At 68.6% G+C, this 53,948-nt stretch carries 45 protein-coding genes and 1 tRNA gene; 20 read left to right on the forward strand and 26 right to left on the reverse strand.

All coding sequences use genetic code 11. The annotated features are described in order from the left end of the window. Positions 1 to 137: 137 nt before the first annotated feature. Positions 138 to 266 (reverse strand): DLW-39 family protein, encoded by a 129-nt coding sequence (locus tag ACIQMV_RS17635; protein WP_003999697.1) that lies wholly within the window; start codon positions 264 to 266, stop codon positions 138 to 140. A 338-nt stretch (positions 267 to 604) separates the two neighbouring features. Between ACIQMV_RS17635 and ACIQMV_RS17640 the strand changes: the two genes are divergently transcribed. Further along, positions 605 to 958: a DUF6344 domain-containing protein gene (locus ACIQMV_RS17640; RefSeq protein WP_402593665.1), complete on the forward strand. Its 354-nt coding sequence runs from the start codon at positions 605 to 607 to the stop codon at positions 956 to 958. A gap of 198 nt (positions 959 to 1,156) precedes the next feature. Further along, on the forward strand, positions 1,157 to 2,500 hold the full coding sequence (locus tag ACIQMV_RS17645) for an MFS transporter (RefSeq protein WP_402593667.1): 1,344 nt from the start codon (positions 1,157 to 1,159) through the stop codon (positions 2,498 to 2,500). Positions 2,501 to 2,613: 113 nt separating this feature from the next. Here ACIQMV_RS17645 and ACIQMV_RS17650 read toward each other — a convergent pair. The 9 genes from ACIQMV_RS17650 to dnaA form a co-directional block, all read right to left on the reverse strand. Beyond that, positions 2,614 to 2,690: transfer RNA gene (locus ACIQMV_RS17650), tRNA-Ile, on the reverse strand. 133 nt (positions 2,691 to 2,823) lie between these two features. Further along, positions 2,824 to 3,567 (reverse strand): DUF3566 domain-containing protein, encoded by a 744-nt coding sequence (locus tag ACIQMV_RS17655; protein ID WP_401775949.1) that lies wholly within the window; start codon positions 3,565 to 3,567, stop codon positions 2,824 to 2,826. 18 nt (positions 3,568 to 3,585) lie between these two features. Continuing rightward, positions 3,586 to 6,180 (reverse strand): DNA gyrase subunit A, encoded by a 2,595-nt coding sequence (gene gyrA, locus ACIQMV_RS17660; protein WP_141359848.1) that lies wholly within the window; start codon positions 6,178 to 6,180, stop codon positions 3,586 to 3,588. 42 nt (positions 6,181 to 6,222) lie between these two features. Beyond that, positions 6,223 to 8,304: a DNA topoisomerase (ATP-hydrolyzing) subunit B gene (gyrB, locus tag ACIQMV_RS17665; protein ID WP_141359849.1), complete on the reverse strand. Its 2,082-nt coding sequence runs from the start codon at positions 8,302 to 8,304 to the stop codon at positions 6,223 to 6,225. Between the two features lie 373 nt (positions 8,305 to 8,677). Further along, on the reverse strand, positions 8,678 to 9,214 hold the full coding sequence (locus tag ACIQMV_RS17670; protein WP_141359850.1) for a DUF721 domain-containing protein: 537 nt from the start codon (positions 9,212 to 9,214) through the stop codon (positions 8,678 to 8,680). Further along, positions 9,211 to 10,332: a DNA replication/repair protein RecF gene (gene recF, locus ACIQMV_RS17675; protein ID WP_402593669.1), complete on the reverse strand. Its 1,122-nt coding sequence runs from the start codon at positions 10,330 to 10,332 to the stop codon at positions 9,211 to 9,213. The genes ACIQMV_RS17670 and recF overlap by 4 nt, the downstream gene beginning before the upstream one ends. 53 nt (positions 10,333 to 10,385) lie before the next feature. Next, the gene (gene gnd, locus ACIQMV_RS17680; protein ID WP_141359852.1) at positions 10,386 to 11,261 is read right to left on the reverse strand and encodes a phosphogluconate dehydrogenase (NAD(+)-dependent, decarboxylating); all 876 of its coding nucleotides are present in this window, start codon (positions 11,259 to 11,261) and stop codon (positions 10,386 to 10,388) included. A 162-nt stretch (positions 11,262 to 11,423) separates the two neighbouring features. Further along, the gene (gene dnaN / locus ACIQMV_RS17685; protein WP_141359853.1) at positions 11,424 to 12,554 is read right to left on the reverse strand and encodes a DNA polymerase III subunit beta; all 1,131 of its coding nucleotides are present in this window, start codon (positions 12,552 to 12,554) and stop codon (positions 11,424 to 11,426) included. A gap of 838 nt (positions 12,555 to 13,392) precedes the next feature. Beyond that, positions 13,393 to 15,390, reverse strand: coding sequence for a chromosomal replication initiator protein DnaA (dnaA, locus tag ACIQMV_RS17690; RefSeq protein ID WP_402593672.1), 1,998 nt, complete (start codon positions 15,388 to 15,390; stop codon positions 13,393 to 13,395). A 377-nt stretch (positions 15,391 to 15,767) separates the two neighbouring features. Here dnaA and rpmH point away from each other — a divergent pair, with 377 nt between their 5' ends. The 9 genes from rpmH to ACIQMV_RS17735 all read left to right on the forward strand — a co-directional run bounded on the left by rpmH (position 15,768) and on the right by ACIQMV_RS17735 (position 22,678). Next, positions 15,768 to 15,905, forward strand: coding sequence for a 50S ribosomal protein L34 (gene rpmH / locus ACIQMV_RS17695; protein WP_003956500.1), 138 nt, complete (start codon positions 15,768 to 15,770; stop codon positions 15,903 to 15,905). A gap of 21 nt (positions 15,906 to 15,926) precedes the next feature. Continuing rightward, a complete protein-coding gene (gene rnpA / locus ACIQMV_RS17700) occupies positions 15,927 to 16,298 on the forward strand; it encodes a ribonuclease P protein component (protein ID WP_141359855.1) in 372 nt (123 codons plus the stop codon). After that, the gene (yidD, locus tag ACIQMV_RS17705; RefSeq protein WP_141359856.1) at positions 16,295 to 16,648 is read left to right on the forward strand and encodes a membrane protein insertion efficiency factor YidD; all 354 of its coding nucleotides are present in this window, start codon (positions 16,295 to 16,297) and stop codon (positions 16,646 to 16,648) included. Before rnpA ends, yidD begins: the two co-directional genes overlap by 4 nt. Positions 16,649 to 16,651: 3 nt before the next feature. Next, complete coding sequence (yidC, locus tag ACIQMV_RS17710; protein ID WP_402593674.1) at positions 16,652 to 17,935, forward strand: membrane protein insertase YidC; 1,284 nt, start codon at positions 16,652 to 16,654, stop codon at positions 17,933 to 17,935. A 15-nt stretch (positions 17,936 to 17,950) separates the two neighbouring features. Then, positions 17,951 to 18,463, forward strand: a complete 513-nt coding sequence (locus ACIQMV_RS17715) for a R3H domain-containing nucleic acid-binding protein (RefSeq protein WP_141359858.1) — start codon at positions 17,951 to 17,953, stop codon at positions 18,461 to 18,463. 116 nt (positions 18,464 to 18,579) lie between these two features. Then, positions 18,580 to 19,296 carry a 16S rRNA (guanine(527)-N(7))-methyltransferase RsmG gene (rsmG, locus tag ACIQMV_RS17720; protein ID WP_402593676.1) on the forward strand — a complete coding sequence of 239 codons (717 nt, stop codon included), beginning with the start codon at positions 18,580 to 18,582 and terminating at the stop codon, positions 19,294 to 19,296. 252 nt (positions 19,297 to 19,548) lie between these two features. Continuing rightward, on the forward strand, positions 19,549 to 20,622 hold the full coding sequence (locus tag ACIQMV_RS17725; protein WP_141366446.1) for a ParA family protein: 1,074 nt from the start codon (positions 19,549 to 19,551) through the stop codon (positions 20,620 to 20,622). Beyond that, the gene (locus tag ACIQMV_RS17730; protein WP_141359860.1) at positions 20,619 to 21,737 is read left to right on the forward strand and encodes a ParB/RepB/Spo0J family partition protein; all 1,119 of its coding nucleotides are present in this window, start codon (positions 20,619 to 20,621) and stop codon (positions 21,735 to 21,737) included. Before ACIQMV_RS17725 ends, ACIQMV_RS17730 begins: the two co-directional genes overlap by 4 nt. A gap of 323 nt (positions 21,738 to 22,060) precedes the next feature. Continuing rightward, positions 22,061 to 22,678 carry a GNAT family N-acetyltransferase gene (locus ACIQMV_RS17735; RefSeq protein ID WP_402593677.1) on the forward strand — a complete coding sequence of 206 codons (618 nt, stop codon included), beginning with the start codon at positions 22,061 to 22,063 and terminating at the stop codon, positions 22,676 to 22,678. Positions 22,679 to 22,772: 94 nt separating this feature from the next. Here ACIQMV_RS17735 and trxA read toward each other — a convergent pair whose 3' ends face one another. The 7 genes from trxA to ACIQMV_RS17770 form a co-directional block, all read right to left on the reverse strand. Beyond that, positions 22,773 to 23,105, reverse strand: a complete 333-nt coding sequence (gene trxA / locus ACIQMV_RS17740; RefSeq protein ID WP_141359862.1) for a thioredoxin — start codon at positions 23,103 to 23,105, stop codon at positions 22,773 to 22,775. A gap of 43 nt (positions 23,106 to 23,148) precedes the next feature. Beyond that, positions 23,149 to 24,120: a thioredoxin-disulfide reductase gene (trxB, locus tag ACIQMV_RS17745; RefSeq protein ID WP_402593680.1), complete on the reverse strand. Its 972-nt coding sequence runs from the start codon at positions 24,118 to 24,120 to the stop codon at positions 23,149 to 23,151. Positions 24,121 to 24,289: 169 nt separating this feature from the next. Next, positions 24,290 to 25,150, reverse strand: a complete 861-nt coding sequence (locus ACIQMV_RS17750; RefSeq protein ID WP_402593682.1) for an anti-sigma factor family protein — start codon at positions 25,148 to 25,150, stop codon at positions 24,290 to 24,292. Next, positions 25,147 to 25,902, reverse strand: a complete 756-nt coding sequence (sigM, locus tag ACIQMV_RS17755; protein ID WP_402593684.1) for an RNA polymerase sigma factor SigM — start codon at positions 25,900 to 25,902, stop codon at positions 25,147 to 25,149. Before sigM ends, ACIQMV_RS17750 begins: the two co-directional genes overlap by 4 nt. A gap of 26 nt (positions 25,903 to 25,928) precedes the next feature. Further along, positions 25,929 to 27,647 (reverse strand): protein kinase family protein, encoded by a 1,719-nt coding sequence (locus ACIQMV_RS17760; protein ID WP_402593685.1) that lies wholly within the window; start codon positions 27,645 to 27,647, stop codon positions 25,929 to 25,931. 118 nt (positions 27,648 to 27,765) lie between these two features. Beyond that, the gene (gene murJ, locus ACIQMV_RS17765) at positions 27,766 to 30,096 is read right to left on the reverse strand and encodes a murein biosynthesis integral membrane protein MurJ (RefSeq protein WP_402593687.1); all 2,331 of its coding nucleotides are present in this window, start codon (positions 30,094 to 30,096) and stop codon (positions 27,766 to 27,768) included. Positions 30,097 to 30,141: 45 nt separating this feature from the next. Next, entirely contained in the window at positions 30,142 to 32,574 is a 2,433-nt protein-coding gene (locus tag ACIQMV_RS17770; protein ID WP_402593689.1) for a DUF6049 family protein, read from the reverse strand. A 297-nt stretch (positions 32,575 to 32,871) separates the two neighbouring features. Between ACIQMV_RS17770 and ACIQMV_RS17775 the strand changes: the two genes are divergently transcribed. Next, the gene (locus ACIQMV_RS17775; protein ID WP_402593690.1) at positions 32,872 to 34,344 is read left to right on the forward strand and encodes a CCA tRNA nucleotidyltransferase; all 1,473 of its coding nucleotides are present in this window, start codon (positions 32,872 to 32,874) and stop codon (positions 34,342 to 34,344) included. Between the two features lie 107 nt (positions 34,345 to 34,451). Here the strand turns inward: ACIQMV_RS17775 and ACIQMV_RS17780 are convergent, their stop codons facing one another. The 4 genes from ACIQMV_RS17780 to ACIQMV_RS17795 form a co-directional block, all read right to left on the reverse strand. After that, positions 34,452 to 34,985: a hypothetical protein gene (locus ACIQMV_RS17780; protein ID WP_402593692.1), complete on the reverse strand. Its 534-nt coding sequence runs from the start codon at positions 34,983 to 34,985 to the stop codon at positions 34,452 to 34,454. Between the two features lie 99 nt (positions 34,986 to 35,084). After that, positions 35,085 to 36,347 (reverse strand): MFS transporter, encoded by a 1,263-nt coding sequence (locus tag ACIQMV_RS17785; protein ID WP_402593693.1) that lies wholly within the window; start codon positions 36,345 to 36,347, stop codon positions 35,085 to 35,087. A 100-nt stretch (positions 36,348 to 36,447) separates the two neighbouring features. Further along, on the reverse strand, positions 36,448 to 37,530 hold the full coding sequence (locus ACIQMV_RS17790) for an inositol-3-phosphate synthase (RefSeq protein WP_141359872.1): 1,083 nt from the start codon (positions 37,528 to 37,530) through the stop codon (positions 36,448 to 36,450). Positions 37,531 to 37,574: 44 nt separating this feature from the next. Next, a complete protein-coding gene (locus ACIQMV_RS17795; RefSeq protein WP_402593695.1) occupies positions 37,575 to 38,258 on the reverse strand; it encodes a PadR family transcriptional regulator in 684 nt (227 codons plus the stop codon). A gap of 399 nt (positions 38,259 to 38,657) precedes the next feature. Here ACIQMV_RS17795 and ACIQMV_RS17800 point away from each other — a divergent pair, with 399 nt between their 5' ends. Together ACIQMV_RS17800 and ACIQMV_RS17805 are read left to right on the forward strand one after the other, a co-directional pair. Continuing rightward, entirely contained in the window at positions 38,658 to 41,366 is a 2,709-nt protein-coding gene (locus ACIQMV_RS17800) for a transglycosylase domain-containing protein (RefSeq protein WP_402593697.1), read from the forward strand. A gap of 108 nt (positions 41,367 to 41,474) precedes the next feature. Further along, a complete protein-coding gene (locus tag ACIQMV_RS17805; RefSeq protein WP_402593699.1) occupies positions 41,475 to 42,983 on the forward strand; it encodes a glycosyltransferase family 87 protein in 1,509 nt (502 codons plus the stop codon). A gap of 91 nt (positions 42,984 to 43,074) precedes the next feature. On the opposite strand, the gene ACIQMV_RS17810 is transcribed toward ACIQMV_RS17805, so the two are convergent. The 3 genes from ACIQMV_RS17810 to ACIQMV_RS17820 all read right to left on the reverse strand — a co-directional run bounded on the left by ACIQMV_RS17810 (position 43,075) and on the right by ACIQMV_RS17820 (position 45,848). Next, positions 43,075 to 44,106: an alanine racemase gene (locus ACIQMV_RS17810; RefSeq protein ID WP_402593701.1), complete on the reverse strand. Its 1,032-nt coding sequence runs from the start codon at positions 44,104 to 44,106 to the stop codon at positions 43,075 to 43,077. Positions 44,107 to 44,189: 83 nt separating this feature from the next. Further along, positions 44,190 to 45,311, reverse strand: coding sequence for a peptidoglycan bridge formation glycyltransferase FemX (gene femX / locus ACIQMV_RS17815; RefSeq protein ID WP_141359876.1), 1,122 nt, complete (start codon positions 45,309 to 45,311; stop codon positions 44,190 to 44,192). 213 nt (positions 45,312 to 45,524) lie between these two features. Continuing rightward, on the reverse strand, positions 45,525 to 45,848 hold the full coding sequence (locus tag ACIQMV_RS17820) for a hypothetical protein (RefSeq protein WP_402593703.1): 324 nt from the start codon (positions 45,846 to 45,848) through the stop codon (positions 45,525 to 45,527). Positions 45,849 to 46,131: 283 nt separating this feature from the next. Between ACIQMV_RS17820 and rpsF the strand changes: the two genes are divergently transcribed. The 4 genes from rpsF to rplI all read left to right on the forward strand — a co-directional run bounded on the left by rpsF (position 46,132) and on the right by rplI (position 47,812). Next, positions 46,132 to 46,422: a 30S ribosomal protein S6 gene (rpsF, locus tag ACIQMV_RS17825; RefSeq protein ID WP_019324683.1), complete on the forward strand. Its 291-nt coding sequence runs from the start codon at positions 46,132 to 46,134 to the stop codon at positions 46,420 to 46,422. Between the two features lie 70 nt (positions 46,423 to 46,492). Further along, on the forward strand, positions 46,493 to 47,068 hold the full coding sequence (locus ACIQMV_RS17830; RefSeq protein ID WP_141359878.1) for a single-stranded DNA-binding protein: 576 nt from the start codon (positions 46,493 to 46,495) through the stop codon (positions 47,066 to 47,068). A 42-nt stretch (positions 47,069 to 47,110) separates the two neighbouring features. Further along, positions 47,111 to 47,347: a 30S ribosomal protein S18 gene (gene rpsR / locus ACIQMV_RS17835; protein ID WP_003949403.1), complete on the forward strand. Its 237-nt coding sequence runs from the start codon at positions 47,111 to 47,113 to the stop codon at positions 47,345 to 47,347. A gap of 18 nt (positions 47,348 to 47,365) precedes the next feature. Continuing rightward, positions 47,366 to 47,812 carry a 50S ribosomal protein L9 gene (rplI, locus tag ACIQMV_RS17840; RefSeq protein ID WP_225076426.1) on the forward strand — a complete coding sequence of 149 codons (447 nt, stop codon included), beginning with the start codon at positions 47,366 to 47,368 and terminating at the stop codon, positions 47,810 to 47,812. 318 nt (positions 47,813 to 48,130) lie between these two features. Here rplI and ACIQMV_RS17845 read toward each other — a convergent pair whose 3' ends face one another. Beyond that, positions 48,131 to 49,468 (reverse strand): MATE family efflux transporter, encoded by a 1,338-nt coding sequence (locus ACIQMV_RS17845; RefSeq protein WP_402593706.1) that lies wholly within the window; start codon positions 49,466 to 49,468, stop codon positions 48,131 to 48,133. Positions 49,469 to 49,928: 460 nt separating this feature from the next. On the opposite strand from ACIQMV_RS17845, the gene dnaB reads away from it, so the two are divergent. Next, on the forward strand, positions 49,929 to 51,407 hold the full coding sequence (gene dnaB / locus ACIQMV_RS17850) for a replicative DNA helicase (RefSeq protein ID WP_141359881.1): 1,479 nt from the start codon (positions 49,929 to 49,931) through the stop codon (positions 51,405 to 51,407). Between the two features lie 107 nt (positions 51,408 to 51,514). On the opposite strand, the gene ACIQMV_RS17855 is transcribed toward dnaB, so the two are convergent. Continuing rightward, positions 51,515 to 52,081, reverse strand: a complete 567-nt coding sequence (locus ACIQMV_RS17855; RefSeq protein ID WP_402593708.1) for a dihydrofolate reductase family protein — start codon at positions 52,079 to 52,081, stop codon at positions 51,515 to 51,517. A gap of 359 nt (positions 52,082 to 52,440) precedes the next feature. Here ACIQMV_RS17855 and ACIQMV_RS17860 point away from each other — a divergent pair, with 359 nt between their 5' ends. Then, on the forward strand, positions 52,441 to 53,826 hold the full coding sequence (locus ACIQMV_RS17860; RefSeq protein WP_402593710.1) for a serine hydrolase domain-containing protein: 1,386 nt from the start codon (positions 52,441 to 52,443) through the stop codon (positions 53,824 to 53,826). Positions 53,827 to 53,948: the final 122 nt, after the last annotated feature.

A 53,948-nucleotide genomic window follows, 5' to 3' on the forward strand; every position in this document is an offset into this window, starting at 1 on the left:
CAGGAGCGACGCCTACCCCACCTTCCGCGACCCCGCAACACGGGGCCCGGCCCCGCAGCCCGGCCGGTTCGGGGGACCACAACACAAAACCCCGACCGCTACGGCGGTCGGGGCCTGCTCAGTTCGGGAATCAGTGCTCACGAACCCGTGGGCACGGAGTCAGTCGCCTCCGTCCACAGATCCTGCTCGGCGCGATCCGCCTGGATCTGGCGGTACACGAGGAGCCCGCCGATGGCGGCCAGTGCGACCAGGAGAAGCTTCTTCACCGCGCGACCTCGTCTTTCCTTGACGTAGGGGACCTCTGGCGCCCGACTATACACACCGGCCGATACCGATCGGTGACCTGCGTCGGCTGTCAACTGCCGTGCGCGTGAGCGCAATAGACGCGGACGAAACCGCTCTCGACCGGAGGGTGATCGCATCCGCACGGACGGTGACTTTGGCCACCCTCCTCCCGGCTTCACACCTTTTCACCGCTCATGAGCCCATCCGAGTGGTGTTCATCCGAAGATCGCTGCGCCACGGGCGTCGGTCCCCCACTTCGCTTCGCTCATACACATGATGAGCAAAGTACGCAAATCGCCCAACCTGAAATTGAGGGGCCATGGAGCAGCACAAGGTCATGAAGCTGTGGACCGCCATCGTCACCGCCTTCCTCGCGCTCTGCACGGCGCTCGGACTCATCACCACGACCGCCTCCGCGGCCTCGGCCGCACCGCAGCCCGAGACGGCGCCCAAGAGCACCGCACCGCTGCCGGCACAGACGACGACGTCCTTGTCCAGTCCCCACACCCGGTCCCTGCCTCCCACGATGAAACAGCGCATCCGCGCCGAGGCCCACGGAAGGACCCCCGGCTGCCGCCACCGCCCGCCGGCCGACGCCTTCTCCCTCGCGGCCGAACCCCGATGCCTCCCGCCCGAACCGCCGGCCCGCCCGACCATCCCCCTCCAGCGCTGACAGTGCCGCACCGGCCCGGCCGGTGCCACCACCAGCACTCATGACGTAACGGCGATTCGCGTACAGCACCTGCCGCATACGCGAAGCTCCCCGGTCATCACGATCGGGGAGCTTCACCTGCGTGGATATCCGGGCCGGCCGTCGTCACCACGGTGAAAGCAAGACGCCCCTGTTCGCGCTCGCTGGTGTCAGCCGTTGATGTCGGGGCACCGACAGCCTCTTGGCAGGCCCGGCCCATACCCACCGGTCTTCGCCACCCCGCGCTGCGCGACCGCGCGTAGTACGGTCCGCCGAGTGAATCTCCGTGCATCTCTGTCTGTCCTGGGCAACCGGCCATTCCGTCTCTTACTGCTGGCCAGGCTGATCTCCGTGAGCGGATCGGCCATGGCTCCCGTGGCGCTCGCCTTCGCCGTTCTCGGGTTCAACGCCCGGCCCGAGGCGCTGGCCACCGTGCTGGCCGGCAACACTCTTCCTCAACTGGTGCTCTTGCTGGTCGGTGGCGTTGTCGCGGACCGGTTCTCCCGCCGCGGCCTGATCGTGTTCGGCAACCTGGCGGCCGGACTGGCCCAGGTCGGCGTCGCGCTCCTGATCGCCACGGGTGCGGCCAACACCACGCGGGTGGCGCTGCTGGCCGCTGTCACGGGCGGTGCCAATGCGCTGATGACCCCGGCAATGAACAGCCTGCTGCCCCAGCTGGTGGACGCCCGGCAACTTCAGGAGGCCAACGTCCTCGTGCGGCTCCCTACCAACGTCGTCAAGATCGCCGCTCCTGCCCTGGGGGGCGCCCTCGTCGCTCTGATCGGCCCGCAATGGGTCCTCAGCTGGGACGCCGCGAGTTTCGCCCTCGCGGCTCTGCTGTGCGCGTTCTTGACCATCGCCGGGACAGCGAAACCCGGTCCGGGCGCCTCCGTGCTGCACGACTTCCGCACCGGCTGGCGGGAGTTCGCGCAGCGTTCCTGGCTCTGGCCCTACACCCTTTCGGGCACCGTCGTCGTGGCCCTGTGGCTCGGCAGCTACCAGCTACTGGGCCCTGTCGTCCTGGACCGTACCGACCTGGGTGCCGCAGCCTGGGGAACAGTGCAGGGCAGTTTCGCTGTCGGGCTCGTTCTCGGTGGCCTCATCGCCCTCCGCTGGAAGCCCGACCGGCTCATGATCGCGTGTGTGGCCACCGGCCTCCCCCTGGCCTTGCCACTCGTGATACTCGCGACCGGACCTCACCTCGTCGCTCTGGCAGCATCAGCAGCCGTGGCCGGAATCGGGCTCGACCTGTCAATCGCCTACTGGAACACCGCGCTGCAGCAACAACTCCCCACAGACGTCTTGGGCCGAGTCACCTCTTTCAGTTCCATCGGAGAACTCATGGCTGTTCCCCTCGGATACGTCATCGTTGGCCTGACCGCCACCTCCACCGGCACGGCTCCCGTCCTCCTGACGAGTGCCGTCCTCATCTTCCTGGCCTCGATCGTTCTGTTTGCCGTGCCCAGCCAGTGGACGATCCGCCGCCTGCCCACGGAGGCGACGGCGCAGCCTGCCACGGCATAACCGCGACTTGGGAGTCAGGGGAGTCAGGAGGCTCCGGGCCGCAGCCGGTCTCTTCGCCTCAAAGCCAGTGATGCAAAAGACCCCCAACCATGATCGGTTGGGGGTCTTTTCGCTGGTGGGGCTAACAGGATTTGAACCTGTGGCCTCATCCTTATCAGGGATGCGCTCTAACCAACTGAGCTATAGCCCCGCCGCGCTTTGCGGTGTGTGTCCCGCGCGCTGACTCCTGAAGATTAGCGCACGAGGGGGGCAGTCCCAAAATCGGTTGTCGGAGTACCGGCAGCGGACGTTCCGCGACACCGGGGCAGGCGCGGCCGGCCCGTCTACTCGTCCTCGGCCAGCGTCAGCTCGACGCCGCCGACGAACCCCGCGGAGAGGTTGTAGATGAACGCTCCGAGGGTCGCGAGGGCGGTCGCCAGCACCACGTCGATCACGGCGATGATCGACGTGAACATCAGCACGTGGGGAAGGGACAGGAAGGACTGGAGGTCGAAGCCGTTCGACTCGTTGGAACCGGTGGCCTCCGAGATCGTCCCGCCGACCGTGGAGAACACGCCCATCGCGTTCATGACCATCCACAGCACGGCGGACGCCACGATCGTGCAGATGCCCAGGGCGATGGAGAGCAGGAAGCTGACCTTCATCACCGACCACGGGTCGGCCTTGGCCACCCGCAGCCGGGCCTTGCGGGTGCGCGGTGCGGTACGCGCGCCCGTGCGCGGTCGGCGCACCGCCTGGGAGGCGGGCTCGGCCGACTGGTAGGCCTGCGGCGGGTGGTACGGCCCGGAGGGCTGCTGCGTCTGCCGCTCCCCCGGCAGCGGAGAGCCCGCCGCCTGCTGACCGGCCGCGGCGTTCGCCTGCTGGGCCTGCGGGCCTCGGGTGTCCGTCACCGTTCCCCCCTGGGATCCGTGAGTGTGGGGCGTGTGCGCATCGGTCGCGGGCGACTTGATCGCTTGCAGGTTGGTCGTATGCGTGTCCGTCGCAGGCGCGGCGGAGCCACGGCCGCCGCCGTCCGCTCCCGTACCAGTGGAGGTACCGGCCGATCCGGCGCCCGTGGCTCCGCTCACGATGACTCTCTCCTCGTGCTACTCGGCCGAGGGCACCTCGCCCTCGTCCGTGCCGCTGGTCGCGGCCCCCTCGGCGGTCTCGTCCACGGCCACGTCGCCGTCGACTTCCTCCGCCTCGCGCCCCGCCTCGGCGTTACGTGCGATACCGACGACGGCATCGCGCTTCCCCAGGTTGATCAGTTGGACGCCCATGGTGTCACGGCCCGTCTCCCTGACCTCATTGACTCGCGTACGAATCACACCGCCCGAGAGCGTGATGGCGAGGATCTCGTCGGTCTCCTCGACAATCAGCGCCCCCACGAGCGAACCGCGGTCCTCCACGATCTTGGCGGCCTTGATGCCGAGGCCGCCGCGACCCTGGACGCGGTACTCGTCGACTCGGGTCCGCTTGGCGTACCCGCCATCGGTGGCAGTGAACACGAACGTACCGGGTCGAACAACATTCATCGAGAGCAGTTCGTCGCTCCCGCGGAAACTCATGCCCTTGACACCCGAGGTGGCACGGCCCATCGGACGCAGAGTGTCGTCGGAGGCGGTGAACCTGATCGATTGCGCCTTCTTGCTGATCAGAAGCAGATCGTCATCGGCGGAGACCAGCTCGGCCCCGATCAGTTCGTCATCGGAACCGTCCTCCTGCTCGCGCAGGTTGATCGCGATGACACCACCGGAGCGAGGCGAATCGTAATCCTTCAGAGGCGTCTTCTTGACCAGGCCCGCCTTGGTGCCGAGCACCAGGTACGGCGCCGCCTCGTAGTCGCGGATCGCGAGGATCTGGGCGATCGCCTCGTCCGGCTGGAAGGCCAGCAGGTTCGCCACGTGCTGGCCGCGCGCGTCCCGGCCGGCATCCGGCAGCTCGTAGGCCTTGGCCCGGTAGACCCGGCCCTTGTTGGTGAAGAACAGCAGCCAGTGGTGCGTGGTGGAGACGAAGAAGTGGTCGACGATGTCGTCTTCCTTCAGCTTCGTACCGCGCACGCCCTTGCCGCCGCGCTTCTGGGCGCGGTAGTCGTCGGTCTTGGTCCGCTTGATGTAGCCGCCGCGGCTGACCGTGACGACGATGTCCTCTTCGGCGATCAGGTCCTCGATGGACATGTCGCCCTCGTAGGGGATCAGCTTCGTCTTGCGGTCGTCGCCGAACTTCTCGACGATCGCGGCCAGCTCCGCGCTGACGATCCCGCGCTGGCGGACCGGCGAGGCGAGGATCTCGTTGTACTCGGTGATCTTCGCCTGGAGCTCGTCGTGCTCCTGGACGATCTTCTGGCGCTCCAGGGCGGCCAGACGACGCAGCTGCATCTCGAGGATGGCGTTGGCCTGGATCTCGTCGATCTCCAGCAGGCCCATCAAGCCCTCGCGCGCGACCTCGACGGTCGCGCTGCGTCGGATCAGCGCGATGACCTCGTCGATGGCGTCCAGGGCCTTGAGCAGGCCACGCAGGATGTGGGCGCGCTCCTCGGCCTTGCGCAGCCGGAAGCGGGTCCGGCGGACGACGACCTCGATCTGGTGCGTCACCCAGTGGCGGATGAACGCGTCCAGCGACAGGGTGCGCGGCACGCCGTCGACCAGCGCCAGCATGTTGGCGCCGAAGTTGGTCTGGAGGTCGGTGTGCTTGTAGAGGTTGTTCAGGACGACCTTGGCGACCGCGTCCCGCTTGAGGACGATCACAAGGCGCTGACCGGTGCGCGAGCTGGTCTCGTCGCGGACGTCCGCGATGCCGCCGATCTTGCCGTCCTTCACCAGGTCGGCGATCTTCTGCGCGAGGTTGTCCGGGTTGACCTGGTACGGCAGCTCCGTGACCACCAGGCACTGGCGGTTCTGGATCTCCTCGACCTCGACCACGGCGCGCATGGTGATCGAGCCCCGGCCGGTGCGGTACGCCTCCTCGATGCCCTTGCGGCCGACGACGAGCGCTCCGGTGGGGAAGTCCGGGCCCTTGATCCGCTCGATCAGCGCGTCGAGGAGCTCCTCGTGGGAGGCCTCCGGGTTCTCCAGGTACCACTGGGCACCGGAGGCGACCTCGCGCAGGTTGTGCGACGGGATGTTGGTCGCCATGCCCACCGCGATACCGGCCGAGCCGTTGATCAGCAGGTTCGGGAAGCGGGACGGCAGGACGGTCGGCTCCTGGGAGCGGCCGTCGTAGTTGTCCGTGAAGTCGACGGTCTCCTCGTCGATGTCGCGGACCATCTCCATCGACAGCGGCGCCATCTTGCACTCGGTGTAGCGCATGGCCGCCGCCGGGTCGTTGCCCGGCGAGCCGAAGTTGCCGTTGGAGTCCACCAGCGGCATCCGCATCGCCCACGGCTGCGCCAGGCGGACCAGCGCGTCGTAGATCGAGGAGTCGCCGTGCGGGTGGTAGTTGCCCATGACGTCGCCGACGACACGGGCGCACTTGTAGAAGCCTCGCTCGGGGCGGTAGCCGCCGTCGTACATGGCGTACAGGACGCGGCGGTGGACGGGCTTGAGACCGTCCCGGACGTCGGGCAGCGCACGCGAGACGATGACGGACATCGCGTAGTCGAGGTAGGAGCGCTGCATCTCCGTCTCGAGCCCGACGGGCTCGACGCGCATGGCGAGGTCGCCGCCCTCTTCAGGGGTGACTGGAGTGTTCTCGTCGGCCATTGCTGGTGAGGTTCCTTCCTGGTTCGGTCAGCTGAGACCGACTCAGATGTCGAGGAAGCGGACGTCCTTGGCGTTGCGCTGGATGAACTGGCGGCGGGCCTCGACGTCCTCGCCCATCAGGACCGAGAACAGGTCGTCGGCCTGAGCGGCGTCGTCGAGGGTGACCTGGCCGAGCACGCGGTGCTCCTGGTCCATGGTGGTCACGCGCAGCTCCTCGGCGTTCATCTCGCCGAGGCCCTTGAAGCGCTGGATCGAGTCCTCCCGCACCCGCTTGCCGCGCTGGCGGCCCAGCTCCAGGAGCGCGTCGCGCTCGCGGTCGGAGTACGCGTACTCGACGTCCTCCCGGCCCCACTTGATCTTGTACAGCGGGGGGCGGGACAGGAACACGTGCCCGGCCTCGACCAGGGGCCGCATGAAGCGGAACAGGAAGGTCAGCAGCAGGGTGTTGATGTGCTGGCCGTCGACGTCGGCGTCCGCCATCAGGATGATCTTGTGATAGCGGAGCTTCTCGATGTCGAAGTCCTCGTGCACACCTGTGCCGAACGCGGAGATCAGCGCCTGGATCTCCTGGTTCTGGAGGATCTTGTCGATCCGCGCCTTCTCGACGTTGAGGATCTTGCCGCGGATCGGCAGGATCGCCTGGTACTCCGGGTTGCGGCCGGACTTGGCCGAGCCGCCGGCGGAGTCACCCTCGACGATGAAGATCTCGCACTTGGTGGGGTCGTTCGACTGGCAGTCGGAGAGCTTGCCCGGCAGGGAGGCGGACTCCAGCAGGCCCTTGCGGCGGGTGAGGTCACGGGCCTTGCGAGCCGCCACGCGCGCGGTGGCCGCCTGGATGCCCTTGCGGATGATGTCCGCCGCCTCGACCGGGTTGCGGTCCAGCCAGTCGTTCAGGTGTTCGTAAACGGCCTTCTGGACGAAGGTCTTCGCCTCCGTGTTGCCCAGCTTGGTCTTGGTCTGGCCCTCGAACTGCGGCTCGCTCAGCTTGACCGAGATGATCGCGGTCAGACCCTCGCGGATGTCGTCGCCCGTGAGGTTGTCGTCCTTGTCGCGCAGCAGCTTCTTGTCGCGCGCGTACTTGTTGATCAGGCTGGTGAGGGCCGCGCGGAAGCCCTCCTCGTGCGTACCGCCCTCGTGCGTGTGGATGATGTTCGCGAAGGAGTACACGCCCTCGCTGTAGCCGCCGTTCCACTGCATGGCGACCTCGAGGGACAGGCTCTTGTCCTTGTCCTCGGCCTCCAGATCGATGACCGTGGGGTGCACCACCTCCCCCTTGCGGGAGTTGAGGTACTTCACGAAGTCGACGATGCCGCCGTCGTAGCGGTAGACGACCGCCTTGACCTCGTCCTTCTCGTCCGCGCCCGCCTCGTCCGCGCCGGACGTGGCCTTCGCGGACTCGCGCTCGTCGGTGAGCTTGATCGTCAAGCCCTTGTTGAGGAACGCCATCTCCTGGAAACGCCGCGACAGCGTCTCGAAGGAGTAGTCGGTGGTCTCGAAGATGTCCGGGTCGGCCCAGAACGTCACCGAGGTGCCGGTGTCGCCGGTCTCCTCGTGCTGGGCGAGCGGGGCCGTCGGCACGCCCAGCTTGTAGTCCTGCGTCCAGCGGTGACCGTCGGTCCTGATCTCGACCGACACCTTGCTGGACAGAGCGTTCACGACGGAGACGCCGACGCCGTGCAGACCGCCGGAAACCGCGTAACCACCGCCGCCGAACTTGCCGCCCGCGTGCAGCACGGTCAGCACGACCTCGACGGCGGGCTTGCCCTCGGACGGGACGATGCCCACGGGGATGCCACGGCCGTTGTCGACCACGCGGACGCCGCCGTCGGCGAGGATCGTCACGTCGATCGTGTCCGCGTGCCCGGCCAGCGCCTCGTCGACTGAGTTGTCGACCACCTCGTACACGAGGTGGTGCAGGCCACGCTCACCGGTGGAACCGATGTACATGCCGGGTCGCTTGCGGACCGCGTCCAGGCCCTCGAGCACGGTGATCGCGCTGGCGTCGTAAGAGGCCGTGACCTCACCGTTCGAGGATGCGGCCCCGTTCACGCCGGCTTCGGTGGACGGGATGTTCTCGTTGGGGTTGCCGGAATCGGCCACGAAGCGCCCTTTCTGGCACAGCACGAGCCGGGCTCGTCGGCGGGTTGCCGGAGCGGCTGCGGCATGTTGCGTTGGTAAGCCTTGCTCAGCGTTGCTCAGCTTTTCCCGGACGGTCCCCACGATTGGGGCGGGATTGCCTTCCAGTCTACCGGTAGCGCTGACAGTGATGGGGGTTTGCCGGTACCTGAGTACGCATGTGGCGCCCTCAACCGGTCTTGGCCGGGTCCCGATATGCACAAGGGGGCTCCGAGAGGCTCACAGCGGCACTCAGCGCTTCCGGACGTCAACACTTCGCTACTCCCGGGTCAGGTCGGGATTCGCAAGGGCGTGCGGTTGTACGAAGGACGGCCGTCATGGGCCCGGAGATGGCCACCACAAACCCGTTGTGTGACGTCTGTCACCCATAGGTGTCGCCGGGGCCCGTGCTGCCCGGCACCCGCAGCGGACCGTACCTGCGACCGCCACCGCCCGGCCCGAAGACCTTGATCGTCCGCACCGCGCCGTGCCCCAGGTCCTCGTTGAGCCGGGCCACCAGCGTCGGAGCGAGCAGACGCAGGTTCGTCGCCCACGCCGTCGAGTCGCAGCGCACCGTCAGCACCCGCTCGTCCTCGTCGTACCGGTCCGGCACGCAGTGCTTGGCCAGATCCGCCCCGACGATCTGCGGCCAGCGCCCCATCACGCCGCCCACCGCGGCCGGCGCCTCCCAGCCCCGTTCGGTGATCAGCCGGTTGATCGCGGCGCCGAGAGCCATCGGATCACGGCCGTCGGCCCGCGCGCCGGAACGCAGACCGCCACGCCGTGCCTGCCTGCGCTGCTGCGCCGCGTCCCCACGCGCGCGTGCCGCCTCCTTCGCCGCGCGCAGCGCCACGCGCGCCAGGTCGACGCCCGACGGCTCGGGCGCCTTCCCCCGGCCCGGGTCCCGCTCGCCGCTCATACGCGCTCCACCGTTCCGTCCGACACGGCGAACCGCGTACCCGTCAGCAGGTGCGGCACGTCGTCGTCGACCGCGGCGGTCACCAGGACCTGCTCACCGGGCGCCACCAGCTCCGCCAGCCGCTCACGGCGACGGGTGTCCAGCTCCGCGAAGACGTCGTCGAGGATCAGCACCGGCTCGTTGCCCTCCGCGCGCAGCAGGTCGTACGACGCCAGACGCAGTGCCAGCGCGAACGACCAGGACTCCCCGTGGGAGGCGTACCCCTTCGCAGGCAGCTGACCGAGTCCGAGCACCACGTCGTCCCGGTGCGGCCCCACCAGCGTCACGCCCCGTTCGATCTCCTGCTTGCGGACGTCCGCGAGCGCGGCCATCAGCTGCGCGAAGAGATCCTCACGCGTGTGGGCCTCGCCGGGCGCCGACGGCTTGTACTCCAGCACGACCGGACCGCCGCCGGGAGCCAGCTGCTCGTACGCCTTGTCCGCCAGCGGCTCCAGCGCGCCGAGCAGGTCCAGGCGCTGGGCGAGCAGCTCGGCACCCGCCCGCGCCAGATGCTGGTCCCACACGTCCAGTGTGGACAGGTCCATCGAACGGCCACCGTGCCGACGCGCCAGCGCGGCCGACTTCAGCAGCGTGTTGCGCTGCTTGAGCACCCGCTCGTAGTCGGAGCGCACCCCAGCCATGCGTGGAGAACGCGCCGTCACCAGCTCGTCGAGGAAACGCCGCCGCTCCCCGGGATCGCCCTTGACCAGGGCCAGGTCCTCGGGCGCGAACAGCACGGTGCGTACGATGCCCAGCACATCCCGCGGCCTGACCTGCGAGGACCGGTTGATACGGGCGCGGTTGGCCCGGCCGGGGTTCAGCTCCAGCTCGACCAGCTGCTGCCGCTCGCCCTGCCGCACCTGCGCCCGGATCACCGCACGCTCGGCGCCCATGCGGACCAGCGGGGCGTCGGAGGTGACCCGGTGGCTGCCGAGCGTGGCCAGGTAGCCGATCGCCTCGACGAGGTTCGTCTTGCCCTGGCCGTTGGGGCCGACGAACGCCGTGACACCCCGGTCGAGCGGAACCTCGGCCCGGCCGTACGAGCGGAAGTCGGCCAGCGACAGATGCGTGACGTGCATGGTCGTTCGCCGACCTCCCCCGGCGTTGCGGACCGCTCAGGCGGTCCGGTGGACTACTTCTTCTCCACGGCGTGACCGCCGAACTGGTTGCGCAGCGCGGCGATCATCTTCATCTGCGGCGAGTCCTCCTGGCGCGAGGAGAACCGCGCGAACAGCGAGGCCGTTATCGCGGGCAGCGGCACGGCGTTGTCGATGGCGGCCTCCACGGTCCACCGGCCCTCGCCGGAGTCCTGCGCGTAGCCCCTCAGCTGCTCCAGGTGCTCGTCCTCGTCGAGGGAGTTCACCGCCAGGTCGAGCAGCCAGGAGCGGATGACGGTGCCCTCCTGCCAGGAGCGGAAGACCTCGCGGACGTTCTCCACGGAGTCGACCTTCTCCAGCAGCTCCCAGCCCTCGGCGTAGGCCTGCATCATCGCGTACTCGATGCCGTTGTGGACCATCTTGGCGAAGTGGCCCGCCCCGACCTTGCCGGCGTGCACCGCGCCGAGGTCGCCCTCCGGCTTGAGTGCGTCGAAGACCGGCTGCACCTTGGCGACGTTCTCCGCGTCGCCGCCGTACATCAGCGCGTAGCCGTTCTCCAGGCCCCACACGCCGCCGGAGACGCCGCAGTCGACGAAGCCGATGCCCTTGGCGGCCAGCTCCTCCGCATGCCTCTCGTCGTCCGTCCAGCGGGAGTTCCCGCCGTCCACGACCACGTCGCCGGGCTCCAGCAGCTCGGCGAGGGCGTCGATCGTGCCCTGGGTGGGCTCGCCGGCCGGGACCATCACCCAGACCACGCGCGGGCCGTGGAGCTTGCCCACAAGCTCTTCCAGGCTGTGGACATCGGCGAGGTCCGGGTTGCGGTCGTATCCGATGACGGTGTGGCCGGCGCGGCGGATCCGCTCGCGCATGTTGCCGCCCATCTTGCCGAGGCCGACGAGACCGAGCTCCATCAGTTGCGTTCCTTAGGTTTCACGACGTGACGTTGCGGCACTTTCGTACCTGCGTCCGAGCCTAGACCCGGACGCTCGCGCACATCCGTGGGCATAAGCGCTCATACGTATGCCCGGACCTGAGGTCGCCACCTGCGGAAACGCGCCCGGCCGTCAGCCGGCTCAGCCGCTCAGCCGTACCGGCATGATCAGGTACTTGTAGGCCTCGTCCGCCTCGGCGTCCACCGCGGGCTTGCCGCTGAGCAGCGCCGGCTTGGTGGACGTCGTGAAGGACAGCTGGGCCACCGGGGAGTCGATCGCACTGAGGCCGTCCAGCAGGAACGTCGGGTTGAAGGCGATCGAGATGTCGTCGCCCTCCAGCTGCGCGTCGACCCTCTCCACAGCCTGTGCGTCGTCGCTGGAGCCGGCCTCCAGGATCAGCACGCCCTGCTCGAAGCTCAGACGCACCGGGGTGTTGCGCTCGGCGACCAGCGCCACGCGCTTGACGGCCTCCACGAAGGGGGCGGTCTCGATGACGGCCACGGAGTTGAACTCCGTCGGGAACAGGGTCCGGTACTTCGGGAGGTCGCCCTCCAGCAGACGCGTGGTCGTGCGCCGCCCGGCACCCTCGAAGCCGATCAGGCCCTCACCGGCACCCGAGCCGGACAGCGCCAGGATCACGCTGTCGCCGCTGGTCAGCGCCTTGGCGGTGTCCAGCAGGGTCTTGGCGGGCACCAGGGCGACCGCGGAGGCGTCCGGGTTCTCCGGCTTCCACAGGAACTCGCGGACCGCGAAGCGGTAGCGGTCGGTGGAGGCCAGCGTGACGGTGTCGCCCTCGATCTCGATGCGGACACCGGTCAGCACGGGCAGCGTGTCGTCGCGGCCGGCCGCGATCGCCACCTGCTGCACGGCGGAGGCGAAGACCTCGCCGGGAACCGTGCCCGTCGCGTTCGGCATCTGCGGGAGCGCCGGGTACTCCTCCACAGGCAGGGTGTGGAGGGTGAAGCGCGAGGAGCCGCAGACCACCGTCGCCCGTACACCGTCTGTGGAGATCTCCACCGGACGGTTGGGCAGGGCGCGCGAGATGTCGGCGAGCAGGCGACCGGAGACGAGGACCGTGCCCTCCTCGTCGACCTCGGCCTCCACCGACACGCGCGCGGAGACCTCGTAGTCGAAGCTGGACAGGCTCAGCTGGCCGTCCTCCGCCTTGAGCAGCAGGCCGGCGAGAACAGGCGCCGGCGGACGGGCCGGGAGGCTGCGTGCCGCCCAGGCCACTGCCTCCGCGAGTACGTCGCGTTCCACCCGGATCTTCACCGTAAGCCGCCTCCTGCTGTTGCTACTGAGTCCTCCGACTCGGTGTCACCGCCCACTGGGACAGGAAGAACACCGGGGACCAGTCTGACGCACGGCACTGACAGTAGGCGCCTGTCGGGGTCAAGTCGCTCCGAGGGGCAGTCGGGCCCGAGAGCTCGAGTTGTGCACAGGGCCCGCTTCGAAACGGATTCCGCACTCTCTCTAGTCGGGAGTAGTAGTAGGCCCTGTGGATACCGTGGATAACCACGTTTGCCCAGCTCAGCGCGGAAATTTTATCCACTGGCCCTGTGGGTGGGACCGGTGGACAACCGGGCGTCTCTGTGGAGAACGGGAAGTTCTGCACACCCTGCCCACAGCCCGAGGGCAGTTCTCCCCAGCTGCGTCCCCAGGTTTACCCACGTTTCCCACACGCCAATCGCGCACCTCGGTGTGACGGCTTTCACTCGACGCGGTGACCGGGGGCGCCACGTTGCCGAACAGTGGACAGGGGTGTGGAGAAGCCGCCGATCACTGGGGACAACGGTCTCCAGCCTGTGGGTTGCCGGTGGACAACTCTGGCTGCGGCCTGTGGAGCAACTCTTCGTCCACAGTCTGTGGAGAGTGCTCGTCCACGATTCCACAGGCCCCTGAGCTGGTGTGATGGTGTTCCGACCACACAGCCTGTGGATGCGATCTGGACAACTTCCCAGTCCCCAGGATGTGGACGGAAGAAAGTCGCCGAATCTGTGGAGGACGGCCGTAACCCGGTGCGGATTCGAACAGCGGCGGACGCCACAACGACTCAGGGCGCCCCCGGGATCCGCTCCCGGAGGCGCCCTGAGCGCCGCTCCGCGTGTTCTCAGCCGTTCTTGATGCGGTTGGTCAGCTCCGTGACCTGGTTGTAGATGGAGCGCCGCTCGGCCATCAGGGCGCGGATCTTCCGGTCGGCGTGCATGACGGTCGTGTGGTCGCGGCCACCGAACTGGGCGCCGATCTTCGGCAGCGACAGATCGGTCAGCTCGCGGCACAGGTACATGGCGATCTGGCGGGCGGTGACCAGGGCCCGGCCGCGCGAGGTGCCGCACAGGTCCTCGACGGTGAGGCCGAAGTAGTCGGCCGTGGCCGCCATGATGGCCGTCGCCGTGATCTCCGGAGCCGCGTCCTCGCCGCCGGGGATCAGGTCCTTCAGGACGATCTCCGTCAGGCCCAGGTCCACCGGCTGCCGGTTGAGCGAGGCGAACGCCGTCACCCGGATCAGCGCGCCCTCCAGCTCGCGGATGTTGCGCGAGATCCGGGAGGCGATGAACTCCAGCACCTCCGGCGGGGCGTTCAGCTGCTCCTGCACCGCCTTCTTGCGCAGGATCGCGATACGGGTCTCCAGCTCGGGCGGCTGGACGTCGGTGATCAGGCCCCACTCGAACCGGTTGCGCAGCCGGTCCTCCAGGGTCACCAGCTGCTTGGGCGGCCGGTCGCTGGAGAGCACGATCTGCTTGTTGGCGTTGTGGAGGGTGTTGAAGGTGTGGAAGAACTCCTCCTGCGTCGACTCCTTGTCCGCGAGGAACTGGATGTCGTCGACGAGCAGGATGTCCATCTCGCGGTAGCGCTTGCGGAAGCTGTCGCCCTTGCCGTCGCGGATGGAGTTGATGAACTCGTTGGTGAACTCCTCGGAGCTCACGTAGCGCACGCGCGTGCCCGGGTACAGGCTGCGCGCGTAGTGGCCGATCGCGTGCAGCAGGTGGGTCTTGCCGAGTCCGGACTCCCCGTAGATGAACAGGGGGTTGTACGCCTTGGCGGGTGCCTCGGCGACGGCGACCGCGGCCGCGTGCGCGAAGCGGTTGGACGCGCCGATGACGAACGTGTCGAAGAGGTACTTGGGGTTCAGGCGCGCGGTCGGCTCGCCGGGGCCGGTCGCCGGTGCGGGCTGCGCGGCCAGCGGGCCGGGGGCGCCGGTGGCGGGCAGGTTCGGACCCACCGGGCCGCCGCGGTGCACCTGGCCGGAGCCGGCCGGCGGTTCCGGCGGCTCGCGGTGGCCGGCGTCGCGCTGGTCGTAGTCGCGGGCGTCGTACTCGCCGCGGGACGGGTCGTAGTCGGAGCGCGGCTGGTCGTACGGCGGGCGCTCCATCGACGGGGACCGGTAGTCCTGCGCGTAGGAGTCGTGGGCCGGCGGATAGGCGTCCTGGCGGCCGTACCCGGTGTCCTGCGGGCCGTAGGGGTCCTGGGACGGCGAGGCGTAGGGGTCCCGCTCCGGGAAGCCGAGCCGCTGCTGCTGCCACCCGTAGTCGTCCTGGTGGTGACGCGGCCAGGCGCCGGGCTCGGGACGCTGGTACTCGGCGTATTCCGACGGATAGGCGGGGCGGGCGGTCGGGAGCTGGTCGCCACCGTCCGCCGGCTGCGGGCTCGTGCGCGGGGGCGGGGGCGGCAGGTGGTCGCCCTGGGCGCCCGGGAACTGGTCGTGGCGGGCGGGACGGTGGACGTCCGCCCGGCGCCGGCCGTAGCCCTCGTAGCCGCCGCCCTGGCCCGTGGGCAGCTCCTGGTCCTCGTAGCGCGGCGCCGGTGCGGGCGCGGGGGCCTGGGGCTCGCCGACGGAGCTGTCGACGGTGATCGCGATCCGGATCGGGCGGCCGCACTCACGGCTCAGCGTCTCGCTCACGACCGGGGCGAGGCGCCCTTCGAGTACGCCCTTGGCGAACTCGTTCGGTACGGCGAGCAGCGCCGTGTCCGCGACCAGCGCGAGGGGCTGGCAGCGCCGGATCCAGTGTTCGTCCTTCGTCTCGACGCCCTGTCCGCGTCCCTCACCGAGAAGCTGCTCCAGAACTCGTGGCCACACTGCGGCAAGATCGGCAGGTACGTCAGCCACAGGGCACGCTCTCTCGCAGGTCCCGCGAACGTGTGGTGCGGGACGGATCGGTATCTAAAACGGGTGGGGCGGGGGACATGGGAACGAATCGGAGTCCAGTCACGGTAGTCAGGGCCACGGGTGCGGTTCAAGTCGTTGTCCCCAGGCTGTGGACAGTGTCTCTCGGAGGCAGCTGGTTTGACCGAATGGCGTAGCCGCGCGTACCGTAACCAGGTCGAGTTGTCGATGGCTGCTGCCGCCTGCCTCCGAAGGGCACAGATCACGTCTTAGGGTGATCGGAAAGCGGTGCACTCGGGCGTTACTGCGAGCTGATCGTGGGCGCACGGTGACAGCCAGGACGGCACCCCGCCACTACTGATTCTTTCTGGAGCCCCCGAGTGAGCAAGCGCACCTTCCAGCCGAACAACCGTCGTCGCGCGAAGACCCACGGCTTCCGGCTGCGTATGCGCACCCGTGCCGGCCGCGCGATTCTCGCGTCCCGCCGCAGCAAGGGTCGCGCCCGTCTGTCCGCCTGATTCCGGTCAGGTCATGACATCGTGCTGCCCACCGAGAACCGGCTGAGGCGGCGCGAGGATTTCGCGACCGCGGTACGGCGAGGGCGTCGCTCTGGACGCCCGCTTCTCGTCGTCCATCTACGTAGCGGTGCCACGGACCCGCACGTGCCAGGGGAGAGCGCTCCCCCGTCACGTGCGGGTTTCGTCGTGAGCAAGGCGGTGGGTGGCGCGGTCGTCCGCAACGCGGTGAAGCGCAGACTTCGCCATCTGATGCGTGACCGAGTCGCCTTGCTGCCCCCCGGTAGCCTGGTAGTCGTACGAGCGCTGCCCGGTGCGGGCGACGCCGATCACGCACAGCTGGCCCGAGACCTGGATGCCGCCCTTCAGCGGCTGCTGGGAGGGGGCACGCGATGAAGTACCCGCTGCTGGCTCTGATCAAGCTGTACCAGTGGACCATCAGCCCGTTGCTCGGGCCGGTGTGCAAGTACTACCCGTCGTGTTCCCACTACGGCTACACGGCCATCGACCGGCACGGTGCGATCAAGGGGACCGCGCTCACCGCGTGGCGCATCCTGCGGTGCAATCCGTGGTCGCTCGGCGGTGTGGACCATGTCCCGCCGCGCAAGCGTCCGCGGTGGCACGAAATGCTGCGTGACGCCTGGCGTGCGCGCAGGGGCGGGCCCTCCGCCGCCGAAACGGCCACCGACGGGAAGAAGCCGGCGGTCCCGGCCGCAGAGACCTCGCCCCATGCCCAAGGAGCATGATTAGTGGACACGATTGCCAGCCTTTTCAGTTTCATCACCTGGCCCGTCTCCTGGGTCATCGTCCAGTTCCACACGGTGTACGGGGCGATCTTCGGGCCTGACACCGGGTGGGCCTGGGGCCTGTCCATCGTGTCGCTGGTGATCCTGATCCGCATCTGCCTGATCCCGCTCTTCGTGAAGCAGATCAAGGCGACCCGGGCGATGCAGACGCTCCAGCCCGAGATGAAGAAGATCCAGGAGCGCTACAAGAACGACAAGCAGCGCCAGTCCGAAGAGATGATGAAGCTGTACAAGGAGTCGGGTACCAACCCGCTCTCCTCGTGCCTTCCCATCCTGGCGCAGTCCCCGTTCTTCTTCGCCCTGTATCACGTGCTCAACGGCATCGCGACGGGCAAGACGATCGGCGTCATCGACGATCAGCTGCTCGCCAGTGCCCGTAAGGCGCACATCTTCGGCGCCCCGCTCGCCGCGAAGTTCACGGACAGCGCCCACAAGGTTGCCCAGCTCGGTGCCTCGCTGACCGATGTCCGGGTCGTGACCGCGGTCATGATCGTTCTGATGTCGGCGTCGCAGTTCTACACGCAGCGCCAGCTGATGACGAAGAACGTCGACACGACGGTGAAGACGCCGTTCATGCAGCAGCAGAAGATGCTGATGTACGTCTTCCCGGTCATGTTCGCCGTCTTCGGCATCAACTTCCCGGTCGGTGTCCTCGTCTACTGGCTGACCACCAACGTGTGGACCATGGGCCAGCAGATGTACGTCATCCACAACAACCCCACCCCGGGTTCGAAGGCCCAGGCCGCCTACCTGGAGCGGCTCTTCAAGCACGTCTCGCACCATGGCAAGACCCGCAACCGGAGCGAGAAGGCCATCGTCAAGGCGATCGTCGTCAAGGGCCGTGACCGCAACGAGTTCGAGCGCAAGTTCATCAACGGTCTGAACAAGGCGGGTCTCGCGGCCCAGTCCGACGGCTCCGTGATGAAGAGCGACGGCGCCGCTGTCGCGCAGGCCGAGGACGGTACGACCACCACCACCGCCACCGCCACTGCTCCCCGGCGCCAGCAGCCCAAGCGGCAGTCCAAGTCGCAGCGTCAGTCGGGCGGTACGAAGCCGGCCGGTGAGGCGACGGAGTCTCCGTCGCTGACCAAGTCCGACGAGCCGGAGGACGCTCCGGCCGCAGCCGGCGAGAAACCCGCCTCGAAGCCCGGCAACGGCGCCCGCAGCAAGGCCCAGTCCGGACAGCGCAAGGGTCCGCAGCGGCCCAAGTCCCCGTCCAAGAAGTAAGAAGGAGCCCATCCCGTGACGGAAGGCACCACCTCCGCCGCTGCCGAGGGCGCGGACGCCCTGACCCGCCTGGAGCAGGAGGGCGAGATCGCGGCGGACTACCTCGAGGGTCTACTGGACATCGCCGACCTCGACGGTGACATCGACATGGATGTCGAGGCCGACCGCGCCTCTGTCTCGATCATCAGTGACACCGGCGGTCGCGACCTGCAGAAGCTGGTCGGCCGTGACGGTGAGGTGCTGGAGGCACTGCAGGAACTCACGCGCCTGGCCGTGCACCGGGAGACCGGCGACCGCAGCCGCCTGATGCTGGACATCGCGGGCTACCGCGCCAAGAAGCGGACCGAGCTGTCCGAGCTGGGTGCGAAGGCCGCCGCCGAGGCGAAGAGCAGCGGCGAGCCCGTGAAGCTGAAGCCGATGACTCCGTTCGAGCGCAAGGTCGTGCACGACGCGGTCAAGGCCGCCGGCCTGCGCAGCGAGTCGGAGGGCGAGGAGCCGCAGCGCTTCGTCGTCGTGCTTCCCGCCTGAGCGGTCCCACGTTCCACCGGCCCCGTCTGTTGCGCAGGCGGGGCCGTACTTTGTCAGCCTGGTAGTTCTGATGGTCGGCGTCGAGAGCGCCGATGTGGTACGGAAGGACGGTCCCCGTGACGGCGGAAGCGGAGCTCCCCCCTGCGCCCGAGCAGGCACGTGACGTATTTGGTGATCGCTTCACGGATGCGGTTCGGTATGCCGAGCTGCTGGCCGAGACAGGAGTGCAGCGAGGGCTCATCGGCCCGCGTGAGGTACCCCGTCTGTGGGAGCGGCATCTGCTGAACTGTGCGGTGCTCTCGGAGGTGGTTCCCGAGGGGGTGACGGTGTGCGACGTCGGCTCGGGCGCCGGTCTGCCGGGTATCCCCCTGGCCCTGGTCCGGGAGGACCTGAAGATCACGCTGTTGGAGCCGCTGCTGCGGCGCACCAACTTCCTCGCCGAGGTCGTGGAACTGCTGGGGCTCGACCACGTCACCGTCGTCCGGGGCCGTGCCGAGGAAGTGATGGGCAAGCTCCCGCCGGTGCATGTGGTGACCGCCCGCGCGGTCGCGCCGCTGGACCGCCTGGCCACGTGGGGCATCCCGTTGCTGCGTCCCTACGGCGAGATGCTTGCCCTCAAGGGGGACACTGCCGAGGAGGAGCTGAAGAGCGCGGCCGCCGCCCTGAGCAAGCTCGGCGCGGTGGAGACCTCCATCCTGCATGTGGGTGAGGGCATCGTGGATCCGTGCTCCACCGTCGTGCGGGTCGAGGTCGGGGAAAGCCCGGGCGGCGTACGCTTCGCGGCCAAGCGGGCGAAGGCGGCGCGGACGGGGCGGACGCGACGGCGCCGATAGCCGCCCGTACTCCACACAAGCTGCCCAACCTCCGCATGCCGGAGTGTCGCGACAGTCCGGCCACGGCCGCTGTGCATCGTGTTTCACGTGAAACGTCGCTCACTGCTGCACGGCATCATCAACCGTGGCCGCGCTGCGGCCCAACCCCGCGACCGCAAGCCTCTCAGCCCACTCGGACGGGGAACGGAGTTGTCCACAGAGGTGGATTTCTCCACAGAACGTCAGGCCTCACTGGTTCACAACCCCGAAGGCATGGGAGGCTCTGTTCATTGCGAGCCTGAAGTCGAGGAGAGTGAATCCTTGCGGTCCGACGCCAACATTGCGGGACCGATGACCGATCCGGTCCCCGGTCCCCGTACCGAATCGATGGGGGAGGATGTTTCACGTGAAACGCCGCCCCCGATGGACGACACTCCCATCGGTCGTGCTGCCCAACTGGCGGTCGAGGCTCTGGGCCGCGCCGGCGAAGGCCTGCCCCAGCCTGAACAGACCCGCGTCATGGTGGTCGCCAACCAGAAGGGTGGCGTGGGCAAGACGACGACGACCGTCAACCTTGCCGCTTCGCTGGCTCTGCACGGTGCCCGCGTCCTGGTGATCGACCTGGACCCGCAGGGCAATGCCTCCACGGCGCTGGGTATCGACCATCATGCCGAAGTCCCCTCCATTTACGACGTCCTGGTGGAGAGCAGGCCGCTGGCCGAGGTTGTCCAGCCTGTCCCCGATGTCGAGGGTCTCTTCTGTGCCCCCGCCACGATCGATCTCGCCGGTGCGGAGATCGAGCTGGTGTCCTTGGTGGCGCGGGAGAGCCGGTTGCAGCGGGCGATCCAGGCCTACGAGCAGCCGCTGGACTACATCCTCATCGACTGCCCGCCCTCACTTGGCTTGCTGACGGTCAACGCGCTCGTCGCCGGCCAGGAGGTCCTCATCCCCATCCAGTGCGAGTACTACGCGCTGGAAGGCCTGGGCCAGTTGCTCCGCAATGTCGACCTGGTCCGGGGGCACCTCAACCCCGCCCTGCATGTGTCGACCATCCTGCTCACCATGTACGACGGCCGGACGCGCCTTGCGTCCCAGGTCGCGGAAGAGGTGCGCAGCCACTTCGGTGACGAGGTGCTGCGGACGAGCATTCCCCGCTCCGTCCGTATCTCCGAGGCGCCGAGTTATGGGCAGACGGTGCTGACTTACGATCCAGGGTCAAGCGGTGCCCTCTCCTATCTTGAGGCGGCACGAGAAATCGCGCTGAGGGGCGTCGGTGTCAGCTACGACGCCACGCACGCCCACCTCGGCGCACAGGGTGATCCGAACATGGTGGAGGGGATTCAGTGAGTGAGCGACGGAGGGGGTTGGGTCGTGGTCTCGGGGCGCTGATCCCCGCTGCCCCGACCGGGGAGAAGCCGCAGGCTCCAGCGACGGCTGGGGGCGCGGGCTCGGCGTCGTCCACGGCTGTCCCGGTGCTGACCGGTGACCGCGGTGACCGGGGGGTGGCGGCGGCGAAGGTGACCACACTGCCGCCTGTTTCACGTGAAACATCGCCGCCGCCGGCGAGCAGCCCGGCTGAGATGAACGCGTCAGTGATGGGTGCCCACTTCGCCGAGATCCCCCTCGACTCCATCACGCCGAACCCGCGTCAGCCGCGTGAGGTCTTTGACGAGGACGCGCTGGCCGAGCTCGTCACCTCCATCAAGGAGGTCGGACTCCTCCAGCCCGTCGTCGTCCGCCAGCTCGGTTCCGGGCGCTATGAGCTCATCATGGGTGAGCGGCGCTGGCGGGCCTGCCGTGAGGCGGGGCTCGCGGCCATCCCGGCGATCGTGCGGGCTACGGACGACGAAAAGCTCCTCCTGGACGCCCTGCTGGAGAACCTGCACCGGGCCCAGCTGAACCCGCTGGAAGAGGCGGCCGCCTACGACCAGCTGCTCAGGGACTTCAACTGCACGCACGACCAGCTGGCGGACCGGATCGGCCGTTCCCGCCCGCAGGTCTCCAACACTCTGCGTCTGCTCAAGCTCTCGCCGGCCGTGCAGCGTCGGGTCGCCGCCGGAGTTCTCTCGGCCGGACATGCCCGGGCGTTGCTCTCCGTCGAGGACTCGGAGGAGCAGGACCGGCTGGCCCATCGGATCGTCGCCGAGGGCCTGTCGGTGCGGGCGGTCGAGGAGATCGTGACCTTGATGGGGTCGCGGCCGACGACGGCTCCTCGCTCCAAGGGCCCGCGTGCCGGTGGGCGCGTCTCTCCGGCACTGTCCGATCTTGCGACGCGTCTGTCCGACCGCTTCGAGACGCGGGTGAAGGTCGACCTGGGACAGAAGAAGGGCAAGATCACCGTCGAGTTCGCTTCCATGGAGGACCTGGAGCGCATCCTCGGCACACTGGCTCCGGGCGAGGGCCCGGTCATGCAGAAGAGCCTTCTGGACGGCGAAGAGCCGGAGGAGGAGACGGAAGGCTGAGCCCGTCCGAGGGACGGTTTCGTCTCGATCGATCAGCGCGGGCGGGTCGTGTCCGGTGTGTACCGGAACACGGCCCGCTCTTTGCTTTCAGACGGTATCGATGCAATCGCATCGTCGATACGATGCGTTCGGGTACGACGCATCCACCCGGCGGTACCTCTAGAGGGAGGCAGGGGCATGCGAACAGTGAGCCGCACCGGAATGTTCGGCGCGGTCTTGGGGCTGGGCGCGGTCGGCGGATTCGTCGGCAGCCTCCTCAAGGAACGCAGCGCTCTGACAGCCGCGCGTGGCGCAGCGGGCGAAGGAAGCGAGGAACAGCCTTCATGGGCCGTAGGCTCGTACCGCTCACGCTGGACAACCTTCAAGACCTTCCCCAGCGCTGCCGTGCGTGCGTCTTCTGGGAGCTGGACCCCGTCAGTGGTGAAGCAGCGCTGAAGGCCGGCACCTCCGTGGCGGAAAAGGAAGCGTGGATCTCCGCAGTCCTGCTGGACTGGGGCTCCTGCGGCCGTGTCGTCTACGTCGATGACGCGCCCGTGGGCTTCGTGCTCTACGCTCCCCCCGCCTACGTCCCTCGCTCCATGGCATTCCCCACGAGCCCCGTCTCTCCGGACGCGGTGCAGCTGATGACCGGCTTCATCATGCCGGGCTACCAGGGGCAGGGGCTGGGCCGCGTGATGGTCCAGACGGTCGCGAAGGACCTGCTGCGGCGGGGCTTCAAGGCCATCGAGGCATTCGGGGACGCCCGATGGAAGGAACCCGCCTGCGTGCTCCCCGCCGACCATCTGCTGGCCGTGGGGTTCAAGACCGTCCGGCACCACCCGGCTCACCCGCGGCTCCGGCTGGAACTGCGGACGACGCTGTCCTGGAAGGAAGACGTGGAAATGGCGATCGACCGGCTGCTGGGCGCTGTGCAGAAGGAACCGGCGCTGAGGCCGCTGTAAGCGAGCTGCCATATACGAATGGGCCCACCCTGAAGGGTTGGCCCATTCGTGTTTCACGTGAAACATCGCCGCCGGCTCGGCGGCCCTGCCGTGATTACTCGGCGACGAAGTCCTCGAGGTCGCGAACGATCGCAGCCTTCGGCTTCGCCCCCACGATGGTCTTGGCGACCTCGCCGTTCTGGTAGACGTTCAGGGTCGGGATGGACATGACCCCGTACTTGGCGGCGGTGTTCGGGTTCTCGTCGATGTTGAGCTTGACGACCTCGATCTTGTCGCCGTACTCGGCGGCGATCGCCTCGAGGGACGGAGCGATCTGGCGGCAGGGACCGCACCAAGCGGCCCAGAAGTCCACCAGGACGGGCTTGTCGCTCTTCAGGACGTCCTGCTCGAAGGAGTCGTCGGTCACGTTCTTCAGGGTGCCGGCCACAGCGGGCTCCTTAACTGGTCGTGCGGTGGGGTGGTTGGGGGTCTCAGACGGTGGACTTCTCGGGCTCGGCCTTCTGCTCGTTGTCCGCGAGGGCCGCGAGGAAGCGCTCGGCGTCGAGGGCAGCGGAGCAGCCGGTACCGGCCGCGGTGATCGCCTGGCGGTAGGTGTGGTCGACCACGTCGCCGGCGGCGAAGACACCGGTCAGGTTGGTGCGGGTGGACGGCGAGTCGACCTTCAGGTAACCCTCCTCGTCCAGGTCCAGCTGGCCCTTGAAGAGCTCCGTGCGCGGATCGTGGCCGATCGCGATGAACAGACCCGTCACCGGCAGGTCCGACAGCTCGCCGGTCTTGACGTTGCGCAGCTTCAGGCCGGAGAGCTTCTGCTCGCCCTGGATCTCGGCGACTTCGCTGTCCCAGACGAACTTGATCTTCGGGTCGGCGAAGGCGCGCTCCTGCATCGCCTTGGAGGCACGCAGGGTGTCCCGGCGGTGGACGACGGTGACGGACTTGGCGAACCGGGAGAGGAAGGTGGCCTCCTCCAAGGCGGTGTCACCGCCACCGATCACGGCGATGTCCTGCTCCCGGAAGAAGAAGCCGTCACAGGTGGCGCACCAGGAGACCCCCCGGCCGGAGAGCGTGTCCTCGTTCGGCAGACCGAGCTTGCGGTGCTGCGAGCCGGTGGCGACGATGACGGCCTTGGCCTGGTGCACCGTACCCGCGGTGTCCGTGACGGTCTTGATCTCACCGCTCAGGTCGACGGAGACCACGTCGTCCGGGATGAGCTCGGCGCCGAAACGCTCTGCCTGCGCACGCATGTTGTCCATGAGCTCGGGACCCATGATGCCGTCGCTGAAGCCGGGGAAGTTCTCCACGTCGGTGGTGTTCATCAGGGCTCCACCCGCGGTGACCGCACCCTCGAAAACCAGCGGCTTCAGCGACGCGCGCGCGGTGTAGAGCGCCGCCGTGTATCCGGCGGGCCCGGAGCCGATGATGATCACGTTACGGACATCGCTCACGGCTTGATTCCTCGTCTCTGGACTGTGTCGTACGGCCGGGGGGAGCCTGTCTCACAGCTCTCACCCCACCCAACGGATCCTAAGGGGCATGCATTCCCGGTGTGCCGGGGCACACGGAGGCGCGACAGCGCACGGGATGCTATGCAGCGCGAGGACCGAGCGTGCAGGCTCAGGAACGCGCGTAGGAGTGCGACAGCAGCACCTTGGCCGTGACCTCCGGGTGGCGGACACAGGTCGCGTCGACCAGGTAGGCCGTGACGCGGGTGCTGTCGCCGGAGGCGTCGGGCAGCACGACGAGATAGGCCTCTTTGCCGTCGTAGGTGCCCGCCCGGGCGGCGAGCGGGGTGCTGCTGTCGTTGATGCCCTGCCGTACGCACGAGGGGACCGTCTGGGGCCGGCTCTTCAGCAGCTTCGGCTTGCCGGTACCGGGAGCGGAGTCCACGCCGAAGCTGTGCGGGGCGTGGGTGTCGCGTGGCGGCTGCTGTGCCTGGTCGAGGAGATCGGCGACGTCGTTCTTGAGGGTGCCCGCGGAGAAGGTGTCTGCGGACGTGATCGGACGGTCGTGCGCCGCGGTGTTGGATCCCTTGTTGTCGTGGAGCGTCGCCAGAACCACGGACGTCACGCCCAGGGCGGCGAGGGCGACGACGGACCCCAGAACGGCGACCCTGCGACGTCCCCGCCGGGTGCCTGTCTTGCGACCCGGTCCGGTGCTGGAGGCGCGAGGGTGACCGGAGGGGCGATCCGCGGCCGATGTTTCACGTGAAACACGCGTGCCGCCCGCGACAGGGACCTCGGCGGCGAGAGCCGCATCGATACGGTCCGCCACATCGGCCGGCATGGCGGGCACATCCGGCAGGGTGCCGAGCAGGCCACGGATCTCCGTCAGCGACGTGTGGACGTCGGCGCATGGCTCGCACGCGTCCAGATGCCGCTGCAGCTCCGTTGCCCGGGCGGGGCCGAGGAGGCCCTCGGTGAGGTCGGAGATCTCCGTGACGTCCGGGTGCCCGGCCGCGTCTGTCGTGGATGTCACGCTCGCCCACCTCCGCCCTTCACAGCAGCTGAATCGCTTGATCCCGTGTCCTGCGTGTGCGTGCCTTCATGACCCGTGCCCTGAGGACCCGTGTCTTCAGGACCTGTCGCCGGTGGGACGGATGTCCCCTGCGCCCGGTTCCGTCCCGCGCCCGATTCCTTCTCGTCGCCGGTGCGGCCCGGTCGGAGATGGGTGAGCAGCGGCAGGAGCCTGGCTCTGCCCCGAGCGCAACGGCTCTTCACCGTTCCGGTCGGTACATCGAGGATGCGGGCGGCCTCGGCGACCGGGTAGCCCTGCATGTCCACGAGTACCAGGGCGGCCCGCTGATCCGACGGGAGCGTGTCCAGCGCCTCGACGAGCTGCCGCTGCACGTCGTTCCTCTCGGCGGGCGCCGAGGCCGACTCGTGCGGCTCCAGCAGCTGCTCCAGGCGCTCGGTGTCACTCACGGGCGAGGTCTTGCGCGAGGCGGCCTTGCGGACCCGGTCCAGGCAGGCGTTCACCGTGATCCGGTGCAGCCAGGTCGTGACGGCCGACTGGCCACGGAAGGTCCCCGCGGCCCGGTAGGCGGACACGAACGCGTCCTGCACGGCGTCAGCGGCCTCCTCGCGGTCGCCCAGCGTGCGCAGGGCGACCGCCCAGAGACGGTCACGATGGCGGCGTACGAGCTCACCGAAGGCTTCGGGGTCGCCCTCCACATGACGGGTGAGCAGCTCCTGATCGCTCGCTCCGCCGTATCCGGCGCCGGCCGCCATCTGACCCCTTCCCTCTCGGTGGGACGTCAGCCCGTGAACTTCACGTCGGTGATGGCCTGCTTGTAGCCGGATCCGCTGTAGCCGTCACTGGGCGCCATGGGCACGTCCGTGAGCCACAGAAGCACGTACTGCGTCTTGACCGACTTGGTCGCCTTTACCGTGAGAGAGGACCTGCTGGTGGTCGCCGTTCCGATCTCCTCCATCCCGTTGATCCCGGTGGAGGGGCTCAGGGAGTCGGCGGCATAGAGATGGACCGTCGTGTGGTCACCGGTGTAGCGCAGCCCTATTGACGCCGTCGAGATCTCCTTGACCGAGCCGAGGTCGTAGACGATGCCCACACCTGGTTTGTAGGGAGCGAGCTGTGGGCCGTCGTTGTAGCGCTTGGTCCGCCAGTACGTGGAACCGTCCCCGTCATACGTCTTGTCGACGTCTCCGGGAGCCTGTGCGTCACCGCTGGCGACGTACTCCCGCGCCCCCTGGATCTGGAGTGGCTGGGTCGGCTTCGGCTGATTGTCGTTCTTGTCGCCGCCGTCCTGGGTCTGTGACTGGGGGTCGTCGGACTTGCCGCCGTGGTCCAGCAGGGCGTCCGCGAGCTGCCAGCTGCCGAGTCCCAGGGCGGCGATGAGGAGGGCCGAGACGGCCCACTTCAGGGCCTTGCCGGTGCGGCTCTGCAGCGGGGGCGGCGGGGTCGGGACCGGCTGGGTGACCCCGGGATGCGGTGCCGGACGGCCGTACGAGCCCTGCTGGTAGGAGGTGCCCTGGTACTCCGGTGGCGCGGTGAACGTCGGCTCCGGCGGCCGCACGCGCGGCATCTCGCCGATCGCCTTGACCAGTTCCTCCGGGGTGGTGCACGCCGACTCGTGCCGGGAGGCGGTGGCGCCGTCGTTGACGAGGGCGCGCATGGCGAGTTCGGACAGGCCGCGGTGGACGCCCGCGCGCACCTGGTCGGGGGCGATGAGGCCGATGTCCTTGGGCAGGCCGGACATGCCGTAGGCGTCGCTCTCGTACGGCCAGCGCTGGGTGAGCGCCGCGTACAGCAGGGCGCCGATCGCCTCGGTGTCCGTGCGCTGCGGGGTGTCGGAACTGATGCCGCGCAGCGCTGCGTTCACGGCGAGGCCACGGACCCGCCACTGACCGGTGGAGGCGCGCAGCACGGCATTGGGGTTCAGGCGCAGATGGGCGAGGCCCTCGCGGTGCGCGGCGGCCATGGCGGAGGCGATCTGGCTGACCAACTGGTAGGCGTCGTGCGGCTCCAGAGGGCCCGAGGCCAGAAGCGTGGTCAGCTCCGTCGCGTCGGGCAGCCATTCGTGGACGACGTAGACGAGGTCGTTCTCCTCGACGGCGTCGAGCACCTGCACGAAGCGGGGATCGCCGAGCAGTGCGGAGGAGCGGGCCGCGGCCAGTACGGACCGGGCTCGCGTATGGTCCGCGGGCAGGATGTGCACCCCGACGGCGCGACGGAGCTTCTCGTCCACCGCTCGCCAACTGCTGAACCCGTCCAGACGGGTGACGCACTCCTCGAGGCGGTAGCGTCCGGCCAGTTTGTGGCCGCTGTGAAGTTCGGTCGGTGAAGCCTTCTTCCCGGGACTCTCCGTCCCGTCGCTCCCCTGTGCCTCGTCGTTGCCCGTGCCCCGATCCCGATTCTGGGCCACCCCGTCGGACGTGGACTGGTCCGCCTCGGCGGTCAGCGACTGCTCGCCGCTGTTGTCTGCCACGTCGACGGCAGCCGTGATCCGTTCCGCCACCGTCGCTCCTGCCTCCCCATCCATCGCGCGCTGTCCGACGCCGAATCCAATTGTGCCCACAGTCCGCCGCTATGCACGACACACGGCTGCGGACGATGGTTGTGCGCCTACCCCCGACTCAACGCCCCAGGCGCCCGCGGACCATGCCCACGAGACCGTTGATTTCCTCGATGCGCATCCGGCGGGCGGCAACGAAGAAGACTCCGAGCAGCAGTGCGCCACCGGCCAGCAGCGCGACGAACGACCCGAAGACGCCCTGGCCCAGCGAGTGGCCGATGCCGTAGCAGGCCGCGCCGCTGAGCAGTGCCGCCGGCACCGAGGCGATGCACAGCCGCGCGTACGTCCGCAGCACACGGGCGCCGTCGAGGTCGCCGCCCAGCCGCTGGCGCAGCCGGCGCCAGGCGACCCCGACGCCGATCGCGTATGCGAGACCGTACACGGCCGCCATGCCGGCCACGGACCAGCGGGCCGGAAGCAGGAAGTAACACAGGAGTGAGGCACCCGCGTTGACCGCGGCCACGATGACCGTGTTGTAGAAGGGCGTGCGGGTGTCCTCGTAGGCGTAGAACGCGCGCAGGACGACGTACTGCACGGAGTACGGGATCAGGCCGAGTCCGAAGGCCATCAGCATGTAGCCCATGTTGGTGGCGGCCGCGGTTCCCGAGGAGCCGAAGATCAGCGTGCACATGGGGATGCCCAGGGCGAGGAACCCGAAGGAGATGGGCACGATGGCGACCGCCGTCGTGCGCAGACCCTGCGAGACGTCGTCGCGCACCGCGCCCGTGTCGTTCTCGGCGGCCGAGCGCGAGAGGCGGGGCAGCAGGGCCGCCATCAGCGAGACCGTGATGATGGCCTGGGGCAGGCCCCAGATCAGCTGGGCGTTGGCGTAGGCGCTGAAGCCGGTGCCGTCGATGTGCGTGCGGGCGACCGCGGAGGTGGCCAGCTGAGTGACCACCAGGGCGCCCGCCTGGTTGGCGAGGACGAAGAGAACGGTCCACTTGGCCAGCATCGCGGCCTTGCCGAGACCGTGCCCCTTCCAGTCGAAGCGCAGGCGGAGCCTGAACCCGGTCTCGCGCAGGTACGGGATCATCGCGAGTGCCTGCACGACGAGGCCGAGGAGCACGCCGACGCCGAGCAGGCGCTGGCCCTCCGGCGGGATGTTCGTGACGGTCATGTGGGAGTTCGCGGACGTGCCGTAGACCCACAGGAACGTGCCGAGCGTGAAGATGATGACGATGTTGTTCAGGACCGGCGTCCACATCATGGCGCCGAACCTGCCCCGGGCGTTGAGGATCTGCCCCATCACCACGTGGACGCCCATGAAGAAGATCGAGGGCAGGAAGTACCGGGTGAAGGTGATGCCGACCTCGTTGGCCGCCGGATTGCTGGCGACCGGGTTGGAGAGCATCCGGACCAGCAGTGGCGCCGCGAACATCGTGAGGGCGGTGAGTGCGCCCAGTGCGACCATCACCAGGGTGAGCAGCCGGTTGGCGAACGCCTCGCCCCCGTCGTCGTCCTCCTTCATGGCGCGGACGAGCTGCGGGACGAACACGGAGTTCAGGCCGCCGCCGACGGTCAGGATGTAGATCATCGTCGGCAGCTGGTAGGCCACCTGGAAGGTGTCGCCCAGCAGGGCCGTGCCCAGTGCGGCCACGATCATCGCCGAGCGGATGAACCCGGTGAGCCGGGAGACCATCGTGCCCGCCGCCATGACGGCGCTGGACTTCAGCAGTCCCGCGGCCTTCCCGCCCTTCTTCCCCGCCGGAGCGGGGGCGGGCACGGCCGCCGGGGCAGGGGCCTGGGCGACGGCCGGTGCGGCGGCGTACGGTCCCATCGGTCCCTGACCGGCGGCCGGGGCCGGGGCGGGGCCGGGAACCGAGGGGACGGCCATCTGCGGGCGTCCGCTCATGTCCTGCGGTGGCTGGTAGCCGTGCTGTCCCGGGCCCTGGTGGCCGTAGCCGCCCTGGCGCATGTCCGGACGGCCGCCCTGCTGCTGGTCACGGAAGAGGTGGGCGAAGGCGTCCGGCTCGTGGTGCTCCTCGCCGGAGTGGCTGACCAGGTCGTCGACACCGACGAACTGCGTGGTGCGGGGATCCTCGCCGTGCGGCAGGTGCTGGGTGGGGCCCGACGGCTCCGGCGGCGGGGTCTGCGCCCACACACGCGGGTCGGGGGCGTACGGAGACTGCGTGGGGCGGCCGTACAGAGGCTGCTGCGGCCCGTTCGTGCCCGGGGGAGGCGGAGGGTGCGCGGCGCGGTCGTACAGCGCCTCGCCGACCGGGTCCTGGGCGGTGAGGTCCTGCGCCCGGTAGGGGTCCTCGTCGTAGGCGTCCTGGAGGTACATGTCCGCGGGAGGCTGCGGCGGCGTCTGGCCGTGCCCGGGCGGCGGCGCGTCGGGGTGACCCGAGCCGCCCACGGCCTGGCCGCGGTCACCGTCGTACGGCGCGTTCATGCTTACCCCACCTCATCGTCCCGGGCCCTCCGGGCCACGACATCCTCAACGGTCCACTTTCTCACCCGTGCCGGACGGGTCTGCGCTTTCCGCTGCGGTGTCCGGTGTCGGGTCACTCGGCTGCTCCGGGTCGTCTGCCCGGGACCGGGCGCCGGACTCTTCTGTGAGACGACCGGCGGTGCCTTCGAGGTTCTCCGGCTCGTCCGCGCTCTCACCGGCTTCTCCGGCGCCGTCCCCACCGTCCTGCGCCTCCTCGGCGCTCCCGGCGACCTGCGGGTCCCGGGCGGCATCCTTGGCCGCCGCCCGTTTGCGCTGGGTGTACATGCGGAAGCCGGCGAGGACGAGCAGCAGGACGCCGCCGCCGATGACCAGCATCACCGTGGCCGTGATCTCGGTGACCTTCACGTCGAAGGTGACGGGCGCGCCGTATTCCTGGCCGTCCTGCGTGTAGAGCTGGGCGACCACCGTCACCGGGCCGTTGGCGTTGGCCGACGTGGTGAACTTCACGGACTGACTGTGCCCGCCGGATACCGCGATGGGCTGCTCCGCGTACGCCTTGCCGCCGATCTTGAGGCGGGTGGGGTTGGTCGAGGTGAGCCGCAGCATCAGGTGGTCGACGCCCTGCACCAGGTTGTTCTGTACCGTCACCGGGATCGTGGCGCTGCGGCCGGAGAGCTTCGTCTCCGACTTGTCGATCAGCTTGACCTGCTCGGAGAGGTCGTCGAGGTACGCCTCCACGCCGTCCCGGAAGCTGGACGCCTCACCGGTCCGGCCGCGCCACGACGTGGCCATCTCCCGGTTCATGGCCCGTCCGAAGGGCGTGACGACCCGGGACGGGTCGGTGAGGACGACCTGGAAGTTGTCGACCTTGTCCTGCGTCCTGGCGATCGCCCAGAAGGAGGCTCGCCCGAGTTCCTTCTTGCGCAGCGAGGAGGGGTAGTCCGCGGTGGGCGGGATCTTCGTCGTGGCGCCGGGGTCCGGCTTGGCCGCGGCGGCCGCGTTCAGGTCCTGCGACTGGGACCAGGTGCTCTGCTGGAGGGTGGTCAGCGCCTGCGCCATGGCCTGGGCCTGGGGGGCGGTGGGCATGCGCTGCGGGGCCACGACGATGCTGCGCTGCCGGCTCGTCTGACTGTCGAGCTCCAGGCTCTGGGCGAGGAACTGCTGCACGGCGAGCGTGGTGGCGCCGGCCTGCGTCATATCGCCCTCGAACGCCGTCGACAGGCGGGCGTCCGCGACGATCGCCGTGGTGCCGCCGCCGATCGGACGGGCGGCGGAGGGCGTGTAGGTGAGCCCGCCGGTCTCCTGGAGGCTGTCGCTGCGCGTGATGACCTTGTCGGCGCCCGCGGATGTGGCGACCTTGACGATCGACCGGTCGATGGCGCCGTCCACGGGCCAGGCGAAGTCCGTGCTCGGCTTCACGTGGAGCACTGTCTCCACCGTGCTGGCGGCGACGTCGGTGGCGTCCTTGAGCTGACTCAGTGAGCCGGTGACGCTCGTCCCGTTGTGGGCGAGGGAGGCCAGGTCCGGGTCTGCGAAGGGCAGGGCCACGACGTCCTTGCCCGCCACCGCCTGCTGGAGCTCGGCGAGCCACTTCTTGGCGACATCCTGATGGGTGCCCGGCACAGGTGTGCCGTCGCCGGTCTGAATGCGGTAGTTGCGGGTCATGGCGTCGACGGACGCCAGCAGGTCGGGGTCGATCACCCAGGTGACGTCGAGATCCTTGCCCAGTGACAGCATCTGCTCCAGGCGTCCGCCGGGAGCGATGTCCTTGGCGAGGTCGTCGTCGAGGAAGACCGGGATCTGTTGTGCTCCGGGACCCGTCTCGGCCGTCATGTGGACGTCGGACACGAGCGGCCACAGATAGGTCGTCTTCGTCTTCGTGCCCGCGTCGTTCGGCTGCCACGGCAGGAACGTGCGCTGGATGCCCAGGACCTGCTCCCAGGGCTGGGCGGAGGTCTGGCCGGACAGCGAGACGGAGAGCTCGTAGACCCCGTTCGTGCCGAGGTTCAGCTTGTCGACCGGCACGGAGACGCTGAAGTGCTGGGCGACGCCCGGAGCGAGCCGGGTGAACTTCTGGACGTACTTGTCGCCGACCTCGGGGCCGTCGGCGCCCGGCTCGAACCGGGTGCGCTGGGCCACGCTGTCGATCGCCGAGCGGGTGTCCAGCTCCGGGCCCAGGCGCAGGCCCACATGGGCGTCGGTGACGGCCTGCTTGCCCTTGTTCGTCACCGTGCCGGAGACGGTCAGCGTGTCCCCGTCCGAGGGGGCGCTGGGGCTGAGCGAGTCGAGGGAGACGGCCACCGTGCGCGAGCCCGACGCGGCCTGCTGGGACTCCTGCCCGGCGGCGTGTGCGGATGGCATGGCGGGCAGCTGGAGCAGAGCGGCCAGCAGCGGCGCTCCGGCGAGCAGCGCCCCGGCACGCCGCAGCCGGCGGGCAGGTGAGGGACTGGTCCCCTGGGATTCTGCCGCCTCGGCCACGCGCTCGCCCGTCCCTCGTCGTCAGTGGTCGTCGGATGTGCGTCCACGCATGGTAACGATGTGCGCCGAGGGGAAGTGCCACGGAGGCGGTCTCAAGATCACTGGACGCGAGTGGACGCCCTGGATATGCCCGTATCCGGGGATGCTGTTCGTTACATCACAAAGGCAGGGTTTGAGTAGGTAATAAAGAGGTCTGCCGCGGTACCTCCGGTGGTGTCGTCCCGACGGACCGGCCGAGCCCGGTGCCCGAACAATGACGGCGCGGTCGAGCGCCCGGGCCACGTACCCTTTTCTGTTGTGCCGAACGCCAACGAAGACACTTCCCCCGCCCTGAACCAGGTGCAGCAGCGCGCGGTGAGCGAGCTGCTGCTGGTGGCCCCCGTCGCCGACGAGCTCGCACGCCGTTTCCAGGAGGCCGGGTTCTCTCTCGCCCTGGTCGGAGGCTCGGTCCGGGACGCACTGCTCGGCCGGCTCGGCAACGACCTGGACTTCACGACCGACGCCCGCCCCGAGGACGTACTGAAGATCGTGCGGCCATGGGCGGACGCCGTCTGGGAGGTCGGGATCGCCTTCGGCACGGTCGGGGCGCAGAAGCAGGCCCGCGTCGGGGACGTCGACCGGTGCTTCCAGATCGAGGTGACCACCTACCGGTCCGAGGCCTACGACCGCTCCTCGCGCAAGCCTGAGGTGTCGTACGGCGACTCCATCGAGGAGGACCTCGTCCGCCGTGACTTCACGGTCAACGCCATGGCCGTGGCGCTGCCGGAGAAGACGTTCATCGACCCGCACGGCGGGATCGGCGACCTCGAGGCGCGTGTGCTGCGCACCCCGGGCACACCCGAGGAGTCCTTCTCCGACGACCCGCTGCGCATGATGCGGGCCGCGCGCTTCGCCGCCCAGCTCGACTTCGACGTCGCCCCCGAGATCGTCACGGCGATCAAGGACATGGCGGGGCGCATCGAGATCGTCTCGGCCGAGCGGGTCCGGGACGAGCTGAACAAGCTGATCCTGTCGGCCCACCCGCGCAAGGGCCTGACCCTGCTCGTCGACACCGGTCTCGCCGGCCATGTCCTGCCCGAGCTGCCCGCCCTGCGCCTGGAGAGCGACGAGCACCACCGGCACAAGGATGTCTACGACCACACGCTGATCGTGCTGGAGCAGGCAATGGCGTTGGAGGAGGAACCCGACCTGGCCCTCCGCCTTGCGGCCCTCCTGCACGACATCGGCAAGCCGCGCACGCGCCGCTTCGAGAAGGACGGCAGGGTCTCCTTCCACCACCACGAGGTGGTCGGCGCGAAGATGACCAAGAAGCGCATGACTGCGCTGAAGTACTCCAACGAGCTGGTGAAGGACGTTTCGCGGCTGGTCGAACTCCACCTGCGCTTCCATGGCTACGGCACCGGTGAGTGGACGGACTCGGCTGTCCGCCGCTACGCCCGCGACGCCGGTCCGCTGCTCGACCGCCTTCACAAGCTGACCCGCTCGGACTGCACCACCCGCAACAAGCGCAAGGCGGCCGCGCTGTCCCGGGCGTACGACGGTCTGGAGGAGCGCATCGCCCAGCTTCAGAAGCGGGAAGGGCTCGACGCGATCCGTCCGGACCTCGACGGCAACCAGATCATGGAGATCCTGGGCGTCAAGCCCGGCCCGGCCGTCGGCAAGGCGTACAAGTACCTGCTGGAGCTCCGCCTTGAGAACGGCCCGATGGAGCACGATGCGGCAGTGGCGGCCCTCAAGGAGTGGTGGGTCGAGCAGGAGGAGCAGGGCTGAGGTCGCGTGAAGAGGGCCTGTGTTTCACGTGAAACACAGGCCCGAGAAACGCCGAGGGGCGATGTTTCACGTGAAACATCGCCCCTCAGTCATGGGTCATGCGGGTGTTACTGCGTCTCCTTCAGGCACAGCACCACGTCGTGCCCGCCTCCGGACTGGATGTAGGAGATGGTCCACCCCTTGACGCCTTCGCACTTGTCCTCGTCGGAGGAGCCGTCGAACTTCTGGACCACCTTGAACTCGGCCTCACTGGACGAGCAACCGACCTCCTTGAGGTCGGGGTTGGATTCCGTTCCCTTGTTGTGCAGACAAGCACCCACCGAGGTCGTCTCGGCGTCGTTCTGGCTGAACCACCAGCCAATGCCGAACTTGACGAGGAGGATGGCGATGGCGAAGACGACCGCACCGATGATGCCCAGCGCCTTCTTGGCCCCGGACTTCGGCGGGACGGGCGGCGGGACCGGTGCACCCTGCTGCTGCGGGAAGGGGGCGTACGGAGCCTGCGGCGGGTAGGGCTGCTGCGGGGATCCGGGCTGACCGGCCTGCTGCCCCGTGGGAGCGTTGGGCGCCTGGGCGTACGGGTTCTGGCCCTGGGGCGGCGGCGGAGTGGTCACTTGGGGGTCCCCCTGGAACTTGGGCATGATGGCAGGAACATGCTGTCGAAATAAGACGCACGTAAGTTACAGGCCATGTCTGACACTGCTGTAATCCAGTGGGACTCTGTGGCGTTGATGTGACACTTATCGGCCTGCAAAGCGGGTCATAGCGGCCGCAACCGCGCCGTAGATCACGGCGATCATGACGACGAGCAGGGCCGACCGGCCGTCCGGTGGCAGCATCAGCGCGGCGACCCCCGCAGCGCCGACGAACGCCATGTTGAACAGCACGTCGTACACGGAAAAGATCCGGCCGCGGAAGCCGTCGTCGACCGCGGACTGCACCATCGTGTCCGTGGAGATCTTCGCGCCCTGGGTGGTCAGCCCCAGCACGAACGCCGCGACGAGCAGGGGGCCGGTGGCGAACGGCAGGCCCAGGGCGGGCTCGAGAACCGCCGCGGAGCCGGCGCACACGGCGATCCAGCGGGCCGGTCCGAGCCGGCCGGCCGCCCACGGTGTCATCACGGCCGCCGCGAAGAACCCGGCGCCGGAGAGGGCCAGCGCCAGCCCGAGCAGACGCAGCCCCTCCCGTGTGTTCGAGGTCAGGCCGTAGCGGCACAGCATCAGCACCATGACGGTCAGTGCCCCGTAGCAGAAACGCATCAACGTCATCGAGGCCAGTGCCCAGGCGGCCTGACGCCGGGAGGGCGCGGCGAGGTGCCGTACAGCCGCCGCCAGATCGCGTGCGGTGACGGTCAGTGCCGTGCCCAGCCGTGTCCGCTCCGGCCCCCGGTCGGGCCCGAGCAGATCCGGTGCCATGAGCAGTGAGGTCAGGGCCGCGCACAGATACAGGGCGGCCCCCAGCAGCACCACGGCCGCGTCGGAGTCCGCTCCCGCCAGCCGTACGACGAAGGCGAGACCGCCACCCGCGAACGCGGCCAGGGAGCCGGCGGTCGGCGACAGGGAGTTGGCCATCACCAGCCGCTCGGCGTCGACGACGCGCGGCAGCGCGGCCGACAGGCCGGCGAGGACGAAGCGGTTGACGGCGGTGACGCACAGCGCGGAGACGTAGAACAGCCAGTCCGGCACGGCGGCGACCATCAGCACGGCCGTGGCGGTCGCCATCACGGCACGCGCCAGGTTGCCGTAGAGGAAGACCTGGCGGCGGCGCCAGCGGTCCAGCAGGACGCCCGCGAAGGGGCCCACCAGGGAGTACGGCAGGAGCAGGACCGCCATCGCGGAGGCGATCGCGGCGGGCGAGGTCTGTTTCTCCGGGGAGAAGACGACGTAGGTGGCGAGCGCGACCTGGTAGACGCCGTCGGCGCTCTGGGAGAGCACCCGCACGGCGAGCAGGCGTCTGAAGTTCCTCAAGCGCAGCAGGACACGCAGGTCACGGACGACGGCCATGGGGCACAGCCTCACATGTGGGAGGGCCCCCGGGTGCACGCACGGCGTACACGGACGGGGGCCCAACAGCCCTGGCAGGAGCGGTTTTGCGAAGCGCTCTCTAGCGCTCGACCTCGCCGCGGATGAACTTCTCCACGTTCTCGCGGGCCTCGTCGTCGAAGTACTGCACCGGCGGGGACTTCATGAAGTACGAGGACGCCGACAGGATCGGACCACCGATGCCCCGGTCCTTGGCGATCTTCGCGGCGCGCAGGGCGTCGATGATGACACCGGCGGAGTTCGGGGAGTCCCAGACCTCGAGCTTGTACTCCAGGCTCAGCGGGACGTCGCCGAAGGCGCGGCCCTCGAGGCGGACGTAGGCCCACTTGCGGTCGTCGAGCCAGGCCACGTAGTCGGACGGGCCGATGTGGACGTTCTTCTCGCCGAGGTCCCGGTCGGGGATCTGGGAGGTGACGGCCTGCGTCTTGGAGATCTTCTTGGACTCCAGGCGGTCGCGCTCCAGCATGTTCTTGAAGTCCATGTTGCCGCCGACGTTCAGCTGCATGGTGCGGTCCAGGATGACACCGCGGTCCTCGAACAGCTTCGCCATGACGCGGTGCGTGATGGTCGCGCCGACCTGCGACTTGATGTCGTCGCCGACGATCGGGACGCCCGCCTCGGTGAACTTGTCCGCCCACTCCTTGGTGCCGGCGATGAAGACCGGGAGCGCGTTGACGAAGGCGACCTTGGCCTCGATGGCGCACTGGGCGTAGAACTTCGCCGCGTCCTCGGAGCCCACGGGCAGGTAGCAGACCAGGACGTCGATCTGCTTGTCCTTGAGGATCTGGACGATGTCGACCGGGGCCTCGGCGGACTCCTCGATGGTCTCCCGGTAGTACTTGCCGAGACCGTCGAGGGTGTGGCCGCGCTGAACCGTCACACCGGTGCTGGGCACGTCGCAGATCTTGATGGTGTTGTTCTCGGAGGCGCCGATGGCGTCCGCGAGGTCCAGGCCGACCTTCTTCGCGTCGACGTCGAAGGCGGCGACGAACTCGACGTCACGCACGTGGTAGTCGCCGAACTGCACGTGCATGAGGCCCGGGACCTTCGACGCCGGGTCGGCGTCCTTGTAGTACTCGACGCCCTGCACCAGCGACGCGGCGCAGTTGCCCACGCCGACGATGGCTACGCGAACCGAACCCATTCCGGTTGCTCCCTGTGTGTAATCGGTGAAGCCCCGACGGGACCTCACGTGGCGGTGTCGTCGGGCGTATCCGGCCGGGGAGACTCCCCGGACCGGGGCAGGCCGCCCGTCGTTCCAGTGGTGGTGTCCAGCGACGCGGGTCCCCCGGAGGCGGAACCCTTGAGGTCCCGCCCGGCCCGCTCGCTCTCGATGAGCTCGTTCAGCCAGCGCACTTCGCGCTCCACGGACTCCATTCCGTGGCGCTGGAGCTCGAGTGTGTAGTCGTCGAGGCGCTCCCGGGTGCGTGCCAGAGAGGTGCGCATCTTCTCCAGACGCTCCTCCAGCCGGCTGCGGCGGCCCTCCAGCACGCGCATGCGTACGTCACGCGACGTCTGCCCGAAGAAGGCAAAGCGCGCGGCGAAGTGCTCGTCCTCGTACGTGTCGGGGCCCGTCTGCGAGAGCAGCTCCTCGAAGTGCTCCTTACCTTCGGCCGTCAACCGGTAGACGATTTTGGCGCGGCGCCCTGCGAGCCCGGCGGAGACGGCGTCCTCAGGAGCGTTCCCCGGCTCCTCGATCAACCAGCCGTTGGCGACCAGCGTCTTGAGGCAGGGATAGAGCGTCCCGTAGCTGAACGCACGGAACACACCCAGTGACGTATTGAGTCGTTTGCGCAGCTCGTAGCCGTGCATTGGAGATTCGCGGAGCAGGCCGAGAACGGCGAACTCGAGGATGCCGGAACGCCGGCTCATCGTCGCCTCCTCTCTCCCGCGATCCGGCGGCGGCGGAGGCCGCTCCGGGTGCCTTGGCGGTGCTTATCTCGGACTGATGTATCGACTCGATACATCACGACGATAGATCCCAGCCCTGGATGCGACAAGAGGGGGCAGAGTGAACGGGATCACATCGCAGGCCGGTCGGAGGCAAGTTGCCTGATTTGGGGTGAACTTCGAGGCTCAGCGGGTTTGGCCAGTGCGTAGTCTGTGCGCCATGCACACCGCCGGGAACCAAGTGACGCCCGGGGGACGTCCCCGTCCCCGGTGCGGTACGGGTGAATACACGACCGACCACATCCGTACTTCGGGGGGACCGGAAACCAGCCGCCGTTTCCAGGCGCGCAAGGGTGCGCCTGCCCGAGGAGTAATCGTTCGATGAGCGAGCACCGTCGCAAACCGCCGCAGCCGCAGGGAGGCGGACGTGCCGCGGCCCGACGTGGCCAGTCCGGCTCGTCCTCCGGCCGCCGCGCGGCACCGCGAGGCGCCAGCGGATCTCCTGCCGATTCCTATGGATCCGGTTCCCACGGGCCGGGCCCGGGGTCGGATTCGTATGGCGCGGGAGGTGAGGAGCGCCCGTACGAGGGTCGTGCCGCCGCTCGGCGGGCGGCACAGAGAGGTGGCGGCCGCCGTGGCCGCCCCGGCGGACCCGATGGCCCGAACGGGCCCGGGCGCGGCCGTGGCCGGGCGGCGCCGCCCGCCAAGAACCGGATCGTCGACTACCCGCGCGCGGGCAAGGACGGATGGTACCGCTGGGTGCCGTCCTGGAAGCTCGTGACGGGGCTGTTCATCGGCTTCCTCGGGAGCATGGTGGCGGTCGCCGGTATCGGATACGCCATGGTGGGCGTGCCCGATGTCGCCGCGACCGCGACCGCGCAGAACAACGTCTACCTCTGGTCCGACAAGACGCCGATGGTCTCGACGGGTGGCGAGACGAACCGGCAGATCGTCAACCTGTCGCAGATCCCCGAGGCGATGCAGTGGGCGGTCATCTCCCAGGAGAACAAGACCTTCTACTCCGACAGCGGCGTCGACCCCAAGGGCATCGCCCGCGCGTTCTTCAACATGGCCACCGGTGGCCAGACCCAGGGTGGTTCCACCATCACCCAGCAGTACGTGAAGAACGCGAGGCTGGACGACCAGTCGCAGACGATCTCCCGTAAGTTCAAGGAGATCTTCATCTCGGTCAAGGTGGGCACCACCGTCGACAAGAAGGAGATCCTCGCGGGCTACCTGAACTCGGCCTACTACGGCCGGGGTGCCTACGGGATCCAGGCGGCCGCGCGTGCCTACTTCAACAAGGACTCCATCGACCTGAACCCGGGCGAGTGCGCCTTCCTGTCCGCGATGCTCAAGGGCGCGACGTACTACGACCCGGCGGGCCAGACCTCCATCGACCCCACCGGGGCCACCGCGGAGCAGAACACACAGCGGGCCCTGACGCAGATGCAGGACACGCTCGACAAGATGGTTCAGGGCAACCATCTGAGTGCCACCGAGCGGGCCAAATACACCAAGCTTCCCGACTGGAAGTACCCGCGGTCGAACACCCAGCTGAGCGGTCAGATCGGCTACCTCGTGGACCTGGCCAACAGCTATCTGATCACCCACAGCGACGACACCGGCCTCACCGCTGACAAGCTGCGGCTGGGCGGCTACACGATCTGGACGACCTTCGACAAGAAGAAGGTCGCGAAGCTGGAGAAGGCGGTCAAGAAGGTCCAGAAGGCCAACATCAACCCCAAGCTGCGCCCGAAGACGGACACGCACGTCCAGTTCGGCGGGGCCTCGGTGGACTCGAAGACGGGTGCCATCGTGGCGATCTACGGCGGTGAGGACGCGACCAGGCACTTCACCAACAACGCCGACGCGACCGGCGCCCAGGTCGGCTCGACCTTCAAGCCGTTCGTACTGGCCGCGGCCATGCGGGACGGAGTCCGCGACCCCAGCGGGGGCAAATCGCAGCCACAGGACGAACGCACCCAGGTGTCGCCCAAGAGCCGGTTCAGCGGTAAGAACAAGCTCAAGATCAAGAATTACGACGGGACCGTCTGGAGGGATGAGAAGGACGGGGAGTGGCTGCAGACCAACGACGGTAACGAGTCGCGCGGAAAGCCCCCGAGCTACCTGATCGACCTGCGCGAGGCGATGCAGTGGTCGGTGAACTCCGCCTTCGTGCAACTCGGTATGGACGTCGGCCTGGACAAGGTCAAGCAGGCCGCCCTCGACGCCGGTCTGAAGGAGAACAGCCTGACCGGCACAAGCTTCCCGTCCTTCTCCATCGGCATCTCCGACCCCAGCGCCATCCGCATGGCGGGCGCCTATGCCACCTTCGCCAAGAGTGGTGAGCAGAACGACCCGTTCTCCGTCCTGGAGGTCAACAGCAAGGACGGGCAGGTCTACAAGCACGAGGGCAAGCCCAAGGAGGCCTTCTCGCCGGCCGTCGCCGACAACGTCACGGACATCCTCAAGACCGTGGTCGAGAAGGGTACGGGCTCCAACGCCCAGCTGCCCGGGCGTGAGGTGGCCGGCAAGACCGGTACCACGGACGGGAACAAGTCCGCCTGGTTCGTCGGCTACACCCCGCAGCTCTCCACCGCGATCGGCATGTTCCGGCTGGACGACAACGAGAAGAACAAGTCGCGCAAGTTCGAGGAGATGTACGGCACGGGTGGCCAGGACAAGATCCATGGCGCCTCGTTCCCGTCCGAGATCTGGCACGACTACATGCTGGAGGCACTCCAGGGCGTGCCGGCCGAGAAGTTCCCGAAGCCCGAGCCCATCGGCGAGATCGTCAACCCGGTGCCCAGCCCCACGCCGACGCCCTCGCCCACTCCGACCGAGGAGGCCAGCCCGACGCCGTCTCCCACGCCCAGCGAGGTCGAGCCCAGCCCGACCCCCTCGCCGACCCCGTCGCGTTGCGGCTTCTTCGGCTGCGACAGCAACGGCGGTAATACGGGCGACGGCGGTACGGACGGAGGCAGCAGCCCATCGCCGTCACCGACCGATTCAGGCAGTGGCAATGGCAACGGAGGCGGCAACAGAGGCAACGGCAACGGAGGCTTCTTCGGAGGCACGACCAACTAGCCGCCTGACCGCCTCACGAGGGTGTTTCACGTGAAACGAGGGCCGCCGCACCTGCCGGGTGCGGCGGCCCTCGGCTTTCTCCCGGATGTGTACGGCAGGATGTGCCCCATGCCCAGTGCTGAATCGACGCAAGCGAGCGTGCACGAGCCGGACCCGGTGCGGCCCACCAAGGAGGACGAGGTCGCGGCGGCCGGCAGTGAGCTGATCGGCGGCGCCGTCGGGCGGCGTGCCCTGCTCGGGAGGTCCTGGTGGACCCCCGTACGGGTCGTCGCGCTCGTCGCGATCGGCATGTTCGCCCTCGGTCTGGTCCAGAAGGTCCCCTGCTACCACGGTGCCTGGTTCTTCGGTGCGAGTTCGCAGTACACGAAGGCCTGCTACTCGGACATTCCGCACCTCTACCAGGGGCGCGGCTTCGCCGAGGGCCTCGTGCCCTACTTCGACAAGCTCCCCGGCGACATGCCGTACCTGGAGTACCCCGTACTGACCGGGGTGTTCATGGAGGTGGCCTCCTGGCTGACCCCGCACAGCGGCAGCATCCAGCATCAGGAACAGTGGTACTGGATGGTCAACGCCGGGATGCTGATGGTGTGCGCGGCCGTCATCGCCGTCTGCGTGGCCCGCACACACGCCCGGCGACCGTGGGACGGTCTGCTGGTCGCCCTCGCGCCGGCCTTCGCGTTGACCGCCACCATCAACTGGGACCTGCTGGCGGTCGCCCTGACGGCCGCCGCGATGCTGATGTGGTCCCGCGGGCGCTCGGTCGCCTTCGGCGTCCTGCTGGGCCTCGCCACGGCCGCCAAGCTGTATCCCGTCTTCCTGCTCGGCCCGCTGTTCGTATTGTGCTGGCGGGCGGGCAAGTGGCGGGACTTCGGCAAGGCCCTGGCGGGCGCCGTCGTCGCCTGGCTGGTGGTGAACCTGCCGGTGATGGCCTTCGCCTCGGAGGGCTGGTGGCAGTTCTACAGGTTCAGCCATGACCGGGGCGTCGACTTCGGCTCCTTCTGGCTCATCTGGGCCCAGAACTCGAGCAGCCCGCCGAGCACCGACTTCGTCAACACCACGGCCACGCTGCTCGTGGTGCTGTGCGCCCTCGGTATCGCGGCGCTGACGCTGTACGCCCCGCGCCGTCCGCGCTTCGCCCAGCTCGCCTTTCTGATCGTGGCGGCCTTCATCGTCACCAACAAGGTCTACTCGCCGCAGTACGTCCTGTGGCTGGTCCCGCTGGCCGCGCTGGCCCGCCCCAAGTGGCGGGACTTCCTGATCTGGCAGGCCTGCGAGGTGGCGTACTTCTTCGGCATCTGGATGTACCTGGCGTACACGACCAGTGGAGACGCCCACAAGGGTCTGCCGACCGATGGCTACCACTGGGCGATCGCCGTGCACCTGCTGGGCACGCTGTACCTGTGCGCGGTCGTCGTGCGCGACATCCTCATGCCGGAGCGGGACGTGGTGCGCCGCGCCGGCGACGACGACCCCTCGGGCGGTGTCCTCGACGGTGCCGAGGACGTCTTCGTCCTCGGCACCCGGGCCCGTCCGCAGCACCGGGAGGCGGACCTCGGCGGGCCGCAGGTGGAGTGGGGCGGACAGGGCACGTCGGCACCCCAGAGCGGTTCGCTCTGAGCGAACAGGGATTCAGGAGGTCATACGAAAGGCCGTACCCGGCACCGCCGGGTACGGCCTTTCGTGCGAGAACGGGTGCTCGGGGGACCGCTCAGTGGTCCATGAGCCGGTCGAACTGCGTGGTGGTGTGGCGCAGATGGGCCACCAACTCGTCACCGACCTGGGGCTCTTGTGCGTCCGAGGGAACGAACAGGATCGACACCTGCATGTGCGGCGGCTCCGCGAACCAGCGCTGCTTGCCGCTCCAGACGAACGGGGAGAGGTTGCGGTTCACCGTGGCCAGGCCGGCGCGGGCGACGCCCTTGGCGCGCGGCATGACGCCGTGCAGCGCCTTGGGGGCCTCCAGGCCCACTCCGTGCGACGTACCGCCCGCCACGACCACCAGGAAGCCGTCCGAGGCCGCCTTCTGCTGGCGGTAGCCGAAACGGTCGCCCTTGGTGACCCGTGTGACGTCCAGGACCGCGCCGCGGTACTCGGTGGCCTCGTGGTCCCCCAGCCAGAGCCGCGTGCCGATACGGGCGCGGAACTGTGTCTGCGGGAACTGCTGCTGCAACCGTGCGAGTTCCTGCGCCTTGAGGTGGCTGACGAACATCGTGTGCAGCGGCAGGCGGGCCGCGCGCAGCCGGTCCATCCAGCCGATGACCTCTTCCACGGCGTCCGAACCGTCCGTGCGGTCCAGCGGCAGATGGATGGCGAAGCCCTCCAGCCGGACGTTCTCGATGGCGGCGTGCAGCTGCGGCAGGTCCTGCTCGCTGATGCCGTGCCGCTTCATCGAGGACATCACCTCGATGACGACGCGGGCCCCGACGAGGCCGTACACCCCGTCGACCGATGACACCGAGCGGATCACACGGTCGGGCAGCGGCACCGGCTCCTCGCCGCGGCGGTAGGGCGTCAGCACCAGCAGGTCACCGCTGAAGAAGTCCTTGATGCGGGCGGCCTCGTACGTCGTGCCGACGGCGAGGATGTCGGAGCCCAGCCGGGTGGCCTCCTCGGCCAGCCGCTCGTGCCCGAATCCGTAGCCGTTGCCCTTGCAGACCGGGACCAGCCCGGGGAACTGCTCCTGCACGTGCTTGTGGTGCGCCCGCCAGCGCGCGGTGTCGACGTAGAGCGTGAGCGCCATGGCCGGACCTGGAACCTTTCTCGGGGGTGCGGTGTATCAGAAGTATGGAAGGTGTCGACGGGGTCGAAGCGAAGAGCGTCAGGTCAGCGGCGCGACATGTAGATGTCGAGCGCCTTGTGGAGCAGCTTGTTCAGCGGGAAGTCCCACTCCCCGAGGTACTCGGCGGCCTGGCCGCCGGTGCCGACCTTGAACTGGATCAGTCCGAAGAGGTGGTCGGTCTCGTCCAGCGAGTCGGAGATGCCGCGCAGGTCGTAGACGGTGGCGCCGAGCGCGTAGGCGTCGCGCAGCATCCGCCACTGCATCGCGTTCGAGGGCCGGACCTCGCGGCCGATGTTGTCGGAGGCACCGTAGGAGTACCAGACGTGCCCGCCCACGATCAGCATCGTCGCCGCTGCCAGGTTCACGCCGTTGTGCCGGGCGAAGTACAGCCGCATGCGGTTGGGGTCCTCGGTGTTGAGGGCCGTCCACATGCGCTGGAAGTACGACAGCGGGCGGGGCCGGAAGTGGTCGCGCACCGCGGTGATCTCGTACAGCCGCTGCCATTCCTCGAGGTCCTGGTAGCCGCCCTGGACGACCTCGACCCCGGCCTTCTCCGCCTTCTTGATGTTGCGGCGCCACAGCTGGTTGAAGTTCTTGTGCACCTCTTCCAGGGACCGGTTGGCGAGCGGCACCTGAAAGATGTAACGGGGCTGCACGTCGCCGAAGCCGGCGCCGCCGTCCTCGCCCTGCTGCCAGCCCATGCGGCGCAGCTTGTCGGCGACCTCGAAGGCGCGGGGCTCGATGAAGTCGGCCTCCAGGTCGCGCAGGCGCTTGACGTCCGAGTCCTGGATGCCCTTCTTGATGGTCTCGGAGTTCCAGCGGCGGATGATCACCGGCGGGCCCATCTTCACCGAGAAGGCGCCCTGTTGCTTCAGATGCGCCAGCATCGGCTGGATCCAGTCGTCGAGATTCGGCGCGAACCAGTTGATGACCGGGCCCTCGGGCAGGTAGGCGAGATACCGTTTGATCTTGGGCAGTTGGCGGTACAGGACGAGGCCCGCGCCGACCAGTTCGCCGGTGCGGTCGTCGAACCAGCCCAGGTTTTCCGAGCGCCACTCCGCCTTGACCTCTGACCAGGCCGGGACCTGCATGTGACTCGCCGCGGGCAGGTTCTGGATGTAGGCCAGATGCTGCTCTCGACTGATGGTCCTCAGGGTCAGGCTCATTCGGGGCGCTCCTCGGGCTGGCGTGTCCCCATGGGTACAGGGGCTCCGGCTCTCGCGCCGAAGCCTACTGCGCCCTGGGAGCGCGCAGACTGGCCGCACGCAACCTTCGCCCCGGCCTGTTCACCGCCGTGGCGCCGGGCGTGCGGTCATACGGGCGGCGTCCGCGGTGTCCGGCGGACGCCGTCCACAAGGAGCGGCCGGGCGTGCCCGTTGTCAGCTGAACAGGCCGCCGAAGAGGCCGCCGTGCGCCAGGCCGAGATAGAAGCCGACCGCGGAGGCGCCGAGGCCGAGGATCAGCCCGAAGCGCTCGCGCGTCGTCACGGAGATCCACTGTCCGTACGCCCCCGTGAGGATCCCCACCAGCCCGGCCCAGGAGCTCAGCAGGTGCAGGCCGTGGAAGAGGAGCCCGGTGATGAACGCCAGCACGCCCAGCACCAGGGTCACCACGAGCAGGGTGTCCTGGACCGGGTGGGACTTGCCGTCGGTGGCGAAGAGGCCACCACCCGCGGCGGTGTTCGGTCGCATCGTCTGTGCCATGGGGCACCTCCAGCGAAAAGCGGCGCATCTTAGCGCCGTGCACACCCGAGGTGTCCAGGTTGACGGGTCCGGAGCCCCGATTTCAACCGGAAGCGGGTGTGCGGGTAGTCTGTACGTTCTGCACGGTGTCTGCCCAGGCTGAGCCACGGCCAACCTGGAGAGTCCGTCAGCGGCCCTCGTTGTCAGTGGCGGCTGATGTACTGCAAGCACTGTTGCGTACGCATAACAACCCTCCTGCCACGGAACGACCGTGGCCGTTGAGTCCAGAGGAGGTGGGTTCCACATGCGTCACTACGAGGTGATGGTCATCCTCGACCCCGATCTCGAGGAGCGTTCTGTCTCCCCGCTGATCGAGAACTTCCTTTCTGTCGTCCGTGACGGCGGCGGAAAGGTCGAGAAGGTCGACACCTGGGGCCGTCGTCGTCTCTCGTACGAGATCAAGAAGAAGCCCGAGGGCATCTACTCGGTCATCGACCTGCAGGCCGAGCCTGCGGTCGTCAAGGAGCTCGACCGCCAGATGAACCTGAACGAGTCGGTCCTCCGGACCAAGGTCCTCCGCCCCGAGACCCACTGAGCCCTTCGCTCAGCTGATCTCGGGATTCGAGTAGCAAGCAGCCAGAGCAAACCCGCCGAGAGGTTCCCCCATGGCAGGCGAGACCGTCATCACGGTCGTCGGCAATCTTGTCGACGACCCCGAGCTGCGCTTCACCCCGTCCGGTGCGGCGGTCGCGAAGTTCCGCGTCGCGTCCACTCCCCGCACCTTCGACCGCCAGACGAACGAGTGGAAGGACGGCGAGAGCCTCTTCCTCACCTGCTCGGTCTGGCGTCAGGCGGCGGAGAACGTCGCCGAGTCGCTCCAGCGAGGCATGCGCGTCATCGTGCAGGGCCGGCTGAAGCAGCGGTCCTACGAGGACCGTGAGGGCGTCAAGCGCACGGTCTACGAGCTGGACGTCGACGAAGTCGGTGCCAGCCTGCGCAACGCCACGGCCAAGGTCACCAAGACCTCGGGCCGCGGTGGTCAGGGTGGTTACAGCGGCGGCGGTGGCGGCCAGGGTGGCGGCGGCTGGGGCGGTGGCCCCGGCGGCGGCCAGCAGGGCGGCGGTGCTCCCGCCGACGACCCGTGGGCGACCGGTGCTCCCGCCGGTGGCAACCAGGGTGGCGGCGGCTGGGGCGGCGGCTCCGGCGGCGGTGGCGGCTACTCGGACGAGCCCCCCTTCTAGGCGGGCCGTACCCACACTTCTTGATCACACAGGAGAAACACCATGGCGAAGCCGCCTGTGCGCAAGCCTAAGAAGAAGGTCTGCGCTTTCTGCAAGGACAAGGTCACGTACGTGGACTACAAGGACACGAACATGCTGCGGAAGTTCATTTCCGACCGCGGCAAGATCCGTGCCCGTCGCGTGACCGGCAACTGCACGCAGCACCAGCGTGACGTCGCCACGGCTGTCAAGAACAGCCGTGAGATGGCGCTGCTGCCCTACACCTCCACCGCGCGCTAAGGGAAGGGTGAGCCACACATGAAGATCATCCTCACCCACGAGGTCTCCGGTCTCGGTGCCGCGGGCGACGTCGTGGACGTCAAGGACGGCTACGCTCGCAACTACCTGATCCCGCGGAAGTTCGCGATCCGCTGGACCAAGGGCGGCGAGAAGGACGTCGAGCAGATCCGTCGTGCTCGCAAGATCCACGAGATCCAGACCATCGAGCAGGCCAACCAGATCAAGGCCCAGCTCGAGGGCGTGAAGGTCCGCCTGGCCGTCCGCTCCGGCGACTCCGGCCGTCTGTTCGGTTCCGTCACCCCGGCCGACGTCGCCTCGGCGATCAAGGCTGCCGGCGGTCCCGAGGTCGACAAGCGTCGCATCGAGCTGGGCGCGCCGATCAAGACCCTGGGCGGTCACGAGACGTCCGTGCGTCTGCACCCCGAGGTTGCCGCCAAGGTCAGCATCGAGGTCGTCGCCGCGTAAGGCACTCTGCTCGGCTTGAGTAGTCGGGAAGGGGCCGCATCCGTCGAGGATGCGGCCCCTTCCGCGTGACTGGTGCTGTGACCGGAAAGGTTCACCGGCTCGCGACGCCCGGCACGGCACCTCGCCGCGTTGTCGCATCACCCGAGTACATCCCGTACGCGGGCAATGCTCCGCCCTGCGAGGCACCGCATCGGACGCCGCGAGCTTCCCGGCAAACCTTCCCGGCCACAGCACTAGGGTCATGGCGCCGAGGGCAGGGGCGCGGGAAACGGCGTTTCATGTGAAACGTGGCAGCCCGCGGTGTTTCACGTGAAACGGTCAGCGTGTCGCTCCCGTGACGATCCAGCGGCCCGAGCGGGAACGCAGCCACAGCGTCAGCATCCGCACGGTCATCATCAACGTCATGGCCGCCCAGAGCGCGGTGAGCCCGCCGCCCAGAAGGGGAACGAGCAACGCCACAGGCGTGAAGACCGCCAAGGTCACCAGCATGGCGCCGGCGAGATACGGTCCGTCCCCCGCGCCCATCAGCACACCATCCAGGACGAAGACCACGCCGCAGATCGGCTGGGAGAACGCCACCAGGAGCAGTGCGGCCAGTGCCGTGTCCTTGACGAGGGCGTCACTGGTGAACAGCGACAGGAAGAGCGGTCGGCTCAGGATCACCAGGAGCCCGAGGGCGAATCCGACGGCTATCCCCCACTGCACCATGCGTCGACAGGCCTCGCGAGCGCCCTCCGGATCGTCGGCGCCGAGATAGCGGCCGATGATGGCCTGTCCGGCGATCGCGATGGCGTCGAGGGCGAACGCGAGCAGGCTCCACAGGGACAGGACGATCTGGTGGGCGGCGATGTCCGCGTCACCGAGGCGGGCCGCCACGGCCGTGGCGATCAGCAGGATCGCCCGCAGGGAGAGCGTACGGACGAGCAGCGGAGCGCCCGCCTGTGCGGATGCCCTGATGCCGGCCCGATCAGGCCGCAGGGAGGCGTGGTGCCGGCGGGCCCCACGGACGACCACACAGAGGTAGACCGCCGCCATGCCGCACTGGGCGATGACGGTGCCCCAGGCCGAGCCCGCGATGCCGAGTCCGGCGCCATAGACGAGCCCGACATTGAGGGCGGCGTTGGCGACGAACCCGGCGACGGCGACATACAGCGGCGTCCGGGTGTCCTGGAGCCCGCGAAGGACTCCGGTCGCGGCCAGCACGACCAGCATGGCCGGAATGCCGAGTGAGGAGATGCGCAGATAGGTCGTCGCATACGGTGCCGCCGTGTGCGATGCACCGAAAAGGTCCACCAAGGCGGGTGCGGTGGGCAGGACGACCGCGATGACGGCGGCCCCGAGCAGCAGTGCCAGCCAGATGCCGTCCATGCCCTGGCGGATGGCTGACCGGATATCGCCCGCGCCGACGCGGCGGGCGACGGCCGCCGTGGTGGCGTAGGCGAGGAAGACGAAGATGCTGACGGCGGTGGTCAGAAGGGCCGAGGCGATACCGAGTCCGGCGAGCTGCGCCGTGCCGAGATGGCCGACGATCGCGCTGTCGGCCATCACGAACAGGGGCTCGGCGACGAGTGCGCCGAAGGCCGGTACGGCCAGCGCGACGATCTCTCGGTCGTGCCGGCGCCGGGTGGCCGGGCGGCGTGCGGGGGCCTGTGTCATGAGCATCAATGTAATCGTCCACAGGTAAGAGATGCAAAGCCTTTGCAGTCCTTACTTTAGGTTTGGCGGCGTTCGCTTGTGCGTACCGTTCGAGGCGATCTTGGTCCGACTGGGAAAGTTTTTCTTCTGCACAGCCGGTGGACGGGAAAGTAGCAGGTCAGCGGGGTCCTGTGGGTGGCGCCGAGGGCTTTTTCACAGGGCTGTCCACCGGCTCGTGCACAGGTTTCGCCGAGTTCTCCACAGCATCGGGGCGCTCGTCCACATGGCCTGTGGATAACCAGATTGGCTGACGCTGTTCTGGGCCCTACCGTGGTCCGGCGCCCGCTCCGTCCGCCGGCTTCCAAAGCGTCATAAACCTGACGCGCCTGAAGCGGAGTTGGGCCTCTCATTTTGTCAGTGCCGTCCCGTACAACAGAGGGGCACGGCGAGGTCCGCTCGGCGGACGGGAGGAGGCTGCTCGGTGAGCATTTCCGAGCCCCTGGACGACCCGTGGGCCGACAGCGGTCCAGGTGATCGTCTGCCCGCCTCCCGCCGCCGGCCCGACGGGGAGCGTGGCCGGGACGAGCAGCACGATCGCGGCCGGGAAAACCGCGCGTGGGACGACGGGGGCTCCGCCTTCGAACGCGTTCCCCCACAGGACCTCGACGCCGAACAGTCGGTCCTCGGCGGCATGCTCCTGTCGAAGGACGCCATCGCCGACGTGGTGGAGATCCTCAAGGGCCATGACTTCTACAAGCCGGCCCACGAGACGATCTACACGGCGATCCTCGACGTCTATGCCAAGGGCGAGCCGGCCGACCCCATCACCATCGCCGCCGAGCTGACCAGGCGCGGCGAGATCAACAAGGTCGGCGGCGCCTCGTATCTGCACACGCTCGTGCAGACCGTGCCGACGGCGGCCAACGCCGCGTACTACGCCGAGATCGTCCATGAGCGGGCGATCCTGCGCCGCCTGGTCGAGGCGGGTACACGCATCACCCAGATGGGATACGCGGCCGACGACGACGTCGACGAGATCGTCAACCGAGCCCAGGCCGAGGTCTACGCGGTCACCGAGCAGCGGACCAGCGAGGACTACCTGCCGCTGGGCGACATCATGGAGGGCGCGCTCGACGAGATCGAGGCGATCGGCTCGCGCAGCGGGGAGATGACCGGTGTGCCCACCGGGTTCACCGACTTCGACTCCCTGACGAACGGTCTGCATCCGGGTCAGATGATCGTCATCGCCGCGCGCCCCGCGATGGGCAAGTCGACGCTCGCGCTGGACTTCGCGCGGGCGGCGTCGATCAAGAACAACCTGCCCAGCGTCATCTTCTCGCTGGAGATGGGGCGCAACGAGATCGCGATGCGTCTGCTGTCCGCCGAGGCCCGGGTCGCCCTGCACCACATGCGTTCGGGCACGATGACCGACGAGGACTGGACGCGGCTGGCCCGCCGGATGCCGGACGTCTCGGCCGCCCCGCTCTACATCGACGACTCCCCGAACCTGTCGATGATGGAGATCCGTGCCAAGTGCCGGCGCCTGAAGCAGCGCAACGACCTCAAGCTGGTCGTGATCGACTATCTCCAGCTGATGCAGTCCGGCGGTTCCAAGCGTGCCGAGAGCCGGCAGCAGGAGGTCTCGGACATGTCCCGAAACCTCAAGCTGCTGGCCAAGGAGCTGGAGATCCCGGTCATCGCCCTCTCCCAGCTCAACCGTGGCCCCGAGCAGCGCACCGACAAGAAACCGATGGTCTCCGACCTGCGTGAGTCGGGATCCATCGAGCAGGACGCCGACATGGTCATCCTGCTGCACCGCGAGGACGCCTACGAGAAGGAGTCGCCGCGCGCCGGCGAGGCCGACCTGATCGTCGCCAAGCACCGAAACGGTCCGACCGCGACGATCACGGTCGCCTTCCAGGGCCACTACTCGCGGTTCGTGGACATGGCACAGACCTGATCCGGCGACCGTGTAGGGTCTCGCGGCTGATGTCGTGATCTCACGGGCCGTGTCGTACCGATGTCGTATACGACATCACCGTGAGACCAGCGCGTGGGTGCTGCTGCTCAGCGCCTCGTCTCGTACCTGGTCAGGACCACGCCGCCGGAAAGCGTCCGCGTCTCCACCAGGTTCAGGTTCACCCAGCTGTCCAGCGCGGTGAAGAAGGGCGTGCCGCCGCCCACCAGGACCGGATGGGCGGCGATCACGTACTCGTCGATCAGCCCGGCGCGCATGGCCGCCCCGGCGAGCGTTGCGCCGCCGATGTTCATTGGGCCGCCGTCCTCGGCCTTGAGCCGGGTGATCTCGGCGATCGCGTCGCCGGTGACCAGGCGGGTGTTCCAGTCGACCTTGTCGATCGTCGAGGAGAACACCACCTTCGGCGTGTCCCGCCAGTTCCGCGCGAACTCGATCTCCGCCGGGGTGGCGTTGGGCTGCTGGTCGCCGGTCGGCCAGTAGGAGCTCATCGACTCCCACAGCTTGCGCCCGTACAGCGACAGGCCACTTGCCTGCTCGTGGTCGAGCCACCACTGGAACAGCTCGCGGCTCGGCGGTCCGCTCCAGCCGATGTCGTCGCCGGCCGCGGCGATGTAGCCGTCCAGAGTCAGGTTCATGGCGTAGATCAGTTTCCGCATGGCCCAGCCTTCCGTCCGTGGGTGTCCGGCGTATAGACCAGCGCGGCGCGGGAAACTCATCGGTGCGCGATCTGGGCTCGCCGGTAGTCCTCGTGCTCGGGGCTCAGCGTGGTGTACTCGGCCGACACGGGCAAGCCGCCTGATCTCGACCTCGTCCTCGCGGGGAAATGCCACGGATTTGAGACTGATCACGGGTGACAAGGCCGTGAGACAGCCAAGAACGACCAGGTCACGCAAGATCGACATGTCACGAGCGGCGAGACCCCACAGGCGAGCGCGGACCGCCCCAGCACGGTTCTCCGCGGCCGTTCGGAGAAATCTGCTCGACGTGTGCCGGACGCTGCGGGTGGACTGGGGGCATGACGACATCTCAGGATGACCTGCTTCCCGGTACCCGCCGGGCGCTGCTGCACCGGATCGCCGTGGCCCAGACGGAGGGGCGGGCGCCGTCGCTCGTCGCGGCGGTCGTGCGGGACGGGCGGACGGTCTGGCACGGTGCGCGGACGTCGGTGGACGGACACGCACCGGACCAGAACACGCAGTACCGCATCGGCTCGATCACCAAGACCTTCACCGCCGTGCTCGTTCTGCGGCTGCGCGACGAGGGCCTGCTCGACCTCGGGGACCCGCTGGAGAAGCATCTGCCGGGCACCGGCGTGGGGGAGGCGACCGTAGCCGATCTGCTGGCGCACACGGGCGGGCTGGCCGCCGAGTCGCCGGCGCCCTGGTGGGAGAGATCGCCGGGGTCGCTGCGTCCCGAACTGGCCGATGTACTGGGCGAGGAACCGCTGCGGCATCCGGTCGGCCGGCGGTTCCACTACTCGAATCCCGGCTACACCCTGCTGGGTGCGCTCGTCGCGGAGTTGCGGGGCGCTCCCTGGGAGGAGGTTCTGCGGCGGGAAGTGCTCGAACCCCTGGGTCTGCACCGCACGAATGCCCGCCCCGAGGCGCCGCACGCGGGGGGCTGGGCGGTGCATCCCTGGGCCGATGCGCTGCTGCCCGAGCCTGCCGAGGACCTCGGGCGGATGGCTCCGGCCGGGCAACTGTGGTCCACGACAGGTGATGTGGCCCGCTTCGCCGCCTTCCTGGTCCAGGGGGACGACGGGGTGCTGAGCGCCGAGTCGCTGCGGGAGATGAGGACTCCGGCGGCTCCGCCCGAGGCGGCGGATGTGGCGTCCGGGTACGCGTACGGCCTGGGGCTCGAGGTGCGGCGGTGGGGTGAGCGCCTCCTCGTCGGGCACAGCGGGTCGCTTCCGGGCTTCCTGGCCTCGCTCACCATCGGTGTGGAGGACGACGTGGCAGCGGTGGTGCTGGCGAACTGCACGTCCGGGCCGGCGGTCACCGCGGTGGGGGCCGACCTCGTGCGGATCGTCGCCGACGCCGAGCCGCGGATCCCGGAGCCCTGGCGGCCGTTGCGGAAGGTCGAGCCGTCGGTGCTGGAGCTGGTGGGGCAGTGGTACTGGGGGACCTACGGGTTCGGCCTGCGGCTGACGGCCGACGGACTCGCCTCGTTGGAGCCGCTGTCCGGCAATGGCCGGCGTTCGCGGTTCCGGTCGAACGGTGACGGGACCTGGACGGGACTGGAGGGCTACTACGCCGGAGAGGTGCTGCGGGTGGTGCGACGGCCGGACGGGGCCGTGGACCATCTGGACCTCGGGTCGTTCGTGTTCACGCGTCAGCCGTACGACGTGGACGCTTCCGTGCCCGGCGGCGTGGACCCGGAGGGGTGGCGCGGCATCGGATAGCGCCCTGGATGCCCTGAGGGGTGGGGGGGTGACGGGTAAACCCCCCCCCCCCGCGGGTTGGCGGGGCGGACACGGGGATCGTGTATCCCACGTGCGAGGCTTCGCAACCCACCCGCCCGGAG

Origin of the sequence: Streptomyces sp. NPDC091412 (assembly GCF_044756885.1) — a bacterium.
GTDB lineage: Bacteria > Actinomycetota > Actinomycetes > Streptomycetales > Streptomycetaceae > Streptomyces.

Excerpts from the sequence above, each read along its gene's own strand:
- ACIQMV_RS17855 (WP_402593708.1), bottom strand. The coding sequence starts at position 52,081 with ATGCGGAAACTGATCTACGCCATGAACCTGACTCTGGACGGCTACATC.
- ACIQMV_RS17810 (WP_402593701.1), bottom strand. The coding sequence starts at position 44,106 with ATGGCGCTCACGCTCTACGTCGACACCGCGCGCTGGCGGGCGCACCAC.
- rpsF (WP_019324683.1), top strand. The coding sequence starts at position 46,132 with ATGCGTCACTACGAGGTGATGGTCATCCTCGACCCCGATCTCGAGGAG.
- ACIQMV_RS17795 (WP_402593695.1), bottom strand. The coding sequence starts at position 38,258 with ATGAGCCGGCGTTCCGGCATCCTCGAGTTCGCCGTTCTCGGCCTGCTC.
- yidD (WP_141359856.1), top strand. The coding sequence starts at position 16,295 with ATGAAGTACCCGCTGCTGGCTCTGATCAAGCTGTACCAGTGGACCATC.
- ACIQMV_RS17845 (WP_402593706.1), bottom strand. The coding sequence starts at position 49,468 with ATGACACAGGCCCCCGCACGCCGCCCGGCCACCCGGCGCCGGCACGAC.
- ACIQMV_RS17805 (WP_402593699.1), top strand. The coding sequence starts at position 41,475 with ATGCCCAGTGCTGAATCGACGCAAGCGAGCGTGCACGAGCCGGACCCG.
- murJ (WP_402593687.1), bottom strand. The coding sequence starts at position 30,096 with ATGAACGCGCCGTACGACGGTGACCGCGGCCAGGCCGTGGGCGGCTCG.
- ACIQMV_RS17780 (WP_402593692.1), bottom strand. The coding sequence starts at position 34,985 with ATGCCCAAGTTCCAGGGGGACCCCCAAGTGACCACTCCGCCGCCGCCC.
- gnd (WP_141359852.1), bottom strand. The coding sequence starts at position 11,261 with ATGGAGCTCGGTCTCGTCGGCCTCGGCAAGATGGGCGGCAACATGCGC.
- gyrA (WP_141359848.1), bottom strand. The coding sequence starts at position 6,180 with ATGGCCGACGAGAACACTCCAGTCACCCCTGAAGAGGGCGGCGACCTC.
- ACIQMV_RS17830 (WP_141359878.1), top strand. The coding sequence starts at position 46,493 with ATGGCAGGCGAGACCGTCATCACGGTCGTCGGCAATCTTGTCGACGAC.
- ACIQMV_RS17860 (WP_402593710.1), top strand. The coding sequence starts at position 52,441 with ATGACGACATCTCAGGATGACCTGCTTCCCGGTACCCGCCGGGCGCTG.
- ACIQMV_RS17640 (WP_402593665.1), top strand. The coding sequence starts at position 605 with ATGGAGCAGCACAAGGTCATGAAGCTGTGGACCGCCATCGTCACCGCC.
- ACIQMV_RS17670 (WP_141359850.1), bottom strand. The coding sequence starts at position 9,214 with ATGAGCGGCGAGCGGGACCCGGGCCGGGGGAAGGCGCCCGAGCCGTCG.
- ACIQMV_RS17820 (WP_402593703.1), bottom strand. The coding sequence starts at position 45,848 with ATGGCACAGACGATGCGACCGAACACCGCCGCGGGTGGTGGCCTCTTC.
- ACIQMV_RS17735 (WP_402593677.1), top strand. The coding sequence starts at position 22,061 with ATGGGCCGTAGGCTCGTACCGCTCACGCTGGACAACCTTCAAGACCTT.
- rpsR (WP_003949403.1), top strand. The coding sequence starts at position 47,111 with ATGGCGAAGCCGCCTGTGCGCAAGCCTAAGAAGAAGGTCTGCGCTTTC.
- rplI (WP_225076426.1), top strand. The coding sequence starts at position 47,366 with ATGAAGATCATCCTCACCCACGAGGTCTCCGGTCTCGGTGCCGCGGGC.
- ACIQMV_RS17800 (WP_402593697.1), top strand. The coding sequence starts at position 38,658 with ATGAGCGAGCACCGTCGCAAACCGCCGCAGCCGCAGGGAGGCGGACGT.
- ACIQMV_RS17725 (WP_141366446.1), top strand. The coding sequence starts at position 19,549 with ATGGGAGGCTCTGTTCATTGCGAGCCTGAAGTCGAGGAGAGTGAATCC.
- ACIQMV_RS17785 (WP_402593693.1), bottom strand. The coding sequence starts at position 36,347 with ATGGCCGTCGTCCGTGACCTGCGTGTCCTGCTGCGCTTGAGGAACTTC.
- femX (WP_141359876.1), bottom strand. The coding sequence starts at position 45,311 with ATGAGCCTGACCCTGAGGACCATCAGTCGAGAGCAGCATCTGGCCTAC.
- sigM (WP_402593684.1), bottom strand. The coding sequence starts at position 25,902 with ATGGCGGCCGGCGCCGGATACGGCGGAGCGAGCGATCAGGAGCTGCTC.
- ACIQMV_RS17790 (WP_141359872.1), bottom strand. The coding sequence starts at position 37,530 with ATGGGTTCGGTTCGCGTAGCCATCGTCGGCGTGGGCAACTGCGCCGCG.
- recF (WP_402593669.1), bottom strand. The coding sequence starts at position 10,332 with ATGCACGTCACGCATCTGTCGCTGGCCGACTTCCGCTCGTACGGCCGG.
- ACIQMV_RS17645 (WP_402593667.1), top strand. The coding sequence starts at position 1,157 with ATGTCGGGGCACCGACAGCCTCTTGGCAGGCCCGGCCCATACCCACCG.